Source organism: Flavonifractor porci (assembly GCF_037572415.1).
GTDB lineage: Bacteria > Bacillota > Clostridia > Oscillospirales > Oscillospiraceae > Flavonifractor > Flavonifractor porci.
On the sequence record NZ_JBBHLB010000019.1, the window covers coordinates 1 to 55,620 of the forward strand.

The 55,620-nt window shown below is 59.4% G+C and carries 59 protein-coding genes and 1 pseudogene (1 of these 60 only partly in view); 8 read left to right on the plus strand and 52 right to left on the minus strand.

Going from position 1 to position 55,620, the window contains the following annotated elements:
* The 11 genes and pseudogenes from WHJ28_RS13865 to WHJ28_RS13915 all read right to left on the minus strand — a co-directional run.
* Positions 1–616, minus strand: a 616-nt coding sequence (locus WHJ28_RS13865; RefSeq protein ID WP_340042655.1) for a hypothetical protein, incomplete at its 3' end; no start/stop codon positions are given.
* Positions 613–1,827, minus strand: coding sequence for a methionine adenosyltransferase (gene metK / locus WHJ28_RS13870; protein ID WP_340042656.1), 1,215 nt, complete (start codon positions 1,825–1,827; stop codon positions 613–615). The genes metK and WHJ28_RS13865, both read right to left, overlap by 4 nt.
* A complete protein-coding gene (locus tag WHJ28_RS13875; protein WP_425461151.1) occupies positions 1,817–2,158 on the minus strand; it encodes a DUF3846 domain-containing protein in 342 nt (113 codons plus the stop codon). The genes metK and WHJ28_RS13875 overlap by 11 nt, the downstream gene beginning before the upstream one ends.
* Positions 2,159–2,186: 28 nt before the next feature.
* Positions 2,187–2,738 carry a gamma-glutamylcyclotransferase family protein gene (locus WHJ28_RS13880; RefSeq protein ID WP_340042658.1) on the minus strand — a complete coding sequence of 184 codons (552 nt, stop codon included), beginning with the start codon at positions 2,736–2,738 and terminating at the stop codon, positions 2,187–2,189.
* Positions 2,731–2,982: a hypothetical protein gene (locus WHJ28_RS13885; RefSeq protein WP_340042659.1), complete on the minus strand. Its 252-nt coding sequence runs from the start codon at positions 2,980–2,982 to the stop codon at positions 2,731–2,733. Before WHJ28_RS13885 ends, WHJ28_RS13880 begins: the two co-directional genes overlap by 8 nt.
* 5 nt (positions 2,983–2,987) lie before the next feature.
* Entirely contained in the window at positions 2,988–3,950 is a 963-nt protein-coding gene (locus WHJ28_RS13890; protein ID WP_340042660.1) for an amidoligase family protein, read from the minus strand.
* A complete protein-coding gene (gene dcm, locus WHJ28_RS13895) occupies positions 3,947–5,095 on the minus strand; it encodes a DNA (cytosine-5-)-methyltransferase (protein WP_425461152.1) in 1,149 nt (382 codons plus the stop codon). Before dcm ends, WHJ28_RS13890 begins: the two co-directional genes overlap by 4 nt.
* Positions 5,096–5,109: 14 nt before the next feature.
* Positions 5,110–5,406: a hypothetical protein gene (locus tag WHJ28_RS13900; RefSeq protein ID WP_340042661.1), complete on the minus strand. Its 297-nt coding sequence runs from the start codon at positions 5,404–5,406 to the stop codon at positions 5,110–5,112.
* A 71-nt stretch (positions 5,407–5,477) separates the two neighbouring features.
* Positions 5,478–6,068 (minus strand): annotated as a pseudogene (locus WHJ28_RS13905) (ParB N-terminal domain-containing protein); the annotation flags it as partial.
* Positions 6,068–6,442 (minus strand): single-stranded DNA-binding protein, encoded by a 375-nt coding sequence (locus tag WHJ28_RS13910; RefSeq protein WP_340042663.1) that lies wholly within the window; start codon positions 6,440–6,442, stop codon positions 6,068–6,070. The pseudogene WHJ28_RS13905 and the gene WHJ28_RS13910, both read right to left, overlap by 1 nt.
* 84 nt (positions 6,443–6,526) lie before the next feature.
* Positions 6,527–9,802, minus strand: coding sequence for an S-layer homology domain-containing protein (locus WHJ28_RS13915; protein ID WP_340042664.1), 3,276 nt, complete (start codon positions 9,800–9,802; stop codon positions 6,527–6,529).
* A gap of 313 nt (positions 9,803–10,115) precedes the next feature.
* Between WHJ28_RS13915 and WHJ28_RS13920 the strand changes: the two genes are divergently transcribed.
* On the plus strand, positions 10,116–11,294 hold the full coding sequence (locus tag WHJ28_RS13920; protein WP_340042665.1) for an IS110 family RNA-guided transposase: 1,179 nt from the start codon (positions 10,116–10,118) through the stop codon (positions 11,292–11,294).
* A 95-nt stretch (positions 11,295–11,389) separates the two neighbouring features.
* Here the strand turns inward: WHJ28_RS13920 and WHJ28_RS13925 are convergent, their stop codons facing one another.
* The 7 genes from WHJ28_RS13925 to WHJ28_RS13955 all read right to left on the minus strand — a co-directional run bounded on the left by WHJ28_RS13925 (position 11,390) and on the right by WHJ28_RS13955 (position 17,259).
* Positions 11,390–12,301 carry a DUF3991 domain-containing protein gene (locus tag WHJ28_RS13925; protein WP_340042666.1) on the minus strand — a complete coding sequence of 304 codons (912 nt, stop codon included), beginning with the start codon at positions 12,299–12,301 and terminating at the stop codon, positions 11,390–11,392.
* 129 nt (positions 12,302–12,430) lie between these two features.
* Positions 12,431–12,811, minus strand: a complete 381-nt coding sequence (locus tag WHJ28_RS13930; RefSeq protein ID WP_340042667.1) for a translation initiation factor 2 — start codon at positions 12,809–12,811, stop codon at positions 12,431–12,433.
* A gap of 111 nt (positions 12,812–12,922) precedes the next feature.
* Entirely contained in the window at positions 12,923–14,872 is a 1,950-nt protein-coding gene (locus WHJ28_RS13935; protein ID WP_340042668.1) for an ATP-dependent DNA helicase, read from the minus strand.
* Positions 14,873–15,283: 411 nt separating this feature from the next.
* Entirely contained in the window at positions 15,284–15,778 is a 495-nt protein-coding gene (locus WHJ28_RS13940) for an RNA polymerase subunit sigma-70 (protein ID WP_340042669.1), read from the minus strand.
* Between the two features lie 235 nt (positions 15,779–16,013).
* Positions 16,014–16,208: a hypothetical protein gene (locus tag WHJ28_RS13945; RefSeq protein ID WP_340042670.1), complete on the minus strand. Its 195-nt coding sequence runs from the start codon at positions 16,206–16,208 to the stop codon at positions 16,014–16,016.
* 63 nt (positions 16,209–16,271) lie between these two features.
* Positions 16,272–16,874: an ImmA/IrrE family metallo-endopeptidase gene (locus WHJ28_RS13950; RefSeq protein ID WP_340042671.1), complete on the minus strand. Its 603-nt coding sequence runs from the start codon at positions 16,872–16,874 to the stop codon at positions 16,272–16,274.
* A gap of 16 nt (positions 16,875–16,890) precedes the next feature.
* Positions 16,891–17,259, minus strand: a complete 369-nt coding sequence (locus tag WHJ28_RS13955; RefSeq protein WP_340042672.1) for a helix-turn-helix domain-containing protein — start codon at positions 17,257–17,259, stop codon at positions 16,891–16,893.
* Positions 17,260–17,548: 289 nt separating this feature from the next.
* Here WHJ28_RS13955 and WHJ28_RS13960 point away from each other — a divergent pair, with 289 nt between their 5' ends.
* A complete protein-coding gene (locus WHJ28_RS13960) occupies positions 17,549–17,731 on the plus strand; it encodes a hypothetical protein (protein ID WP_340042673.1) in 183 nt (60 codons plus the stop codon).
* Between the two features lie 76 nt (positions 17,732–17,807).
* Complete coding sequence (locus tag WHJ28_RS13965; RefSeq protein WP_340042674.1) at positions 17,808–19,439, plus strand: recombinase family protein; 1,632 nt, start codon at positions 17,808–17,810, stop codon at positions 19,437–19,439.
* 101 nt (positions 19,440–19,540) lie between these two features.
* Here the strand turns inward: WHJ28_RS13965 and WHJ28_RS13970 are convergent, their stop codons facing one another.
* The 32 genes from WHJ28_RS13970 to glyA all read right to left on the minus strand — a co-directional run bounded on the left by WHJ28_RS13970 (position 19,541) and on the right by glyA (position 51,112).
* Positions 19,541–21,484 carry a bifunctional 4-hydroxy-3-methylbut-2-enyl diphosphate reductase/30S ribosomal protein S1 gene (locus WHJ28_RS13970; protein ID WP_340042675.1) on the minus strand — a complete coding sequence of 648 codons (1,944 nt, stop codon included), beginning with the start codon at positions 21,482–21,484 and terminating at the stop codon, positions 19,541–19,543.
* A complete protein-coding gene (locus WHJ28_RS13975) occupies positions 21,481–22,077 on the minus strand; it encodes a lysophospholipid acyltransferase family protein (protein WP_340042676.1) in 597 nt (198 codons plus the stop codon). The genes WHJ28_RS13970 and WHJ28_RS13975 overlap by 4 nt, the downstream gene beginning before the upstream one ends.
* A complete protein-coding gene (cmk, locus tag WHJ28_RS13980; RefSeq protein ID WP_340042677.1) occupies positions 22,074–22,754 on the minus strand; it encodes a (d)CMP kinase in 681 nt (226 codons plus the stop codon). Before cmk ends, WHJ28_RS13975 begins: the two co-directional genes overlap by 4 nt.
* 1 nt (position 22,755) lies before the next feature.
* The gene (locus WHJ28_RS13985; protein WP_340042678.1) at positions 22,756–24,009 is read right to left on the minus strand and encodes a BaiN/RdsA family NAD(P)/FAD-dependent oxidoreductase; all 1,254 of its coding nucleotides are present in this window, start codon (positions 24,007–24,009) and stop codon (positions 22,756–22,758) included.
* Positions 24,006–24,875, minus strand: a complete 870-nt coding sequence (locus tag WHJ28_RS13990) for a MurR/RpiR family transcriptional regulator (RefSeq protein ID WP_340042679.1) — start codon at positions 24,873–24,875, stop codon at positions 24,006–24,008. Before WHJ28_RS13990 ends, WHJ28_RS13985 begins: the two co-directional genes overlap by 4 nt.
* Before the next feature lie 222 nt (positions 24,876–25,097).
* On the minus strand, positions 25,098–25,808 hold the full coding sequence (locus WHJ28_RS13995) for a pseudouridine synthase (RefSeq protein ID WP_340042680.1): 711 nt from the start codon (positions 25,806–25,808) through the stop codon (positions 25,098–25,100).
* A 241-nt stretch (positions 25,809–26,049) separates the two neighbouring features.
* Complete coding sequence (locus tag WHJ28_RS14000; protein WP_340042681.1) at positions 26,050–27,126, minus strand: D-alanyl-D-alanine carboxypeptidase family protein; 1,077 nt, start codon at positions 27,124–27,126, stop codon at positions 26,050–26,052.
* A gap of 26 nt (positions 27,127–27,152) precedes the next feature.
* Positions 27,153–27,599, minus strand: coding sequence for a GerW family sporulation protein (locus WHJ28_RS14005; RefSeq protein ID WP_340042682.1), 447 nt, complete (start codon positions 27,597–27,599; stop codon positions 27,153–27,155).
* A 3-nt stretch (positions 27,600–27,602) separates the two neighbouring features.
* Positions 27,603–28,238, minus strand: coding sequence for a DUF2953 domain-containing protein (locus WHJ28_RS14010; protein ID WP_340042683.1), 636 nt, complete (start codon positions 28,236–28,238; stop codon positions 27,603–27,605).
* Positions 28,235–28,900 (minus strand): SMC-Scp complex subunit ScpB, encoded by a 666-nt coding sequence (scpB, locus tag WHJ28_RS14015; RefSeq protein WP_340042684.1) that lies wholly within the window; start codon positions 28,898–28,900, stop codon positions 28,235–28,237. The genes WHJ28_RS14010 and scpB overlap by 4 nt, the downstream gene beginning before the upstream one ends.
* Positions 28,901–28,903: 3 nt before the next feature.
* A complete protein-coding gene (locus WHJ28_RS14020) occupies positions 28,904–29,725 on the minus strand; it encodes a segregation and condensation protein A (RefSeq protein ID WP_340042685.1) in 822 nt (273 codons plus the stop codon).
* A 1-nt stretch (position 29,726) separates the two neighbouring features.
* Complete coding sequence (locus WHJ28_RS14025) at positions 29,727–30,437, minus strand: site-2 protease family protein (RefSeq protein WP_340042686.1); 711 nt, start codon at positions 30,435–30,437, stop codon at positions 29,727–29,729.
* 3 nt (positions 30,438–30,440) lie between these two features.
* On the minus strand, positions 30,441–31,136 hold the full coding sequence (locus tag WHJ28_RS14030) for a tyrosine-protein phosphatase (protein WP_340042687.1): 696 nt from the start codon (positions 31,134–31,136) through the stop codon (positions 30,441–30,443).
* A 182-nt stretch (positions 31,137–31,318) separates the two neighbouring features.
* Positions 31,319–32,176: a C39 family peptidase gene (locus WHJ28_RS14035; RefSeq protein WP_340042688.1), complete on the minus strand. Its 858-nt coding sequence runs from the start codon at positions 32,174–32,176 to the stop codon at positions 31,319–31,321.
* 136 nt (positions 32,177–32,312) lie between these two features.
* Positions 32,313–33,065, minus strand: coding sequence for a fumarylacetoacetate hydrolase family protein (locus tag WHJ28_RS14040; RefSeq protein WP_340042689.1), 753 nt, complete (start codon positions 33,063–33,065; stop codon positions 32,313–32,315).
* Positions 33,062–33,661: a ribosome biogenesis GTP-binding protein YihA/YsxC gene (gene yihA, locus WHJ28_RS14045; RefSeq protein ID WP_340042690.1), complete on the minus strand. Its 600-nt coding sequence runs from the start codon at positions 33,659–33,661 to the stop codon at positions 33,062–33,064. The genes WHJ28_RS14040 and yihA overlap by 4 nt, the downstream gene beginning before the upstream one ends.
* A gap of 251 nt (positions 33,662–33,912) precedes the next feature.
* The gene (gene lon, locus WHJ28_RS14050; protein WP_340042691.1) at positions 33,913–36,312 is read right to left on the minus strand and encodes an endopeptidase La; all 2,400 of its coding nucleotides are present in this window, start codon (positions 36,310–36,312) and stop codon (positions 33,913–33,915) included.
* Between the two features lie 108 nt (positions 36,313–36,420).
* Positions 36,421–37,734: an ATP-dependent Clp protease ATP-binding subunit ClpX gene (gene clpX / locus WHJ28_RS14055; protein ID WP_340042692.1), complete on the minus strand. Its 1,314-nt coding sequence runs from the start codon at positions 37,732–37,734 to the stop codon at positions 36,421–36,423.
* Between the two features lie 84 nt (positions 37,735–37,818).
* On the minus strand, positions 37,819–38,400 hold the full coding sequence (locus WHJ28_RS14060; protein WP_340042693.1) for an ATP-dependent Clp protease proteolytic subunit: 582 nt from the start codon (positions 38,398–38,400) through the stop codon (positions 37,819–37,821).
* Positions 38,401–38,520: 120 nt separating this feature from the next.
* Complete coding sequence (tig, locus tag WHJ28_RS14065; RefSeq protein ID WP_340042694.1) at positions 38,521–39,942, minus strand: trigger factor; 1,422 nt, start codon at positions 39,940–39,942, stop codon at positions 38,521–38,523.
* 118 nt (positions 39,943–40,060) lie between these two features.
* Entirely contained in the window at positions 40,061–40,741 is a 681-nt protein-coding gene (locus WHJ28_RS14070; protein ID WP_340042695.1) for a metallophosphoesterase, read from the minus strand.
* On the minus strand, positions 40,742–42,229 hold the full coding sequence (thrC, locus tag WHJ28_RS14075; protein WP_340042696.1) for a threonine synthase: 1,488 nt from the start codon (positions 42,227–42,229) through the stop codon (positions 40,742–40,744).
* Positions 42,217–43,161, minus strand: a complete 945-nt coding sequence (locus WHJ28_RS14080) for a dipeptidase (protein WP_340042697.1) — start codon at positions 43,159–43,161, stop codon at positions 42,217–42,219. Before WHJ28_RS14080 ends, thrC begins: the two co-directional genes overlap by 13 nt.
* A gap of 14 nt (positions 43,162–43,175) precedes the next feature.
* Positions 43,176–43,547 (minus strand): YraN family protein, encoded by a 372-nt coding sequence (locus WHJ28_RS14085; protein ID WP_340042698.1) that lies wholly within the window; start codon positions 43,545–43,547, stop codon positions 43,176–43,178.
* The gene (rnhB, locus tag WHJ28_RS14090; protein WP_340042699.1) at positions 43,544–44,149 is read right to left on the minus strand and encodes a ribonuclease HII; all 606 of its coding nucleotides are present in this window, start codon (positions 44,147–44,149) and stop codon (positions 43,544–43,546) included. Before rnhB ends, WHJ28_RS14085 begins: the two co-directional genes overlap by 4 nt.
* A gap of 14 nt (positions 44,150–44,163) precedes the next feature.
* Positions 44,164–45,018: a ribosome biogenesis GTPase YlqF gene (gene ylqF / locus WHJ28_RS14095; RefSeq protein WP_340042700.1), complete on the minus strand. Its 855-nt coding sequence runs from the start codon at positions 45,016–45,018 to the stop codon at positions 44,164–44,166.
* Between the two features lie 142 nt (positions 45,019–45,160).
* Entirely contained in the window at positions 45,161–45,502 is a 342-nt protein-coding gene (gene rplS / locus WHJ28_RS14100) for a 50S ribosomal protein L19 (protein ID WP_204704888.1), read from the minus strand.
* A 137-nt stretch (positions 45,503–45,639) separates the two neighbouring features.
* Positions 45,640–46,206 (minus strand): zinc metalloprotease, encoded by a 567-nt coding sequence (locus tag WHJ28_RS14105; protein WP_340042701.1) that lies wholly within the window; start codon positions 46,204–46,206, stop codon positions 45,640–45,642.
* A 15-nt stretch (positions 46,207–46,221) separates the two neighbouring features.
* Positions 46,222–47,193, minus strand: coding sequence for a M23 family metallopeptidase (locus tag WHJ28_RS14110; RefSeq protein WP_340042702.1), 972 nt, complete (start codon positions 47,191–47,193; stop codon positions 46,222–46,224).
* Positions 47,194–47,269: 76 nt separating this feature from the next.
* Entirely contained in the window at positions 47,270–48,541 is a 1,272-nt protein-coding gene (locus tag WHJ28_RS14115; protein ID WP_340042703.1) for a replication-associated recombination protein A, read from the minus strand.
* Positions 48,542–48,657: 116 nt separating this feature from the next.
* On the minus strand, positions 48,658–49,728 hold the full coding sequence (locus WHJ28_RS14120; RefSeq protein ID WP_340042704.1) for an S-layer homology domain-containing protein: 1,071 nt from the start codon (positions 49,726–49,728) through the stop codon (positions 48,658–48,660).
* A gap of 142 nt (positions 49,729–49,870) precedes the next feature.
* Entirely contained in the window at positions 49,871–51,112 is a 1,242-nt protein-coding gene (gene glyA, locus WHJ28_RS14125) for a serine hydroxymethyltransferase (RefSeq protein WP_340042705.1), read from the minus strand.
* A 138-nt stretch (positions 51,113–51,250) separates the two neighbouring features.
* Between glyA and nth the strand changes: the two genes are divergently transcribed.
* The 4 genes from nth (at position 51,251) to WHJ28_RS14145 (ending at position 54,183) form a co-directional block, all read left to right on the plus strand.
* On the plus strand, positions 51,251–51,898 hold the full coding sequence (gene nth, locus WHJ28_RS14130; protein ID WP_340042706.1) for an endonuclease III: 648 nt from the start codon (positions 51,251–51,253) through the stop codon (positions 51,896–51,898).
* A gap of 164 nt (positions 51,899–52,062) precedes the next feature.
* Positions 52,063–52,239, plus strand: coding sequence for a type II toxin-antitoxin system antitoxin (locus WHJ28_RS14135; RefSeq protein WP_340042707.1), 177 nt, complete (start codon positions 52,063–52,065; stop codon positions 52,237–52,239).
* Positions 52,236–52,892 carry a ComF family protein gene (locus WHJ28_RS14140; RefSeq protein WP_340042708.1) on the plus strand — a complete coding sequence of 219 codons (657 nt, stop codon included), beginning with the start codon at positions 52,236–52,238 and terminating at the stop codon, positions 52,890–52,892. Before WHJ28_RS14135 ends, WHJ28_RS14140 begins: the two co-directional genes overlap by 4 nt.
* 268 nt (positions 52,893–53,160) lie before the next feature.
* A complete protein-coding gene (locus WHJ28_RS14145; RefSeq protein WP_087187880.1) occupies positions 53,161–54,183 on the plus strand; it encodes a rod shape-determining protein in 1,023 nt (340 codons plus the stop codon).
* 91 nt (positions 54,184–54,274) lie between these two features.
* Here the strand turns inward: WHJ28_RS14145 and WHJ28_RS14150 are convergent, their stop codons facing one another.
* Both WHJ28_RS14150 and WHJ28_RS14155 read right to left on the minus strand, forming a co-directional pair.
* Positions 54,275–55,057, minus strand: coding sequence for a type III pantothenate kinase (locus WHJ28_RS14150; protein WP_340042709.1), 783 nt, complete (start codon positions 55,055–55,057; stop codon positions 54,275–54,277).
* 12 nt (positions 55,058–55,069) lie between these two features.
* Positions 55,070–55,537 (minus strand): metallophosphoesterase family protein, encoded by a 468-nt coding sequence (locus tag WHJ28_RS14155; protein ID WP_340042710.1) that lies wholly within the window; start codon positions 55,535–55,537, stop codon positions 55,070–55,072.
* Between the two features lie 72 nt (positions 55,538–55,609).
* On the opposite strand from WHJ28_RS14155, the gene WHJ28_RS14160 reads away from it, so the two are divergent.
* Positions 55,610–55,620, plus strand: the 5' portion of a protein-coding gene (locus WHJ28_RS14160) for a hypothetical protein (RefSeq protein WP_340042711.1). The gene runs 250 nt beyond the window's last position; the window shows 11 of its 261 coding nt (coding positions 1–11); the start codon lies at positions 55,610–55,612; its stop codon lies beyond the right edge, outside the window.

Sequence of the window (55,620 nt, forward strand, 5' to 3'; positions counted from 1 at the left end):
TGACGCCATTGGAAAAGCATAAGTTGTGCCTCGCCGCATAAAAAGTGGCCAGCAGAAATGAACTGCTGGCCGGGGAATTTTTATACTTTTTCACTGTCCTCTTGACGGGTAGCGGTTCAGCCTGTCGGCAGAGCTGCTTTGCATCAGATTCCGTATAGTCGTACTTATCCAGGAGGGACACCTGGTTCCCTCCCAGTCTGGCCAGAAGCTCCGGCTCATCTTTTGCGATGCCGATGTACTGGACCGTATCCGGCGGCAGGCTTTTCTGATACCGCAGGATGGGTTTCAGCTTGCAGTCCCGCTGGATAGCACACCGTCCGCAGATGGGAAAGGAACGGAGCAGGCCCTTCTTCGGCCCGCGGGTGATCTTTCCGGTAAACAGGTCCACATAGGTTTTCTCCGCGCGCAGCACTTTTGTTTTTACACCCAGCTTTTCAAAGGCCGGAATCGCGGTTTCGTAGATAAAGTTCCGATGCTCCGGAACCTCGCCGGAGGTGTCCCGGTCAAACATGACTTCGCAGTACACCACTTCGTCCAGCGGTTCATTGAGGGTCAGAGCCAGCAGGACAGTGGCGATGCTGTCTTTTCCAAAGGAACAGGATGCTACATGCTTCAACGCGCCGAGGCTCCCATGTCCAGCATGACGCAGATCTGAGCCAGCGCGTCCGTCTGGTTCGTCCGCTCCCAAGGCATACCGGATCTGGTGAAATGGCCGTAATTACATGCTTTTGCAAAAATGGGATGATCCAAACGCAGCGTGCGGATGATGCCACTGGGCGTCAGATCGAAGTGCCGGCGCACAGCCTGACTGATTACATCGTCCGGGTACTCGCCGGTGAGGTGAGTGTCCACATCCACGGCCACCGGCTCCGCTTTGCCAATGACGTAAGCAAGACTGACGGTGCATTTCTCCGCCAGCCCTGCGGCCACGATGTTCTTGGCGATGTACCGTGCCATATATGCCCCGCTGCGATCCACCTTGGTTCCGTCCTTGCCGGACAGTGCGCCGCCGCCATGGGGCGCGAGACCGCCGTAGGTGTCCACCATCAGTTTTCGCCCTGTCAGGCCGGTGTCGGCTTCAAAGCCACCCAGCACAAAGCGGCCGGAGGGATTGATGAGGATCTCCGTATTCTCATCTGCCGGGAAATCCCGCAGGGCGGGTGTGATCACATATTCCATGACTTCATCCCGCAGACGGGACAGATCCTTCTGCTCGTCATGCTGACAGGAGACAACCACCGCGGCTACACGGCACGGCAGGCCAAAGGCATATTCCACGGACACCTGCGCCTTTCCGTCCGGCTGCAGGCCGTCGATGAAGCCCATGACCCGCGCACAGGTCAGCATCGCTGTGATGCGGTGCGCCAGTACCAGAGGCATGGGCAGGAAGGAATCCGTTTCGCTGCAGGCATAGCCATACATGATACCCTGGTCCCCGGCAGCCAGTGAACTGTTCCCATTCGGGTGCGCGGAGACACCATTCGGTTGCAAAACCGGCCCCATATGGCCGTTTCCCAAACAGCCATCAACCGCTCCGGCGATATCCGCGCTCTGTTCGTGAACACGCACCTCCACATCAAAATCGCAGGTATAGCCGACCCGCTGCACCGTATCACGAACAATGCTCGGAATATCCGGCAGTTCCTTCGCCGTGATCTCGCCAGCAACGATGATCTTGCCAGCTGTCGCCATGACCTCACAGGCCACACGGGCGGACGAGTCATGTTCCAGACAGGCATCCAGAACGGCGTCCGCAATGGTATCGCAGAGTTTGTCCGGATGGCCCTCCGTGACAGACTCCGCGGTCAGAATGCATTTATCTTTCATGTTCCGTTTTTCCTTTCTCTTTTTGTGGAATTGCCAAGATCATCTCCCGGCTGTACATCTGCCGATAGTGGTCGATCTGTTCCGTGGTAAGAGATACAAAGTTTTCTTTGCCAAGACCGGCGAGGAAAAATGTGCCGCAGACAATATCGCAGGGTTTTCCGTCCTCCGTGCGCAGGAAACGGTTAGGCGGCAGGCCATTTAGTTTTCCCTCACCGTTAAAGACAACAGCGACAGGGTCCAGAAATGGATATGTGGCGTCGATATCGCCGCCAACCAGCTTTTGCATGGCCTGCAGGTCATCCGGGATCTGCTTTACATAGGGCGGCTTCATTGGCTCCACCACGAGGATGGTGAGGGTGTTATCGCTCATCCCGGCCCTTCTTTCTGACAGGCGGCTTTCTGCTGAACAGGTCCTGCTGCTGCATACGCTCAAACAGCCTGTCCTGCCGCACCTCGTCATGCGCATTTTTCAGTGCCGATTCCAGTTCCTTTACCGGCAGGCCGTTCTGACGATAGCCGTCCATGATGCCATCGTAGTAAATCTGCGACGGGATGGCCGGGTCCCTCCACATCTCGCCGGTCATAATGTAGGCCATGACAGACAGCTCCCGGCCATCGGCCGCCCGTACCGTGACATCTTCTTTTCCATACAACCGGGGATAGCCTTCATAAAAGTCCAGAGATCGTTCGCACTCCGGCGTCAGCTTCCACAGCAGGCCGTGGACCTGGCTGCCGGGCAGCGGCTCAATAGTAGCAACACCGCATTCTGCGCGGTTTCCGCGAAACAGCAGTTCATAATCTTCCAGCACCACCGGGCCTGCTACTTCGGCATCCGGGCAGCGCTGAGCCATTTGCTCCAGATTGATGTTGCTGCCGTAGGCAAAATACAGTCGTTCCTTTTTCTCAGCCATCTTCCAGAACCTCCAGCGCGCCGATCTTTGCCAGTTCCGCGAACATGGCCCGTGCCTGCGCCTCCACGCCGTTATCCGGCAGAATACAGTCCCGGCCCGTCATGCGGATGAAGTTGGCTCTGAGCTGCCAGATGTAGCTTTCTGTGTCCGGAAACTCCGTGGGGTCAAAGGTACCCAGCCGAAGCCGGTCCATGATCTCCGCGGCGGTACCCTCATAGGTGGTTTCTTCAATGCGTATCTTCAATGGCGTCACCTCTCAGCTTCTCGATTTTTCTTCTTTTTTCTGCTGGACTCGTAGCAGTCCTTGTCATAGCGCCATGCCCGGTCACCGTCCAGATTGGCCAGCAGGTGATCGCGGGTATTTTTGAACTCAGGGCCGTTCAGGCCCAGCCGCACCAGCCACACCCGGAAGGTGAACAGTTCGTTGTCGCTCTGGGTCTTACGCATAACAGTGCTGCGCTGGGCGATGGCCTGGGCGGACATAGCAAGACACAGATTGATGTATGCGGCGGCCCGTCCTGCATGGAGGGTGGAGTTGAAACAGCGCCACTCCACGGTGCCGCGGTAAAACACGGAGTGCAGATTCAGGGCATAGTATCGCGTCCAGTTATAATGTTCTCTGCTGCTGACATTCCCCTCGTACCAGATGCTCTCCAGCTGCGTCAGGTCCTTGGTTTCATCGGAGGAGAGCTGCCGAGCCATACGCAGCATGGGTTCCCGCACCTTTTGGCAGTATTGCGTCACCCGGTTCGGATTCACATTCAGCGCCTTGAACAGAATATCCTCCTTGGAATACATGATCCCAAGGAGGTTTTTCAGACTCTGGCGATTGTGGTTGGATGCATCCACATGAACATGAAGGCCGCAGGATGCGTTTACCTTTGCGCCCGCTTTTCTGACCCGGCGAACACATTCCTGAAACTTGGGCAGCTCCGCATAGGTCAACTTGGGCGACACCATTTCCACGGAATAATCATTATTGGAGGTATGTTCATATCCGGTATCCGTTTTCTTTTCCAGTCTGAGACTGGAATCGCTCATGAAGCGCCATTCCTTGCCCTCTGTATCCGGCACATACCAGCTCCCATAGTAGTCGTAGCCCTGGCGCGGTTCCGTGCCAAAGTAATCAGCCAAAGCCTGCGCCGCCTGCTCACGGGTAATCCCCGTCATCTCCACTTCCACACCGAAACATTGATCTTTGATACCGATCATGCCGCAGCACCCGCTTTCAGTTCCTCATCCGCTGCCCTGATGCGGCGGCCAATGGCTTCGATCACATTGACGGTGACGCTGTTGCCCGCCTGCTTATATACCTGAGCATCTGAATTGATGGCGAGGATCTTGTCGATCTGTGCATCTTCAAAGCCCTGCAGCCGCAGACATTCCCTGGGCATCAGGCGGCGGATGCGGCCACCGCGCTGTACAATACCCTGAATGCAGCTTGTCTCCAGCGTGTGGGCGATATCATGCCCTACGCGGCCGCGCCGGGTGTTGCTGCCTGCGTAGCCCAGATCCACTGTATCGCCGGGTAGCGCTTCCTTATAGCCTTTTTTCGTGGCTTCTTTGATGAGCAGCACACCGGAGCGCTCTGCTCTGTGGTTGGAAAGTGTGGTCTGTCCATAGCGCGCTGTGATGCAGCGGGCGTCTTTTGTCTGTCTCGGTTCACCAGCGCACAGATCCACAAAGGAAGCATGAGCCGGCTGAACCAGGTATAGTCCGGTTTTACCGCCCATGCCGCCTGCGCCTGCAGTCTGGGTGCAGGCTACTCCTTCTGTGTCGTAGACTCGGGAACCCTGCGGGCCGTTGAGGATCTGTACAAGAGCTTTTCCGTTTGTTCCGAAGACAGGAAGTATTTTTCCGGCGCATCGGGGATCAAGATAGCAGATAATGAACACCCTTCGCCGTGATTGAGGGACTCCGAAATGTTTGCTGTTAAGCACTGTCCATTCGACGAAATACCCCAGGTCATTAAGCGCGGCGAGGATGGCAGAAAACGTCCTGCCGCCGTCATGCGATAACAGTCCCGGAACGTTTTCAAGCAAAAGGTACGAAGGTCGTTTCGCTTGAGCCAGACGGGCAATCTCAAAGAAGAGAGTGCCTCGGGCATCTTCAAATCCTTTTCGCCTGCCAGCAAGAGAAAACGCCTGGCAGGGGAATCCCCCGCACAGCAGGTCGAAGTCGGGCAGGTCGCCGGGGTCGATTTCTCTGGCGTCTGGATAGTATCGTTCCTCCTTCCCAATGTCGTGGATCGCGCGGTAGCTGGCGTCGGCATACTTGTCGATCTCGCAGTGGCCGACACATTGAAAGCCGCCCGCACGGGTCAGGCCCGCGCGGAATCCGCCGATCCCGGCAAACATGTCAAAAAAGCGTATCAGATGGTTTCATCTCCCTCCTGCAACGCGCGGAGAAAGCCGAGGACGTCGGCGTCGACATCCCCGGCCTGCTCCGGCTGCGGTTTTTCTGTTACAAAGGAAACTCCATGAAGTTCTTCCCGGATGATCCCGCGGACAGCGTCCAGCAGCGCCTGCTGATCCATGTACCCGTTTACCATGCTACAGATGGCCTCCGTCCGCTGCCCGGCAGGGATGGCAGACAGGTGTTTCCATGCAGTCCTCTGGCTGCCCTGGGACATGGAAAACGACAGGTTGAGCCTCCTTTTATCTGCCATGGCCCACATCTCCCGACATTTGCCCCACAAGCCTTTCATAGCCTTTGGCGTTCAGGGATACGTCATCGAGGATAGCCCTGATTGATGGATAGCTCCTTCTTATCCAGAGCTTCCTTCACTGCATCCGGGGCATGTTCGTCAATCTGCATGACCTTACCCATGGTGCGCTCGCGCAAGCCAACGGCATCCGCCAGTTCTTTGCGGGTATTCACTGCAGAAATCGGGTTCGGCAATATTGCCGAACCCGATTTTGCGTCCTCACTTTTCTGATCTCCGCCGCCAGCGGACATATTTGCCCGTGCTCTGGCTTCGATCTCCGGCTTCAGTTTCAGGGCGATCTTGCCCAGTTCCCATTTCTCCAGATTGCGGCGGCCTTTCTGGGTATCCAGCGCCCATTGCTTGGCTTCCAACAGGTCCTCAAACGCAAACACCGCCATCATATACGGGATCTGGTGCTTCTCACACAGGCGCTGACGGTTGTGGCCGTCGATGATGACGAGGTCCTCATTGACAATGACCGGGGAATAGCAGCCGTTTCGCAGGATATCCTGTTCCAGCGCCGAAAGCTGCTCCTCGCTCAAAGGCGGGAGCAGCTCGGCCATCTCAGGCAGCACGGTGGGAGTCCGCTCTGTGCTGCTGTAGGTGACGCCGGTGTTTTTCATCAGGCAGCCTTTGCCTCATCTGCGGGTAGAGCCTCTGCCTGGGCGGGGTCCTCAGCTTTGCGGGGAGAGAGGAACTCCACCTCCGTAGCCTTGATCAGGAAGCCGGGCTGGCGCTCCGGCTCATCCTCGAAGGTGATGGTCTCGAAGTCACCGGAGGCGGACAGCTTGCAGCCCTTCCAGGCAAATTCCGCACAGCGCTCAGCCAGAGGGCCGCGCACCTTGATGGAGATGAAGTCGGTGAGCTTATTGCCGTCCTTATCCTTGTAGCGGCGGTCAGAGGCGATCCGCAGGATGGCGTAGGGCTTGCCGGTGGACTCGTTCATCTTCAGTTCCACATCGTTGGTCAGATTTCCGATTGCTACGATTTTCAGCATAGGTCAGTTCTCCTTATTTTTATGATTATTGTTTGGTGGAAACAGCGGGCGGCCCGGTGATGGGCCGCCCGCTGCAAACTGGGGTTACTTGCTCCAGATCTCGCTTTCGCCCAGAGTGGCGGTATGGGCGTTAGCGGCCTCCATGACCGCGTAATAGGCCCAGTGTCGCTTGCTCATATCGGAGAAAGTGTTCAGCTTGCGGAGGTTGTCCGCAATATAGTCCGCATCAGCCTCGCGGCCCAGCAGGCGGTTGACGATGGTGACGACCTCGGCGCGGTTGATGGTATCGTCGCCCTTGAAGGTGCCGTCGCCATAGCCCACGATCCAGCCGTGGATGGCTGCATCCTTGATATACTGAGCAGCCCAGTATCCGTCGGAGACATCCTCAAAGTCCTGGTACTGCTCCATGATCTCAGTGTTGCCGTCGCCGTAGGCGTCAAAGAAACGGACAGCCATGGCGGTGAACTCTGCGCGGGTAATGGGATCATTGGGGCGGTAGGTCTTGTCGGAATAGCCCACAGCGATGCCGTAGCCGGTCAGGTACTTCACATACCCGGAGTACCAGGCGTTGGCGGGAATATCCTTGAAGTTGGTCTTTGCCGCCGTGGTAATGGCGTCGCCGTTCTTTTCCGCCAGCAGGCGGGCAAAGATAGCGGAAGCCTCGGCGCGGCTCATGTCACGGGCGGGACCGAAGGTCCCATCCGTGTAGCCATAGATATACACGCCATGGCGCTCAGTCTCGGCAACTTCGGGAACCGTCAGCTTGCCGTCCTCATCCGTCTTGCCCTGGGCGGTCTGATTCAGGTCGCCCTTGACGATCACCGTCACATCCTCCTGGGGCTTTTTCCTGTTGTCCGTGACGGTCACGGTGATGCGGTTGTTCTCATCCATGTCGGTGCCGTCAGGCAGCTTGACCGTGATATTCCCGGTCTTGCCGATGGTAATGTCGGCATCCTTGATGGGACGCCCGGTCTCGTAGTCCTCCACCTTGACGGTCAGAGTCCAGCGGTCGCCGTCGGCATCCTCCCAGCCGACAGTGGCGCTGCCGTCGCTGTTGGTTTTGCCGGTAGTGCCGGGGATGGTGATCTGCCCGGCCTTATCGGTGGTGTCCGCACAGTAGTTGGCGTTTTTGTCGGTGACGGCGATGAACATGCCGGGAACAGCGGATTTATCCTTTGTCAGCAGGACGGTCACGGTAGTCTGATCGGCGTAATCCAGCAGGCGGCTGTTGGGGAGACGGATGGACAGGGTCTTATCCTTGTTCAGCGTCACAGTCGCGCCCGCCACAGGATTCGTAGTATCGGTATCGGTGACGATGACCAGGTAGCCGCCCACGACGGCCTCACCCTTGGAATCCGTGGTGGCCTGGTCGTAGAGCTTTTCAATGGACTCGGTTTCCAGTTTCTCGCCGCAGGTCTCGCATTCCTTATGCTTACTGCCCTCGGAGCTGGTGGTGGGTTCCTTGTCGATGATCCAGTCGCCGGGCTTATGACCGGCGGCATCGGTGTAGTCGCCCTTGTAGGTGTCGCCGCAGCGGGAACAGGTATAGGTGGTATAGCCCATTTCGGTGCAGGTGGACGCAGTCACTTCGCCCTTATAGTCGTGGCCCAGCGCGTTTTCAATGACGGCACCGCACTTGGTGCAGAGCTGGGGCTGGGTGCAGGTGGCAGGGTCGCCGGGAACGTGGCCGTTGGCGGCGTCACCTTCCAGACGGTGATGGCCGCAGCGGACACAGCGGTATTCCATCACGCCCTCGCCGGTGCAGGTGGCGTTGGTAATAAGTGTCCCCTCATCCCAGCTATGGCCCAGAGGCTCGGTGTAGTCGGTAACGAAGGAGCTGCCGCAGCCCTCGCACAGATGGATGGTGCGCCCGCCGGTCTCACAGGCGGCGGGGATGGTATGCGCTTCGTAATTATGAGGCGGAGCGGGGGTAATGTCCTCAATGTGGCGCTCACCGCAGTTTTTGCACTCCCGGACGGTGTAGCCGGGGCTGGTGCATGTGGCGGCTACGGTGTAGGTCGCAAAGTCATGCTCGCTCTTGGGGGTGGCCGTCACCTTGACTTGGCCGCAGCGGGAACAGATCTCCAGCAGCTTGCCGTCGGTCTCGCAGGTGGCGTTCCGAACAACAACGCCCTGCCATGTATGGCCCAGGGAGTCCACATAGTCCCGCTTCTCGATCTTGCCGCACTCGGTGCAGAGGTAGCGGTCATAGCCGAGGGACAGGCAGGTGGCAGGGGTTCTGTCCAGCAAAATGAAGTGGTGATTCTCGCCGCAGCCCTTGTCAGAGCAGCAGTTTCCGTCGCAGTCCTTATCCTGACAGCCGCAGTCAGGGTCGCCGCAGCCACAGCCGCAGGAGCCATCCTCACTGGGCTGGGTGTCACGGAGCCAGACATAGGCCACGCCGTTTTCAGTCATATCCACACCGTCATAGGTGTAGGTGATCTCATAGTAGACGGTGTACTGGCCTTCCTCCGTATAGTTGGGAGCGGAGGTCAGGGTACAGGCGTCGGCGCTGCTGCCATAGCGGATCTGCGTCCGCACACCTGCCTCGGACAGATCGGTGACGGTGAGGGTATGGGGCTGGCCGTCTACCACGCCGTAATAGTCGGCCACAACGCTCTTGGCGGTGATGTACTCATACTTCTGGTAGTCACAGAGGGTGCAGTGGTCCACCACGGCAAAGCGGCCGTTGGCAGGCTGGGGCAGAATATCCGTTTCCAGATCGTGCCGCTCCAGGCGGGAGGAGGTCTCATGGTTGGTGCCGTAGCAGAAACAGCAGTATTCGCCGCCCTTGGTAATGACAGTGTGGTACTTGCTGTCGGCGTACTCGTAGGTCACAGTCTCCGGCAGGTCCTCCATGAACTCGGCGGCACAGTCGTACAGCCAGTAGACATTTTTCAGATAGCCGTAGTCGCTCTTGCCCATATTGGTATTCAGAGAACCGCAGTTTTCACAGACTGCTTTCGTCCAATGATAGCCGGTATAATAGGCATCCACACCAGGAGTGCCATCCAGAATGGTCCCCAGCGTTTCACCATCGGCACTCATGCCGTTGGAATACTTGACATTTCGGGTCATGGCTGTCTGGCCGTTGCGGGTGTATTCGGGAGTGCGGAACACCTCAAAGGATGTGGGCTTGCCGCACTCGCCGCAGTTGAAAGTCTCACGGGTCACGACGGCATTGGCATCCAGTTCGTTGGTGCGGTTGTTGGCAGTCAGCCAATGCTCTGCGGGATCATGGTATCCGTTCTCCTGGGCGGCAAAGGCTGTGGGCATTAAGGAAAACAGCATGACCACCGTGAGCAGTGCGGCCAGCAGACGCTTATGGCTGCAGCGCAGATGATTCGTTTTTTCTTTCAATTCGGTTGATCCTCCTTATAGATTCTGATTTTGTTTCACGCAGAATATAAATCCGTTTCTTTACTATCGCCCCCTTGTATTATAGAGTAGTAGTTATTAGAGCCCCTCTCCAAGGGCTGTGCTACACTGTAAGGGATGCTGTGGATTGGTGATCGCCTCCTACCACAAGATGGTTCTGGAAAGGTTCCAACCACAGCCCTTTGCAGTTTTGTTAATCAGTTAAATACCGCCAGACGGTTTATGTGGAACAAGGCTACAAAAGCAAAGTGTTCTGTGGAACAGCATCACAAATTTACCGTTGGAGGTACTGGTTATGGTCGTTTCCGTTGGTATCGATGTGGCAAAGGACAAGCACGACTGCTTTATTCAGAATTCTGAGGGCGAAGTCCTGGCGGATGTGTTCACCATCTCTAACAATATGGATGGCTTTCATACGCTGTTGGAGAAGATTCAGGCCTGTATCGCACCTCAGGACAAAATAAGAGTAGGGCTTGAGGCAACCGGACATTACAGCTACAATCTGCTGGGGTTTCTTTTGGACAATGGTCTGGCCACCTATGTCTTGAATCCCTTACGCACAAACCTCTACCGGAAAAGTCTCAGCCTCAGAAAGACCAAAACCGACCGTGTGGATGCACGAACAATTGCGGCTATGCTGTTATCCGATGCAGGCCTCAAACCCTACACGAATACAGCATACCACAACGAAGAACTAAAGTCACTCACCAGATATCGTTTTGACAAAGTAAAAGAGCGCGCCAAGCTGAAAAGCTCGGTTTCCAGACTGGTCTGCATCCTGTTTCCTGAGTTGGAGAAACTGGTTCCAACGCTCCACATGGCCTCTGTCTATGCCCTGCTGGAGGAGTTTCCGGGAGCCAAACAGGTTGCCCGAGCACACCTGACAAGCCTCAAATCTCTTTTGGAGAAGGCCTCTAAGGGCCGTTACAAGCGAGATATGGCATTGTCAATTCGGGATGCTGCACGAATGTCCATTGGTTCCAGAATGCCTGCCAAATCTCTGGAATTGCAGCATACCATCCGGCTTATTCGGGAACTGGATGCTGAAATCCATGAAATTGAAGCTGAGATTGAGACCATGATGGACGAGATCCGGTCTCCCATCATGACCATCCCCGGCATTGGCTACCGCATGGGCGCCATGATCCTGGCTGAAGCGGGGGATCTGTCACGCTTTGACTCTCCGGACAAGCTACTGGCTTATGCTGGTATGTCACCGTCTACTTACCAGTCCGGACAATTGAATAACTGTTACCCGCACATGGAGAAACGGGGCTCCAGATATCTGCGTTACGCACTTTTCAACGCCACCAAGTATGTCTGCCTTTGGGACCCAACCTTTTCCGCTTATCTCGCAAAGAAACGGGCAGAGGGCAAGCACTACAATGTGGCCATCTCCCACGCAGCCAAGAAGTTGGTGCGGCTTATCTTCGCCATGGAGAAATCCAGGCAGCCCTATCGCTCAGCGGCTTGAGCCATCTATTTGAATAGACAGCGGGGGTCTGATAAGACCTCAGCTTTGCTATACCCTTTTTTGAACCATCTGCCTGTGAGCACTTCCACTCATTTTCAGGGTTGACTTTTAATAGTTAATCTTTCCGGATTTCGTGTTCTCTTTTGCAGATATTCATTCCAGTCCTTACTTTGGGGCGGAAGCTGCCGGGATACGGTGAAGCCCTTGGCCGAATAGGTTTCCTGCATTTGTTTTGCAGCCGCCTGACCCCAGCGGTCATTGTCCAGACACAGTTCGATATGCCGGAGCCGGGGATGATCCCGCAGATATGTTGCCAGCGCACCGTCATGGAGACAGCAAAGCGCCACCGCGTTTCCACGCAGATTGCGGTGCAGTGTGCAGTAGCTCATCAGGTCAATGGGGGCTTCAAATACGAACACCGTATCGCTGTCGGAAGAGTATGGCAGGCGGAACCCGATGGACTTGTCGCTGCCGGGGACGTCACCCTTGAAGCTGCCGCCCTGGTCATAGGTCCCGCGCTGGTTGGCGAAGACGGCTTTGCCGGTTTCGTCATAGCCCACGAACACGCAGTTGTGGTGCTGAGCATCCTCATACAGCAGACCACTGGCGATGAATGACCGAATGACCTGGGATGCAATGCCGCGCTTACGCAGGTAGGCAAAGACGCGGCGTTGATCCCCATGGGCCTCTGGCAGTTTGAAGGGCTTGGGCAGTTCTTCGCTGACGGTGGAGAGCCGGTGCTCCGGCTGCGTTGCGGGAGCGTCCCGTATGCGGCCATGGAAGCCCAGCAGATACTCAACCGCCTCCGGGAAACTCTTTCCACAGAAATGCTGAAGGAAAGTAATGGCGTCCCCGCCGACCTTCTCGGAATAGCGGTACCAGGTGCGGCGGTTTTTAATGCGCAGGCTGTCCATCTCTTTGGTAGTGTGATAGCGCCCGATCCGTATCACCTGGTAGCCAAGGGCTGACAGCAGGTCCGGCAGGTCTGTGCCGCGGGCGATCTCCATTTCCTGTTCGGAGAAACGGTTTCCGGCGGGTTCTGCTCGGATGATTACTCACCTCGATTCTCAAAGGGAAAGACTTGCCCGCGGCATCCGCTCAAGGATGCCGCGGGCAACAGGTGTGATATGGATTTGTTATGCGGGTTCGGATTCTGCAGAGTCAGCCTCGGTGGAAGTGTCCTCTGCCGTTTCTGCAGCTTCCTCTGCCTGCAGTTCTGACTGCTGCAGAGCTTCTTCGATGAGCCCTAGGACGAAGTCCCGCTGGGTCAGCTTTTTGCCGGTGCGGGCGCTCTCGCGGGCCAGGTGCGCTTTGATGCGCTGGAAAAGTTCCTTGTCAATTTGGAATGCCAGTGTTCTCGTCTGTGCCATGGTTTTGTTCCCTCCGTTGTTGTAATACGCTGTGAGCAGCTCTGTCATGTATTCGCCCAGCGATTGGTTTGCCGCAATACGTTCTGCCGTCACCCTGGCATGCAGGGATTCCGGGATAGGCGCTGTCAGGCTTTTTGTCCGTTCCATCTGTGTTTCCTCCTTTTCCGGCTTGCAACGCAAGTATAGCCGGAAAGCCGGGTCAAAGCTATTACCAATACCACCAAGGAATCATGGACAAAGCAAGCAAATGCAATAGTTTTAGAGGTTTTCATGTGAAGTGCCGCCGAAGTAGGCGGTATCCTTTTTGGCACGATAGAATCTGGCGGTTTCCCGCAGGCTGGAAGTCACCGGCATGTCCGGCAGCGCCTCCCGCATGGCTTCAAAATACCGATGGCCACGGGCGGAACGGGAGTCCAGCACCGCCACGACACAGGTGTCACTCTCTGTGCGGATGGCCCTGCCAAAGCCCTGCTTCAGCTTGATCTGCATCTCCGGAACGACCACTGCCTGGATGAAGGCACGGAGGGTGGGATAGTTTTCCCGCTCTTTTTCTTTTACAGCGTCCGGGTATGCAAACGGCAGCCTGGGGATGATAAGCATGGACACGCAGTCGCCGGGGAAGTCCATTCCCTCCCACGCCGCGCCCGTGGCCAAGAGAATGCTGCCGGGAGCGGCACGGAATTCCGTCAGGATTTGGGACGGGTTGCGGCCCATGGTGAACACGGGATGCGGCAGCTCCATTTCCCGCAGGCGCTCCTTCACAGCGGACATGGCGATATATGAGGTGAACAGCACCAGTGTATGTCCGTGGGAGGCTTTTACAAGGTCGCTGATCTGCACCGTCAGTTCGTCGTAGTAGTCCACCACGTTGTTCTCACCAAACTTCGGCGGAGCGGGCGGCAGGTACAAAAGACAGTTTTCCCGGTAATCAAAGGGGGACGGGGACACCGATTCCACCACGCGGTGGTTTGCAGACAGCCCGGTGGCGGAACGAAAACGCCCGAAATCCTGCCCGACAGACAGTGTCCCGGAGGTCAGGATCATGGGCTGCTCCACACACCACAGCGTTTGCCGGAGCTGCGTGGTCAGGTCGGAAACCGTTCCGCACAGCATGGAACCGCCCTTTTCCCGGTCTGTGGCATAGAAGATCATGTCCTGGTTTCCCGCACAAAAGAGAGAAACGGCGGCGGAGACCGTCATCAGGTAGCGCCATGTTTCCCATGTCAGGAGCCGGTTCAGCTGCTGGTGGATCACCGTCAGGATATGGTGGGGGGATTCCAGCAGTGTCCGGTACGCTTCAAAATCTTCTCCTTCTTCCACGGGGGTGGACAATTTGTCCAGCAGGGGCTGGACGGAGTCTGTCAGGAGTTCCGCGGCCAGAACGAAGCGCTCGGTCCGAAGCCGGCGGACCAGGTCGGTGAGATCGTCTGCCGCCAGCGTCACGCCGAACATCTGCCGGGCTGTTTCCGGCAGCTTGTGGGCTTCATCGATGATGTACACGGCGCTGTCTCGCAGGATAGGCCGCTTCTGCTGGCTGCGATGGATCATATCCGCCAGCAGCAGGTTGTGGTTGCAGATCTGGATCGTGTACTGCCCGTTCCGGCATTCCTCCAGAAAGCGGCGGTACCGGCAGTCCTCCTTCCCGCAGGCACAGTGCTGGGGAACGCAAACACGCTCCCGGTCATAACCGCTCATCCCGGACAGCTTGTCCAGATCCAGGACCTGCTTGGCGGAGAGAAGGGCATGCCTCGCTTTGGGATTCTTGTTGCTCAGCGTCACTTGACGGATACGTCGGTCCAGCCGCATGTCGCAGGCATAGTGGGATTTTCCTTTGCGGATGACCGCCTGAATTGGGCGGTCGATTAGTCCATGGGTCAGCAGCACGGAAGACAGAAACGGCAGGTACTCGTTCTGGATCGCATTCTGCAATGCGATGCTGGAGGTGGATATCAGGACAGGGCGGTGGGTATCTCCCTCCGCAGCCCGGTACTTCTCCAGCATAATACCGGCGACCAGGTAGGAAAAGGTCTTACCGATGCCGGTTCCTGCGTCGCACAGGGCAATGCTGCCGTCCAGCATGGCGTCCAGCATACTGTGGCACAGCCGGATCTGCTCCGGACGCTGTGCCATGCCGTTTTGAGGAAGCAATTCCCGGAAAATACACTCGATCTCATCATGGGCTTGCTGTTTGGTAAATAAGACGTTCATATTGATCAAATCCTCGTATATTTCTTTTTCGTCAGTTTCTCATCGCATTTGCAGCTCGCCCCCCGATGAGTCGGGAACAATACGGACAGGTTTCCGGCAGAAACCTCACGGGCATGTTTTCGGGATCTCTACTGCTTTCAATCCCGAAGCAGCACCGCCTGTCTTACGCGCAGGCCAAAGCATGGTGTGTCATTATGGGAACAGCCCTCACGCACATTCGGCCTGCCAAAGCCAGACACAGGCTGAATCGCTCTCCGCCGACAAAAACTCTGCCGTCGGGTCGTGGCGCGCACTGTGGGGTGAGGAACGGTTCGGTGTGATCCGTATTGCTGGTATGAAATTCTCAAGGAACAGCGGAGGGGTGATTTTCCCCTTCGCTGTCCTCCCGAAAAAGTGGTGGGGTGAATACCCTTAATCCGAAAATTTTTCAAAAAACTTTTTCATGTCCCGCAGAATGCGATCCCGGCGCTTGATCACGGCATGCTGGGTGACGCCGATGCGCCCGGCATACGCTCTGGTGGACACATGGTCATAGAACAGGGCGGTGATGAGCTGCCGGTCCTCGTCTTTCAGAGAAATGAGCGCGCCCAGCAGCATGTCTGCCATCTTTTCTGTTTCCTCGGCATCCTCGGTTTTCAGAAAGCTGTCCTCGGCGCTGGGGGTGGCGTCCGCACCCACATAGTCGAGTTGAACGCCGTCCTCCTTCATCTGATCCAGGGAGAGAAGTTTTCCGGTGGGAGCGTCCTCCATCAGATAACGCTCCCGTCTGTCCATTTGGGAGTAGTCCAGATACACTTCCTCTGTGACCTCCACGTCCACACCGTCCACGGTGATGATATTGGCGATGACCTCGCCGTTTTCGTTTTTGATCCGTCTGTAATTGCGGCTTTCCTGCCATTTTTCCATGCTGTGATCTCCAATCTCAGATTTTTGTGGGGGAATCTGAGGTCGGGATCACGGGTATTTCGCTATGTAGGGCTGCCAGGTATCGCGCATTCTTTGCCTTTCCGCCCTTTAGCCGCAGAAAGGCACAAAAAAAGAGCCCTACAGTGCAGCTAAAAAGCTACCTGTAAGGCTCCGAACGCGATGCTCCCGCAGCTACGGCGGGCGGTTGGTGCGCTTGACGAGGTGATCTGTCAATTTATCTGGATTCACTTGTCTGGAATGCGATGCCGATCTGCATTCCGCATTTGGGGCATTTGGAGAAAAGCTCCGCTTTCTCGGCCTGGTCCGGTCCGTAGAGCTGGAGGCGGGATGTATCTGTGCCGTCCGCGGCGTCGATCACCCGTCCTTTTCCGCATACGGGACAATGGATCGCGTGTGTCTTTCGTTTCATTCTCATAGCGCTCCTTTCCGTGGCAGGGTGTTCTCTTTTTAGTGAACACTATGGCAAAATTTTTTAGATGAGGTGATGGTTCTGGAGACGGATACGCATAGCCTGACGGGAGACCTGGAAAACCTCGGCCATATCCCGGACAAGGGCCTGGTCATCCCGACCGCTGCGGAGCTGGTAGAAGCAGCGCTTGACCATGGCAATGGGCATCAGGAGAGCGGAGCCCAGCATGTTGGCCTGGATCTCCATGTCAGTTTCCCGAATGGCAGGCCGAAGTGCGGCACTCTCGCCGGTGCCGGTATACAGTCCCTTATGTAAGATCCAGTGGGCAAGCTCATGGGCTTCGGTAAAACGCAGGCGGCCGGTGCTGGCTTCTTCCTCACACAGTGACGCGTCGATGAGGATGGTGCCGGCTTTCACTGGGAAAAGGGTATACTCCATCCGTTCCATATCGTAGACGGCCTCCAGGCCGGTGTCAAAAATGGTCTGGCCGAGGATACGGCCATTTTTCCGAATGTACTGAAACTCCATGATCAGCCCATGCCATTCGATGATGTTTTCTATGGGGATCGCGCAGGGCTTACCTGTATACAGCCGGTCATCGAACGCATTCTGTACACGGCGGGCGATATTCTCCATAGTCTGTTCGCTGTAGTAGGTTTTCGGCATTGGCTGGCCTCCGAATTTATTTCCCGCGGCGGGTGATGCGGTCTATGAATTCCTGCCACTCTGCGTCAGTGGCGTCTACTTCTTTTGCTGTGCGCAAGGCTACTCGGACGATGTCTCTTTCCATGATGTATTCCGGAAGATCTGCGGATACCTGGCGGTTTTTGGACTTAGCTGCCAGATCCAGAAGCTGTTCCGCTTCATACTGTCCCAGGCCAAGGATCTCAACCAGCTTGTCCAGCTTTTCCTGCGTGGGAGCCGGTTTCCGGTCCGTTTCGATGTTGCTCATATAGACCGGGGAAATCTCCAGCTTTGCCGCCAGATTGCGCAGAGACAGGCCGCGGGACATACGATGCTCCCGCACGAAACTGCCGAATGTCTGCTCCATAGTGGCGCGCCTCCAATTCTGTTCTCTTTTTGGTGAACGGTTTGCTTACAGTATACATGGAGATGCCGCTTTTGGCAATGGCTCTGAAACAAGGTGTTCCCAAATGAGGACACCTCAAAGTTTTTTTGCTGCGAGGGTATTCACCCAGCTATTTTTCCGGGAGGGGTGTGAGGGAACCTTATGATGGTTGTATTATTATATCTTGGGCTTTAATCGGGTTTGACAATATTACCAAACCCGATTCTGTTTACATCCACGTTCTCTCCAAAAACTATAAAGGAGGAGCAATATGCCCGAAAACAATTCTGAACGATTTGAGAATCGTGTGGTTCGCTCGGAACGCTATCAGTTCAGTCATGGCAGGTTGATCCACGTTGTATCCGTATTTCCGGCAGAAGGGATCTGTACACCGGAGGATAAGCTGAGGAAACTCATCGACATGGATCTGAGAAAAGAGAAACAGTGTGCGTAATGGTGTGGACTTTTCCTGCATTCAGAGTTAACATCACACCATGCTCTGAACGGTTTGACGTCAAAGGAGGGTACAGATGAGTAAGTCAAACCTGAACAAAAAAACCGCCCTGTATTGCCGCCTGAGTCAGGACGACGGACTGGACGGAGATTCAAACAGCATTCAGAATCAAAAGAAAATATTGGAGCAGTATGCCATTGATCACCACTTCCCAAATCCCTGCTTCTATGTGGATGATGGGTATTCCGGTGCCAACTTCAATCGGCCTGATTTCCAGCGAATGATCACAGACATGGAGAATGGCGAGATTGGGATCATCATTACCAAAGATCTCAGCCGCCTGGGCCGTAATCAGCTGCACACTGGCCTGTACATTGAAGAGCGCTTTCCCCAATTCGGTGTTCGCTACATTGCTATCAACGACAATGTGGATACTGATAGTACGGAAAGCAATGACCTAATGCCTTTCAAAAACCTGTTTAATGAGTGGTTTGTTAGAGACACAAGTCGAAAGATTCGTGCTGTGTTCCGCGCCAAAGCAGAACGTGGAGAGCGTTTGGGGACTCGTGCTCCTTATGGGTACAGGAAAGACAAGGAACATAATAATCAGCTTGTCGTGGATGAGGAAGCTGCAGCGGTTGTCCGGCATATCTTTAGTATGTGCGCGGCAGGAAGTGGACCATCACAAATTTCCCGAGTATTGAAAAAGGAAAAGGTGCTTTGCCCTGCTATGTATGCATATCAGCGTTTTGGTGACCGTCATATGGGACTGATTATGGACGAACCATATAACTGGGCGCAGAGTACAGTTGCTCACATACTGGAAAATGAATTATATATTGGGAATACCATCAACATGCGATTCAGCAGCAAATCTTATAAGGACAAGCGGAAAATAGAGCATCCGAGAGAAGAGTGCATAGTTCTGGAAGGAACTCATGAACCTTTGATTGATAGGGAGACTTGGGATATTGTTCAGCGCGTGCGGCAAAACAAGCGCCGTCGTACCAATATTGGCGAACAGAACAAATATTCCGGTTTGGTGGTGTGTGCTGACTGCGGAAAAACGATGGTACTACACAGAGCGCATACAATGAGTGCCACCTATAATCATTTCACCTGTCGAACCTATAAGAAAAAGGGCGCTGAAGTATGCTCTGCGCACTACATTCGTGAATGTGTTTTGGATGAAATCGTGCTGGAGGACATTCGGCGGGTAACCGCCATGGCACGAGAAAACACGGTGGAATTTGCATCGTACATTGGGAACCGCCAATCTACTGAGATTCGCCGTGAAGTTCGTCGGCTGGAAACAGAGCTTGCAGGCATGCAAAAGCGTAGTTCGGAATTGGACGCTATCTTCAAGAGGTTATATGAGGACTCTGTTCTGGGACGGATAACCCCTGATCAGTTCCAAACACTTTCTGCCAGCTATGCCTTAGAGCAGGAACAGTTAAAGGCCGGCATTCCGCAAAAAGAGGCCGTGATTCAAGAATTGAAAGAAACGGTATGTGGAACAGACAATTTTATTGCTAAGGCAAAGCGATACACCGATATCTCGGAACTCACGCCGGAGTTGCTTCGCTTGTTTATTCAGAAAATCGTTGTTCACGAAAAAGATGTTAAGTGGTCAAAACACGCTGAGCAAACTGTAGAGATTTATTACACCGACATCGGGTATGTTGGAGAAGTGAAAAAAACCGCATAGGAAAAAGGCAGGTACTGCCAATGCAATACCTGCCTTTTCCTAAAAATGAAAGATGTCCTTGTGGTGACTCCGCTAATGGCGTCCCGGTTTAAAATGCGGAATTACTCCTCCTCGGGAGCGACCTCCTCGTCGCCGCCCTCCAGCAGAGCGCGGATGGACAGGGAGACCTTCTTGTGGTCGTAGTCGATGTCGATGATCTTCACGTCCACCATCTGACCCTCGCTCAGCACGTCGCCGGGCTTGTCGATGCGGTGATCGGCGATCTGGGAGATGTGGATCAGACCGTCCACACCGGGCACGATCTCGGCGAAGGCGCCGAAGGTCATCAGCTTGACCACGCGGACGTTGGCCACGTCGCCGGGCTGATACTTGCCGGTGAAGACCTCCCAGGGATTCTGGGTGCGGTCCTTCATGCCCAGAGAGATCTTCTTCTTCTCGGGGTCGAAGGAAATGACATACACCTCAACGGTGTCGCCCACGGAGACGGCCTCGGAGGGGTGCTTGATGCGGGACCAGGACAGCTCGGAGATGTGGACCATGCCGTCCACGCCGCCGATGTCCACAAAGGCGCCGTAAGAGGTCAGGCTCTTCACGGTACCGGTGTAGCGCTTGCCCTCCTCGATGTTGGCCCACACCTCGGCGGCCTTGGCGGCACGCTCCTCGGCCTCAACGGCGCGGATGGAGCCCACCACGCGCTTGCGGGCGCGGTTGACCTCGGTGATGCGCAGGCGCACGTGCTGCTTGACCAGCTGGCTCATGGGAGTCTCACGGGGCAGACCGGTCTGGGAAGCGGGCACGAAGACGCGCACGCCCTTGATGGACACGACAACGCCGCCCTTGTTCTCCTCGGTGACCACGCCCTCAACGGTGGTGTGATCCTCCTTGGCCTGCTCCACGTCTTCCCAGCTCTTCACGGTGTCAAGGCGCTTCTTGGAGAGGGTGACGACACCCTCCTGGTCGTTCACGCGCATGACGTAAGTCTCGATCTCATCGCCAACCTTTACCAGGTCCTCGACCTTGACCGTAGGATCGTCGGTCAGTTCGGACACCGGTATGTAGCCGGCGTGCTTGGTGCCAAGATCCACATAGATCTCAGTGGGCGTAATGCCAGTGACAACGCCCGTGACCTTCTCCCCTGTATTTAAAGTCTTGATCGATTTCTCCAGCATTTCAGCGAAGGATTCCTCGATCTCAATGTGTTCGTCGCTCATTTTGTCATAGACCTCCTTTATAATCCACTCAGGCGTGGACGCGCCCGCAGTGATTCCAATAGAAGCCTTCCGGTACAGGGTGGAAGGTTCCAGCTCCGCCGCCCGTTCGATCCAAACGACCATGGGACAGAGCGCTTTGCATAACTCGGCCAGCCGTTTGGTGTTGGAGCTTTCCCGCCCACCGATGACGACCATAGCATCGCTTTTGGCGGCCAGCGCCTGAGCCTCAGACTGCCGTTTATACGTAGCATTACATATTGTATCAAAAATTTTTAAATTTGTACACTCTTTTTTTGCTTTTTTTACGCACTCTGCCCAGATAAAGTGCGTGGAGGTGGTTTGGGACACCATGGTAAGGGGCATTTCACGCCGTTTAGGGTCCTCCTCCAGCCACTGGGCCAGGGCCTGCGCCCCTTCCAATACAACAGGATGGGCACACCAGCCGGCGATGGCAACCACCTCCGGATGGTCGGGCATCCCGATGATGAGCACCTGACGGCCCTCCCCTTCCGCCTCCTCCACAATCCGGTGGATGCGGGAGACGTTGGGACAGGTGGCGTCGATCACAGGACAGCCCCGCGCCTCCAGGGCCTGGTGGACCGCCCGACCCTCCCCGTGGGAACGGATGATGACGGCGGTGCCGGGGGGCACCTGGTCAGGAGACTGGACCAGCGCCACCCCCCGCTCCTTCAGATAATCAATGACGCTGCCGTTATGGATGATGGGGCCCAGCATGGCGCAGGGCCTGCCGCTCTCAGCGGCCTGTTCCGCCAGTTCCACCGCCCGCCGGACACCATAGCAGAATCCGGCGGACCGGGCCAGCTCCACGCTCATCGTCCCGCCTGAGGCTGCAAAGCCTCGATCCGTCTCATCAGGTCCTCGGCGATAGCCTTGTACTCATCGGGGGTGGGCCGCTTGGAGGCCGTCTCAGGGTAATAAGGCTCCCCAATGACCACCTGGTTCCAGCGGAACCAGCGCTTTTCCGCCGGCATATAGATCGGTACAATGGGCACGCCGGTGCGCACTGCCAGCATGGCGGCGCCCGTTTTGGCGTCTCCCATATCTCCATCCTGATGACGGGTACCCTCAGGGAACATCAGCAGCAGTTCCCCGTTTTTCAGATACTTCATGGCGGTTTTGATGGCCCCGATGTCAGCCTGGCCCCGCTTGACGCCGAAAATGCCGCCGTGCTTCAGGATCCAGCCAATGATGGGCCAGTGCATGACCTCCTCCTTGGCCATAACGTGGATCTGGTGTTTCAGACCCAGGGCGTAGGCCACAAAGAGAGGGTCGCTCATCCGGGTGTGGTTGGCACACAGCAGGGCGCCCCCCTCCGGAACGTTCTTCTTGTTGATGCAGCGGGTGGGTTTCAGGATCCGGAAAACCGGCCAGAGAACGAGATAGGCCAGGAAATAGATGATATTCATGCCTGCAACTGCTCCTTTACGATTTCGATCAGCAGCGCCAGACTCTGCTCCAGATCCAGCTGGGTGGTATCCGCCAGCACCGCGTCGTCCGCCTGACGCAGAGGCGCGGCAGAGCGGGTGCTGTCCTTCTCATCCCGCTCTTTCACGTCCCGCAGCACCGCCTCGTAATCGGCGCTCTGGCCCCGCGCCTCCAGCTCCAGCCAGCGGCGGCGGGCCCGTGCCTCAGGGGTGGCGGTGAGAAATATCTTCACGTCGGCCTGAGGCAGCACCACGGTGCCGATGTCCCGGCCGTCCATCACCACGTCATGCTCCTGGGCCAGCTTCCGCTGGCGGTCCAACAGAAAGGCACGCACATCCGGGATGGCGGACACGCAGGAGGCGTACCGGGAGATCTCATGCTGCCGGATGGCCTGGGATACGTCCTCTCCATTGAGGTACATCCGTTGTTCCCCGTCCTCCCCGTAGCCCAGTCCGATGTCCAGTCCGGGCAGCAGGGCGGTCACCGCATCCCCGTTCTCCGGGTCCGTGCCGGTACGGAAGGCCCGCAGGCCCACCGTGCGATAGATGGCCCCGGTGTCTACATACAGATAACCCAGCGCCTTTGCCAACGCCCGGGCCAGGGTGGATTTCCCCGCCCCGGAGGGTCCGTCGATGGCAATGCTCCTGTGCTTGGTCATATCACTCTGCCTCCTTGGAGGGACGGACGAACTCCGCCGCGCCCCGTCCCGCCGCCCGGCCGGTGGACCAGGCGATCTGCAAATTAAAGCCGCCGGTGTAGGCGTCCACGTCCAGCACTTCCCCGGCAAAAAAGACCCCGCCCGCCTTCTTGGAGGCCATGGTATGGGGGTCTACCTCAGAAGTTTTGACGCCGCCGGCAGTGACAATGGCCTCGGCGATGGGCCGGGGGCCGGAAATATCGATGCGGATGCACTTGAGAGTCTCCACCAACCGGCGGCGCTGCCCCTTGGTCACCGAGTTGGCCTTCAGATCGCCGGGAATGTTGGTCAGCTCCAGCACCACCGGCACCATGAGCCGGGGCACCAGCCCCTCCAGCACATGGCGGAAATCCTTGTTGGCCCCCTCCCCCAGGTCCCGGAGCACCCGGGCGTCCAGCTTCTCCTGGTCCAGGGCGGGCTTCAGATCCAGCAGGATGTAGTAGTGCTCCTTCCCCATGTCCCGCATATGGGCGGAGGCGGAGAGGATCAGGGGCCCGGTGATACCGAAGTGGGTGAAGAGCATCTCCCCCTGTTCGGCGTACACTGTCTTTTTCTTGCTGTTTTTCACCTGGATGGCCACGTTCCGCAGGCTGAGACCCTGCATCTGGGCGCAGAAGGCCTGCTCCGCCACCAGAGGCACCAGAGAGGGCCGGGGCTCTACGATGGTGTGGCCCAGGGCGCGGGCAAAGTCATACCCGTCGCCGGTAGAACCGGTAAGGGGGTAGGACACGCCGCCGGTGGCGATGACTGCCGCCTTGCAGGGATAGGTTCCCTTCTCCCCCTTCACGCCGGTGATGCGTCCCTCCTCCAGGATCAGGCCGGTGGCCCGGTCCTGAACGATGTCCACCCGGGCCTTCCGCAGAGCACGCAGCAGGGCGTCGATGATGTCGGCCGCCTTGTCGGACTGGGGAAAGACCCGGTTGCCCCGCTCGATCTTCAGGGGCACACCCAGCCTCTCAAAGAAGGCCTCCGCCTCCTCGGGAGAAAAGCGGGTGGCCGCGCTGGTCAGGAACCGGCTGTTGCCGGGAATATTTTGCAGCAACTCCTGCACCGTGCAGTGGTTGGTCACGTTGCACCGGCCCTTGCCGGTGATGTACAGCTTGCGGCCCAGCTTGGGGTTGCGCTCCAGCAGGGTGACAGACACGCCCTGCTCCGCGGCGGCCAGGGCCGCCATACAACCGGCGGCGCCGCCGCCGATCACGATGATCTCACTCAAGGGTTTTCGTCCACCTTCTCATAGACCTCATACTCGTCCCAGATCCGTTCCAGACTCTCAAAGGTACGGGAGAGGTCGTCGTTCTTCTTCCGGCCGATGGCCACGATGAGGGCGTTGACCAGGCTGAGGGGGGCCACCAGGGAGTCCACAAAGGAGGCCATGTCGCTCTTGGCCAGCAGGGTGATGGTGGAATAGGGGGCCAGCGGGGATGCCGCCGAGTCGGTAATGGCGATGGCCTCCGCCCCCCGGTCGTGGGCAAACTGCATGGCCTTCACCGTCCGGCGGGAGTACCGGGGGAAGCTGATGCCGATGATCACGTCCTCCGGCCCGATGTGAAGCAGCTGTTCAAAGACCTCGCTGCTGGAGGTGGTGTGGATGATGGTCACATTGTTGAAGATCAGGGTAAAATAGAACCCCATGAAGCTGGCGATGGCGGCAGCGGAGCGCACACCCAGAATATAGATGTGGCGGGCCTTAACGATGGCGTCCACCGCACGCTGGAACTGGGCCTGGTCGGTCTCCTCCATGGTCAGGCGGATCTTCTCAATGTCAGACTGCATCACCATGGACAAAATATCGTGGTCCCCGATGCGGTCGTTGCTCACCTCAATACGCTGGATGGAGGTAAGCTTGCTGCGGATCATCTCCTGCAGGGCCTTCTGCATGGCGGGATAGCCGTCGTACCCCAGCTCGGCGGCAAAGCGCACCACGGTGGACTCACTCACCTTCACCGTCTTGCCCAGCTTGCTGGCCGTCATGAAGGCGGCCTTGTCATAGGACTCCAGGATGAAGTTGGCGATGAGCTTCTGCCCCTTGGAGAAGGTATTCATTTCAGATTGAATGGTAGAGAGAATATCTTTCGGCATAACCAGTACCTCCCGGCGTTCTGATCCCTGTCGACATAACGCCGTTAACCTTGATGACAAAGAATCCCGGCCCATCCTCCGGTGTAACCGTGGACAGACCGGACAGAAAGACGGCCGCGCAGCCGCGGTACGTCCCTTGATTCAGTAAACACTATCATACTGGTTTTTCAAAAGAAAAGCAATCCCCTTTTTGCAAGAATTCTATCACTTCCTGCAAAAAGTCTATGACCTTTTGGAGGGTACCTGCTCCAGCAGGGCCACTTCCTCCCTGCTGAGGGCTCGCCAGCGGCCCGGCTTCAGCGCTCCCAGGGTGAGGGCTCCCTCCCGCACCCGGCGCAGGCGGGTGACCTGGAGTCCGGCGGCGGCGCACATCCGCCGCACCTGCCGGTTGCGCCCCTCATGGATGGTGACGGACAAACTTCCCTCCCCCGCTCGCTCCACTTGGGCGGGACTGAGGGGCACGCCGTCCAGCTCCATGGCACCCCGCAGCACCGGCAGAGCGGCTTGGATATCTCCTTTCACCCACACCAGATACTCTTTCTCCACCTCATGGCTGGGATGGATGAGCCGCTGGGTCAGCTCCCCGTCGTCGGTGAGGATGAGCAGACCCTCCGAATCCAGGTCCAGCCGGCCCACCGGCCATACCCGGGCCCCGCAGTCCTGTACCAGGTCGGCCACGGTTTTCCGGCCCTTCTCGTCGGACAGGGTGGTAACATAGCCCCTTGGCTTGTTGAGCATCAGATAAGTACGCTTTTCAGGACCCTTCAGGGGCCTGCCGTCCACCCGGATGTCGTCTTTGTCCGGGTCGGCCTTATCACCTACAGCGGCAGGCTTGCCGTTCACCGTCACCCGGCCCGCCGCCAGCCAGCCCTCCGCCGCCCGGCGGGAGCAAACACCGTGGGCGGAGAGTATTTTTTGCAGCCGTTCTTCCACCGGCAGTCTCCTTTCCGCAGTTGAGGCCTGCCGTAAAACAGCAGACCTCAGCCTGTCAAAAAAGTGGCCCAAGCCACTTTTTTGACAGGCCGCTAAACTTTTGAGACCTTCAATAAGTCCTCAAAAGTTGTTTGATTGCACGCGAAAGGGAACCCTGACGGTTCCCTTTCACACTATCCTTCCCTCCGATGCCTTTGGCCGGAGGTCTTTTACGGCAGACCTCTTCTGTATCGTGTCAAATTCATCCGAACAACCGCTGCCACCACCGCAGAGGGGCCACGTTGTTGGCCGCGCCCGTCTGGTAGAGCAGGGGCAGCCGACCGATCTCATCCCCGTTCAGGGTGAGGGTGAGGCTCCCCGCCGGGAACCCGGCCTCCACCGGCGCCTCCACCTGCTCCGGCAGGTCCACCGTCCGCTGGACGCTCTCCCCCTGGGCCAGTGGGTAGTAGAAGTCGGACACGGTGCCCACCCGGGTGAAGGGGCACAGACTGCCCGTCACCGGAATGTGGGTCCACTCCCCCGCCGACGCTATCAGGGTCCGGGGATAGGCGGCAAAGCCGTAGTCAAAGAGGGCGGCGTGGTCGGCCCAGTCGTTGGGGGCGTTGAGGGTAACGGCGATGAGCTCCTGGCCGTCCCGCAGGGCGCTGGACACCAGGGTCCGTCCCGCCTCGTCGGTGTAGCCCGTTTTCAGGCCGGTACACCCCTCATACCGCCACAGCAGTTTGTTGTGGTTGGTCAGACTCCGCCCGGCGATGAAAATGGACCGGGTGGAGACGATGGCCCGCAGTTCCTCCCGCTCCAGCACCGCCCGGGCCAGGATGGCCATGTCGTAGGCGGTGGAGTAGTGGTCCGGATCATCCAGGCCGTTGGGGTTTGCAAAGTGGGTGTCGTTCATGCCCAGCTGGGCGGCCTTTTTGTTCATCTCCGCCACGAAGCGCTCCACGTCTCCCCCGCAGTAGCCTGCAATGGCCAGGGCCGCGTCGTTGCCCGAGGAGAGCATCAGCCCGTAGAGCAGAGCCTCCAGAGTCAGTTCCTCCTCCGGCTTGAGGTACATGGAGGAACCCTCCGCTCCCGTCCACTCCCGCTTCACCTTCACCGTGGAGGACAGGTCTGGGTGGAGTTCCACCGCTACCAGGGCGGTCATCAGCTTGGTGATGCTGGCAATGCTCCTCCGCTCCCGGGCGTTTTTCTCATAGAGCACCCGCCCGCTCTCTTGGTCCATCAGGATGGCCGAGGATGCGGACAGGGTGGGTTCTGCCCCGAAAACGGGCAGGATCAGCAGAGACAGGACCAGCAAAAGGGCGCACCAGCGTTTCAAAACAGCATCACCTCACGTTGATGCCGTTAGTATACGCCCTCAAACCCCGGTTTATCCGTGCCGGTCCGGGCGGCCTTCTCTGCCTTTTTCTTCTCCTGCTGCTTCTCAATAAAGTCTGTGATCTTGTCGATGGCCTCGGGCACCATCTCCACCACTCGGTCCACGGTGGTGGCGGCGGGAGGCGCCACAGGCAGCAGCTTCACCGAGCCGTCCTTGACCACCAGGAAGCCCACCGGGATCAGGTTGATGCCCGCCCCGGCGCCGCCGCCGAAGCAGCTGTTGTCCTCCGGCTTTTTGTGCTTGCTGCCGAACTCGGTGCCGCCGGAACCCACACCCACGCTGAGCCGGGAGATGGGGATAATGGTCACCTCGCCGGTGACGATGGGCTGGCCCACGATGGTGTTGGCGTCTGCGATCTCACGGACCTTGTCCACGATCTCGCCCATCAGATCTCCGATAGGATGCTTTTCCATAGCTTAAACCGCCTCTTTCTGTGTTTCCTGCCGGGATTTACTCCCGCTTTTTTGTTTGGAAAGGATGGGCAGTACCTTGGACGCCACCCGGACGCCCAGAGCAAAGATCTGCCCGATGGTCAGCGTGGCCGCCGCTCGCAGATACACGGTGGGATGCTCGGTGGTAAAATCCATGTTGGTGCGGATGCGCCACTCCTTCACCTTAAAATTTTGCTCCACCAGGGGCCAAAACATACCGACAGCCCCGTTGAGTCTGCCGTAATTCACCGCCGTCCTGGCCGGATCGGCGGAGGCAACAACCACGTCCAAGTAGAACTGGTCAATGCGGATCTTCCGCCGCAGCTGCCCGGCGGCGTCGGTCACCACCGGCAGCAGTTCTTTCACCAGATCAAAGATCTCCCCCGCCGTTTTGGGTTTCTTTGGGGACTTGGACTTTTTTTGCTTGGATGCCTTGGCTTTTTTTGCCTTGGCCGGTTTGGGCTGTTTGGCCTTCCGGGGAAAGAGGGTCACCCGCACCGGGCCTGCCAGCAGCCGCAGGGTAAAGGTCTTTTGGGCGTACTCTGCCCATACCCCCACCCGGATCAGGCTGAGCAGCACCAGTGCCAGGACCACGATCCCCAGAACCAGCAGCACAATCATGCCCCAGACTCCTCCTCAGACTTGGCCAGCTCCCTGGCGGCTTCCTCGATCTCTTCTTCCGTAATGGCGGACAGGTTCTCCCCTTCCTCCGCCGCCTTCAGCCGCTCCACCGCCGCCTGCATCTCCAGGGTGATCTGTCCGTCCTCCGGCGGCATATTGGGCAGCTCGGGCAGCTCGTCCAGGCTGGACAGGCCGAAGGACCGCAGGAAGGTCTGGGTGGTGCGGTACTGGATGGGGCGGCCGGGCACCGCCAGACGGCCGCACTCCTCGATCAGGTCCCGCTCCAGCAGCAGACTGATGGTATAGGAGCTGTCCACCCCCCGCACCTGGTCCACGTAGGCCCGGGTGGCGGTCTGGTGGTAGGCGATGATGGCCAGCACCTCCAGAGCGGGCTGGCTCAGCCGGGCGGGGCGGCGGGTCTCAAAGGCTTTTCGGATGTAGGGGGCGAACTCAGGGGCGGAGCACAGCTGATAGCTGGTCTCCAGCCGCACCAGCCGGATGCCCCGGCGCTCATAGCTGTAGCGGTCAGCCATACGCTTGCACACCGTATCCACGGTGCTCCGGTCCAGGTCCAGGGCCAGGCACAGCCGCTCCACCCCCACCGGCTCCCCGGCGGCAAAGAGGATGCCCTCGATGGCCGATTCGATTTCCTTTACTTCCATAGATTATCCCCCGTCTGACGGCTCGTAAACATCGGTGGAGTAGTCGGGCTCCTCCCCGCCCTCCCCGGTGCTGGTGATGGTGCAGTCCTGCTCCGTCCCCGCCAGGCGCACCCGCCGGGCCTTGCACAGTTCCAACACGGCGATGAAGGTGGCCACGATCTCCGACCGGCTCCGGTTGCCCCTGAACAGGGCGGAAAACCGGGTGACCCCGAACCGGGCCAGCCGCTCCAGGATCTCGTCGGCCTTGTCGGCCACCGGATAGGGTTCCCTACCCACGATGCCCTCAAAGGCGGCCATGGGGGGCGGCAGCCGGTGGTCGGTCCGGGCCAGGACCGACTTCATGGCCTTCAGCAGGTCCTCCGGCTTGTGGACGTAGCGGTAGGTCTTGTCCGCCTGGATGGCCTCCGGCGGCTTGGTCAGGTAATCACGCCCCACCGCGTAGCGGTCGGACAGGGTGGGCACCACCGCCTTGATGCGGACATAGTCCTCCCGCCGCTGATGCTCCTCCAGGGAGGCCATCAGCTGTTCCAGTTCGGTGAGGGCCTCCTCATCGTGGATGGACAGCAGCATCCGGGTCTTGATGTAGACCAGCTGGGCCGCCATGGTGACGAACTCGCTGGCCACCTCCAGGTCCAGCTGCCGCCGCTGGTCCATCCAGGCCAGATATTGGTCCAGAATCAGAGAGATCTGAATGTCCTTGATCTCCATCTTGTTCTTGCTCAGCAGATGGAGGATCAGATCCAGAGGGCCGTTGAAGTCCTCCATATCCTCCCGGTTCTTGACCACTTTTTCCAGATGGTAAATGGGCGTTTCGATGGCACTCACCTCAAAACAGGTTCAGAATAGTGGAAACGTCCTGGAGATAGAGCAGCCATTCCAGCGGCATTCCGGTGATGGCGCACAGCCCCCGCAGGCACTGGACCATCAGGAAGGTCAGGGGCTTGTTGAACACCCCCACCAGCACCAGGATGATGAGCAGGCCCATCACATATTTCTCATACTTGAGGATGGTATAGTAGGTCCTGTCGGGCAGGAAGGCAAACAGGATCTTGGACCCGTCCAGAGGGGAAATAGGGATCAGGTTGAACAGTCCCATACCCACCCCCAGCAGGGCCATATTGGACAGGAAACACAGGGCCAGCAGAGTGCCCTTGTTGATGGGAGCGAAGTGCCAGACAACGGAGGCCAGGGCCACCGCACCCAGGGCGGTGAGGAAGTTGGCCACCGGTCCCGCCAGGGCGGTGATGGCCATACCCTGCTTGGGGCGCTTGAAGTAGCGCATATCCACCGGCACCGGCTTGGCCCAGCCCACCTTGACCACCATCATCATCAAAAGGCCCATGGGGTCCAGGTGCTTGATGGGATTGAGCGTAAGCCGCCCAGCGTTTTTGGCGGTGGGGTCCCCCAGCCGGTAGGCCACAAAGCCGTGGGACAGCTCATGCAGGGTGATGCACAGCAGGGCGGCCACGGCGCTGATGAGCAGGGCCACAAGCCCCCACCAGTCCATGTGCCGGAAAAATTGACCGAGTGAACCCAAAAATCATTCCTCCAATAGCTTGCTTTTCAGCCTCTCCAGCACCGGCTGGGTCAGCCCGATGGCACGCAGGTAATCTGTGACAGAGCCGTAAGCCCCCTCCAGCCTCTCCAGGCAGTCCTCCAGATACTCCGGCTTGGAAAGGCCCACATAGGCGGGCAGGTCAGAGCGAGTCTCCCTCATCCACCGGATCACCGGGCGAATGTAGGTCTGGGACACCTGATAGTCAGCCAGGATATCCAGCCGGTCCACTCCCGCCAGGGTGAGCAGCAGGGCGGCAATGCAGCCGGTGCGGTCCTTCCCCGCCATACAGTGGAAGAGCACGCCGCCGGGGGCGTCGGCGATGGTCTCCAGCACCGAGCGTATGGTGTCCTTCCGCTCCAGGGTGCGGAAATAGCCCAGACCGATGAGCTCCTCCTCGTTGGGCAGCTTCTCGCCGCCGGACATGGGGATAAAGTGATAGGAGAAGCCGGGCCGGTTTGCCAGCTCATCGGGCAGGAAGTCCCGCTCCGCCGGACTGCGCAGATCAATGATGGTGGTGATGTTCCGCTCCAGCAGCTGACCCACGTCGGCGTCGGACAGCCCTGCGGGGTTGTCCCCCCGCAGCAGGGTGCCCCACCGGGTGGTCTTCCCCTCCGCCGTTGGATAACCGCCCAGATCCCGCAGGTTGAGCATCTTCCCCAGCACGATTCGCCGCTGCATCCTTGTTCACCTCTGTTTCCTCATATTTTAACTTTGATTATAGCAAATTTTTCAGCCAAACACAAGGGACACTCTCCGCCCCACCGACGCAGGAAGGGTCTGCTGCATATGCCGCAGCAGACCCTTCCCTTATTCTCCTCCAGGAGAAAATCATTTGGTATCAAATTGACCGGAACCGGCGGTCAGCCCTCCTCAGGTGAGGCCACCAGGAACAGGAAATCACTGCCTCCCTCAGACTCAGGGAAGGCGCCATGCATAGAGTAATTATACATAAAGCGCTCTGCCATCAGCACGCCGTAGCCGTCCTGGCAGTGATCGGTGGTGTCATAGGGATCGGCCACGATGAACACGTCATCCTGCTTGGTCTCGGTGCCCATGGTGTCGTAGCCAATGATGACCTGCCAGTGTCCGCCCCAGTCGTTGTAGCACACCATCACCGGCTTGCCCTCAGCCAGCCAGCCCTGGATGGTATCCATCCAGACCTCAGAGGCCGGGTCCTCATAGTCCAGTGTGGTGGTATAAGTAAAGCCGCCTACGCCATCAAAAATATCCATGGCCTGCTTCAAAGTAGTGCCGGGATAGCCCTCCAGCTCGGTGCCGTCCAGAGAATGGCGCAGATCCGCCAGGCTCTGCTCGTTCCACTCACCCAGCTGATCATACCAGTTCAGCACCATCAGGGCGCTGGTCACGCCGCAGGCCCACTCGCTGGTCTGCTGCATGGTCTGGAATCCGGTCAGGATGGTGAGGGTGTCGCTGGACTTCATAGTATAGTAGTCCGGATGGGCAAAGTAGGGGGAATCCTGGTGGTCGCCCAGTCGTTCCACAGAGTCGGCACCGTCCTCAGGGGAGAGATCCGTTGCGTAGGGGATTTTCATCTCATCAGTAAAGCTGGCGGTCTTTTCCGCCATGTCAGGTGTGGCATCCACAAGGGATGTTTGGGCCGCCCCAGTCGGCTGGTTCCCTCCTGTCGTGTTTCCGCAGCCGGCCAGCAGGCTGGCTGTCACGGTCAGGGTCAGCGCCAGAGTGACTTGTTTTTTCATTTCTCGATCTCCTTTTTTACCGTTTCTGCATAAAAACGCAGTGCCGGTTATTGTATCAGGTAAAAAAGGAAAATGCAAGAAAAATATACAACAGAGTCCTACGGCTTCCCCTTGATCATTCCCGTCCTGTGGGAGGTCAGATGATCCGGCTGCGCAGGGTGCCGATGCCCTGAACGGTCACCTCCACGGTGTCGCCGGGGACCATGGGCCCCACCCCTGCCGGGGTGCCGGTGGTCACCACGTCGCCGGGCTCCAGAGTCATGGAGGCGGTGATGAACTCCAGCAGCTGGGGTACCGCCGTCATGAACCGGCTGGTATTCCCCTGCTGGACCACCGTCCCGTTGAGCCGGGTCTCAATGGCCAGAGCGGCGGGGTCCACCTCGTCGGTGACCACGGGGCCCAGGGGGGCGAAGCCGTCCATGCTCTTGCCCCGGGTCCACTGGCCGTCTCCCTTCTGCACGTCCCGGGCGGTGACGTCGTTGAGGCAGGTATAGCCTAGGATATAGTCTGCAAAGTTTTCTGCCTTTACATCCTTTGCCCGGCGGTGGATGACAAAGGCCAGCTCCCCCTCATAGTCCAGCCGTTCCACAAAGGCGGGGGCGTGGACCGTCCCTTCCGGGTGGTTGAGGGTGTTGGGGGCCTTCAGGAAGAGGATGGGCCGCTCGGGCACCCCCTCCCCCATCTCCACAGCGTGGTCGTAATAGTTCTTGCCTACGCACACGAGCTTGGTGGCCTCGCAGGGGGCCAGCAGGCGGCAGGCCTCCAGGGGTAGGCTCTCCCCGTCGTAGCAGATCTCTTCAAAGGGCGGCTTGGTCAGGGTGCGCACCAGGTCCCCCTGGAGCACACCCCACACGCCCTTGCCGTCCCGCAGCAGCTTCACATATCTCATGCCAGTCCCTCCGCGTGGTCCAGGATCAGATTGAGCAGTTCCTGCTTGCCGTCTCCCTTCTCGGCCGAAAAGGGAATCACCTTTACACTCTCATCCAGCTCAAGGGTCTCCCGAATGCGGGCCAGGTTGGGCTCGATGTCGCTCTTGCGCAGCTTGTCCAGCTTGTTGGCCACTACGGCAAAGGGCTTGCCGCTGTTCTTGAACCACTGGGCCATGGTGCAGTCGTCGGCGGTGGGCTTGTGGCGGGAGTCCACGATCATCAGTCCCAGGGTCATCAGCGAGTTGTCGGCAAACCACTCCTCCATAAGGCGGCCCCACCGCTGCTTCTCCGCCATGGACACCTTGGCGTAGCCGTAGCCCGGCAGGTCCACCAGATAGAAGGCGGAGTCAATGAGGAAGTAGTTGATGTGGGTGGTCTTGCCAGGGGCGGCGCCCACCCGGGCAAAGTTCTTCCGGTTCAGGAGCCGGTTAATCACAGAGGACTTGCCCACGTTGGACCGGCCGGCAAAGGCCACCTGGGCCAGCCGGTCCCGGGGAAAATCGGACGCCTTGGCGGCGGAGCGGACAAATTCCGCTTTTTGCAGATTGATGGGCATAATTACCTCCCAAAAAATTCGAAAAAGTGTCCAGAGGCACTTTTTCGAGTAGGTTGCAGTCTGCTGCATGCAGGTTTTGTCCGCATTCAGCGAACAAAACCTGCACTTGCAGCCTGAGAAGTGTTTTCAGCCACGCACATGTCGCGGCTGAAAACAGATCCCATTTTTTCGCGTCTGCGGACGCGAACTCTGCGAGGCTTTTCAGCATCGGAAGAGTCTTTGCCCCTCCTTGGTTCAAAAATAGCGGGAATTTACTGGCGCAGGTTGGGCCGCTCGGCGGTCTGGGGGGCGGCGTGGGGCTGGGCCAGCGGCTGAGCAGGTTCACACACCTTCAGGTCCAGAGCCTCAGCCAGCACCTGGTCCGCCTGCTCCACAGGCACGAACCGCAGCCCAGCCTTGACGGTGGGATCGATCTCCTCCAGATCCTTCACGTTATCCACCGGAACAATCACAGTGCGGATGCCGTTGCGGTAGGCGGCCATCGTCTTTTCCTTCAGGCCGCCGATGGGCAGCACTCTGCCCCGTAAAGTAACTTCGCCTGTCATCGCCAACTCCGTCTTGACCGGCATACCGGTGAGGGCGGACACCATGGCGGTGGTGATGGCGATACCGGCGGAGGGGCCGTCTTTGGGCACCGCTCCCTCCGGGAAGTGGATATGGAGATCTTTTGTCTTGTGGAAATCGGCCTCGATGCCCAGCTGGGCGGCCCGGCTGCGGATGTAGGTCAGGGCAGCGTGGGCAGACTCCTTCATCACGTCCCCCAGGTTGCCGGTAAGCTCCACCTTTCCGGTGCCGGGCACCACGGCAACCTCCACCTCCAGGATCTCGCCTCCCACACTGGTCCAGGCCAGACCGTTGACCACGCCCACCTGCTCGGTCTGGGGGATGTGGTCGGGGTGGTACCGGGGAATGCCCAATAGCTCCTCCAGGTTCTTCTCTGTAATGCTGACCGACTTTACAGAGCCTGTCACCAGGCGCATTGCCGCTTTTCGGCACAGGGCGCCGATCTGCCGCTCCAGGATACGCACGCCGGACTCCCGGGTGTAGCCCCGGATGAGGGTACGCAGTGCATCGTCAGACAGCTTAAACTTGGCGCGCGTCAACCCGTGGCGCTTGATCTGCTTGGGGATCAGGTGGCGCTTGGCGATCTCCACCTTTTCCTCGTCGGTATAGCTGCTCAGCTCAATGACCTCCATCCGGTCCAGCAGCGGCTTGGGGATGGTGTCCAGGGTATTGGCGGTGGTGATAAAGAGCACGTCGGACAGATCGAAGGGCACCTCCAGGAAGTGGTCCCGGAAGGTGGCGTTCTGTTCGGCGTCCAGCACCTCCAGCAGCGCGGAGGCGGGGTCGCCCCGCTGGTCGTTTCCCAGCTTGTCGATCTCGTCCAGCAGCAGCAGCGGATTGCAGCTGTCCGCCTGCTTGATGGCGGCAATGATGCGGCCGGGCATGGCCCCTACATAGGTTTTGCGGTGGCCCCGGATCTCGGCCTCGTCGTGGACGCCGCCCAGAGAGATGCGGGCCATATTCCGATGGATGGCCCGGGCCACACTGGCGGCGATGGAGGTCTTGCCCACGCCGGGCGGGCCCACCAGGCAGAGGATCTGCCCCTTCATCTGGGGCGAGAGCTGCTTGACGGCCAAAAACTCCAGGATACGCTCCTTCACCTTCTCCAGGCCGTAGTGGTCCCCGTCCAGCACCTTGCGGGCTGCCTCCACGTTGACCCGCTCCTTGGTATACTTGCCCCAGGGCAGCTCCAGCACGGTGTCCAGGTAGTTGCGCAGCACCGTGGCCTCGGCGGAGCCGAAGGGCTGCTTCTCTAGCCGGCCCAGCTCCTTGGTCAGCTTGTCTCCCACCTCCTGGGGCAGCTTGGCCTGGGCAATGCGCTGGCGGTACTCTTCCAGTTCGCTGTCTCCCTGGCCGTCCTCCCCCAGCTCCTGCTGGAGGACCTTCAACTGCTCCCGCAGCACATAGTCCCGCTGGCTCCGGGTAAGCTGATCCCGTACCTTGTCCTGCATCTGGTGCTCCAGTTCCAGGATGGCCACCTCCCGGCGGAGGTTCTGGCACAGCTTTTCCAGACGGCGGACAGGACGCAGCTCCTCCAGAATGGCCTGCTTGTCCCCGGTACGCATGGGCAGGTTCTGGGCGATGTAGTCGGCGATGTAGCCCGGCTCCTCACTGGAGAGCACCGACAGCAGAATGTCGGGGGTCATCTTGGGGGCCAGGTCGATGTAGTTTTCAAACAGCTCGTAGGTCTGACGGATCAGCGCCTCGGTGCGGGCGGAGCGGCGCACCTGCTTCTCCTCCGGGATCTCCTCCACCTGGGCGGTGAAGTATGGCGTAATCTGAACCAGGCTCTGGAGCCGGCCCCGGCTGACGCCCTCCACCATCACCCGCACGTTGCCGCCGGGCAGACGGAGGATCTGGCGGACGGTGCTGATGGTACCTACCTGGTAGAGGTCGGCCTCCTTGGGCTCCTCCACCGCCATGTCCCGCTGAGCCACCAGGAAGATGGGCTGGCCGGAGGTCATGGACTCATCCAGGGCCTTGATGGAGGCCTCACGACCCACGTCAAAGTGGAGCATCATATTAGGAAAAATAGTCAGCCCCCGCAGGGCCAGGGCCGGCATGACCGCAGGCAGATTGGTTTGCATGGACTTCCCTCCTCTCGGGAATATGAAACAGGAGACAGGACCGAGGGCGGCCGGTCCTGCCCAGTCTCCCGGTTCCTGTCTCCTATATTGATCTTATGGTTGTGCTGTTCAGGACACGTTGCCCTTGGGGGACTTTCCGCCGTGCTCGGCACGGAGAGACGCGCCGCCCAGCCTGGGCCGGTGGGTGCGCTCCGGGTCGTGCTCCACCGTAGGAGCCACGTGGTCCTTGACACTCTCGGCGGTGATGGTCACCTTGGTGATGGTGGGGTCGGAGGGCACGTCGTACATGACCTGGGTCATGACCTCCTCCAGCACCGCCCGCAGGCCGCGGGCGCCGATGCCACGCTCGATGGCCTTGTCGGCGGCTGCCTCCAGGGCGGCGGTGTCAAAGGTGAGATCCACCATATCGTACTCCAGCAGCTTCTGGTACTGCTTCACCAGAGCGTTCTTGGGCTCAGTGAGGATGCGCACCAGCTGGTTTTTGTCCAGGGCGTTCAGGGTGGTGATCACCGGCAGACGGCCCACCAGCTCGGGAATGATACCAAACTTCAGCAAGTCGTGAGGCTGGATCTCCTTGAAGATGGCGTTGTCCTTCTCCTTCTTGCTCTGGATCTCGGCGCCGAAACCGATGGTCTTTTTGTCCAGACGCTGCTCGATGATCTTCTCCATGCCGTCGAAGGCGCCGCCGCAGATGAAGAGGATGTTCTTGGTGTTGATCTGGATGAACTCCTGATGGGGGTGCTTGCGGCCGCCCTGGGGGGGCACGTTGGCCACGGTACCCTCCAGGATCTTCAGCAGAGCCTGCTGCACACCCTCGCCGGACACATCCCGGGTGATGGAGGTATTCTCGCTCTTGCGGGCGATCTTGTCGATCTCATCCACATAGATGATGCCCCGCTCGGCCAGCTCAATGTCGTAATCGGCGGCCTGGACCAGACGCAGCAGGATGTTCTCCACGTCGTCGCCCACATAGCCCGCCTCGGTGAGGGTGGTGGCGTCGGCGATGGCAAAGGGCACCTTCAGGATGCGGGCCAGGGTCTGGGCAAACAGAGTCTTGCCGCAGCCGGTGGGGCCCATGAGCAGGATATTGCTCTTCTGGAGCTCCACGTCCTCCCCGCCGCCGAAGTAAATGCGCTTATAGTGGTTGTATACCGCCACGGACAGGGCCACCTTGGCATCCTCCTGCCCGATGATATACTCATCCAGCACGTCCCGAATCTCCCGGGGAGTGGGGATCACATCGGGGATGTCGGGGGACACGGTCTCCTCCGGGTCGTAGTTGTCGTCCAGAATGCTCATGCACAGGTGGACGCACTCATTGCAGATATAGGCCCCGGGGCCAGCAATGATGCGGGCCACCTGGTCCTGGTGCTTGCCGCAAAAGGAACAGCGTACGCTTTTGCGCTCGTCGTTTTTTGGCATATCGTTACCTCGTCGTACTCTGGATTGGTTGCAGGCAAAAAGCCGGAAAGGGAGCGGGGCGTTTCCTCCCCGCTCCCCCGCAGATTACCGGGAATAGATGACCTTGTCGATCAGGCCAAACTCCTTGGCCTCCTCAGCGGACATGAAGTTGTCACGCTCACAGGCGGCGGTGACTTCCGCCACGTTCCTGCCGGTGTTGTCGGCCAGGATCTGGTTCATACGCTTCTTGATGATCTCCAGGCGCTTGAGGTGGATGGCCATATCAGTGATCTGGCCCTGAGTGCCGGCGGAGGGCTGATGGATCATGATCTCCGCGTTGGGCAGCGCCAGGCGCTTGCCCTTGGCGCCGGAAGAGAGCAGGAAGGCCCCCATGCTGGCCGCCATACCGATGCAGATGGTGGATACATCGCACTTGATGTACTGCATGGTATCGTAGATGGCCATACCATCGGTGACGGAGCCGCCGGGGCTGTTGATATAGAACTGAATGTCCTTATCCGGGTCCTGGGCCTCCAGGTAGAGCAGCTGGGCCACCACCAGACTGGCGGTGGTGGCGTTGACCTCCTCGCCCAGGAAGATGATGCGGTCGTTGAGCAGGCGGGAGAAAATGTCATAGGACCGCTCGCCCCGATTGGTTTGCTCCACTACATAGGGTACTAAGCTCATGATTGCGAAACTCCTTTATTCTGATGTCGGGGCAGCCGGCCTCCCTCTCAGAGGCCGGGGCCCCGGACCATCCCCACCCTTGGGCAGGCTTACCTCAAAGTATGCCCACCCTGCGGCGTCTTATTCCTCGGTCTTGGCCTCCTCAGCGGGGGCCTCCTCGGTCTTCTTCTTGGTGGTGCGGCGCTTCTTGGGCTTCTCCTCGCCCTCGGCAGCCTCACCCTCGGCCTCCTCGGCCTTCTTCTTGGTGGTCTTCTTCTTGGCAGGAGCCTTGCCCACCTTGGCGCTGTCATAGATGACCTGCTCGGCCTTCTGCACAGCCAGACCCTTCTTCACGTCCTCAGCGGGAGCGGCGGCCTTCACCTGATCCAGCTCCATGTGGTACTCGTCGGCCAGGCGCTTGTACTCGGCCTCCAGGTCCTCGCCGGTGATCTCGATGTTCTCGGCGGCCACAACGGCACCCAGAGCCAGATCACGGCGCACCCGCTCCAGAGCGGCGGCGCCGGCCTGAGCGCGGACAATGTCGATGGTCATGCCGGTCATAGCCATATACTGCTCGAAGGAGATGCCCTGAGCCTGGATGCGGCGGGCCATATCCTCCACCATCTGGTCGGTCTCGTAGGCCACCATGGCGTCGGGGATCTCAACCTCCATGTTGTCCATGACCTGCTCCATGACAGCAGCCTCAAAGGCGCGCTTGGCCTGGGCCTCACGGCGCTCGGTCAGCTTGTCGGCCAGGTCCTTCTTGAAGGCCTCCAGGGTGTCGAACTCGGACACGTCCTTGGCGAACTCGTCGTCCACGGTGGGCAGCTGCTTCTCCTTGACCTCGTGGACCTTGACCTTGAACACCACGGGAGCGCCGGCCAGCTCCTCGGCGTGATACTCCTCAGGGAAGGTGACGTTGACATCCTTCTCGTCGCCAGCCTTGGCGCCCACCAGCTGATCCTCAAAACCAGGGATGAAGGCGCCGGAGCCCAGCTCCAGGCTGTGGCCCTCGGCCTTACCGCCGTCAAAGGGAACGCCGTCCTTGAAGCCCTCGAAGTCGATGACCACGGTGTCGCCGTTCTGAGCCTCGCGCTCCACGGTCACCATGCGGGTGGCGCGGTTGATGTAGGGCTTGAGCTCGCCCTCGATATCCTCGTCGGTGATCTTGACCTCTTCCTTCTCAGCGGTGAGGCCCTTGTACTCGCCCAGCTTCACCTCGGGACGGACGGTGACGGTGGCCTTGAAGGTCAGGCCGTCCTTACCGGCCTCCAGAACCTCCACGTTGGGCCAGGACACCACGTCCAGCTTCTCCTGCTCCACGGCATCGGCATAAGCCTGGGGATAAAGCTCGTTGATGGCATCTTCATAGAACACGCCGGAGCCGAACATACCCTCGATGATCTTCCGGGGGGCCTTGCCCTTCCGGAAGCCGGGCACGTTGATCTTGCTGCGCTGCTTCAGATAAGCCTTCTGGACCGCGGCCTCAAACTCCTCGCCGCCGATCTCGATGACCAGCTCCACGGCGCTCTTTTCCTGCTTCTCGACGCTTTTGACATTCATCTTGTTAACTTCCTCCTGTCAGCCCCGGGGCCCGGACAGGGGTCCAGGACGGGGCAGCTTTCGCGTTATCCGTTATATATTATCAGATATGCGCGGAAATTGCCATAGTTTTTTTCAATTATTCCAGGATTTTTTGGGGCTGGAACCCCACATAGTCCGCCGCCACCAGGTGATAGGCCACCGGACCAAACTTCCCCTCCACCGCCAAACGGTGGCTTCCGCCATGAAGATGGCCGTAATAGCAGGCCTCCACCTCATACTGTTCCAGCAGCGAAATGATCTCCGGACAGCGGTAGCCCTGGTACAGGGGCGGGTAGTGAAGAAAGCACAGCTTCTTCCTCTCCCCCGCTGCCTTCAGGGAGGCCTCCAGCCGGATCAGCTCCCGGTTGAATACCTTCTGGTCCCCTTTTTCCTCGTAAAACCAGCCTCGGGTACCGCACAGAGCGTACTCCCCATATTCATAACAGTTATTATGGAGAATATTCAGGGTGGAAAAGCCCTTCTCGGAGAAAAAGCGGTTCATCTTGGAGGCGGTGTTCCACCAGTAGTCGTGGTTGCCCTTGAGCAGCAGCTTCCGATTTCCCGGCAGACCGTCCAGAAAGGCGAAGTCGGCCTCCGCCTCCTCCAGGCTCATGCCCCAGGACAGATCGCCGCACAGCACCACCGTGTCCTCCGGGCCTACCGCCTGAAAGCCCTCCCGCAGCTTGTCCACATAGCCCTCCCAGCCGCCGCCGAACACGTCCATGGGCTTGTTGGAGCGGAGGGAGAGGTGGGTGTCGCCAATGACAAACAGGGCCATTTACTTGAGCATCTCCAGCACCTGGTCCACCATGTGGTCCTTGGCGACGGTCTGGCTGAAGCGCACGCTCTTGCTCTTGAGGGCGGCCAGCGGGGCGGGCACAGGCACGCCGGTGAGCTCGGCCAGCTGGTCCAGAATGGCGGTCCCCTCCGCCAGTTCAGTAACGCCCAGGGCGCCCAGTACGCTGTCGCAGAACTTGAAGGGGCTGGCGGTGGACACCACCACGGCGGGGGTCTCGTCGCCGGTCTCCTTCCGGTACTGGTCCAGCACGTCGAAGGCCACAGCGGTGTGGGGATCAATGAGGTACTGGTGCTCCTGCCACATCTGGCCAATGACCTTCTGGGTCTGGGCGTCGTCGCAGCAGCCGGCGGCAAAGATGCGGCTGAGCTTGGTCTGGATGGCGGGGCTCACCTTATACATACCGCTGGTGTTCAGCTGGTTCATGTAGCCCCGCACCTCGGCGTCGTCATGGTTGCTCAGAGCAAAGAGCATCCGCTCCAGGTTGGAGGAGATCAGGATGTCCATGGAGGGAGACATGGTGTTGTAGAAGGTACGGTTACGGTCGTACTGACCGGTACGGATGAAGTCGGTGAGCACGTTGTTGGAGTTGGAGGCACAGATCAGCTTGTTGATGGGCACACCCATCTCCTTGGCGTAGTAGGCCGCCAGGATGTTGCCGAAGTTGCCGGTGGGGACGCAGACGTTGATGGGGTCCCCCTTTTTGATCTTCTCGTCCCGCAGCAGATCGCAGTAGGCCGAGATGTAGTAGACGATCTGAGGAAGCACCCGGCCCCAGTTGATGGAGTTGGCGGAGGACAGGAAATACTCCCGCTCGGCCAGCTGCTCCCGCAGGGCCTCGTCAGAGAAAAGCTTCTTCACCCCGGTCTGAGCATCGTCAAAGTTGCCCACCACGGAGCAAACGCCCACATTGCCGCCCTCCTGGGTGTTCATCTGCAGCTCCTGGATGGCGGATACGCCGTCCTTGGGATAGAACACCAGAATGCGGGTGCGGTCCACGTCCCGGAAGCCCTCCAGAGCAGCCTTACCGGTATCGCCGGAGGTGGCCACCAAAATGCACACCGTCTTGGACTCCTGATTCTTCTTCAGGGAGGCGGTGAGCAGGTAAGGCAGCATCTGCAGCGCCATATCCTTGAAGGCACAGGTGGGGCCGTGCCACAGCTCCAGGCAGTAGGTCTTGTCATCCACCTGCCGGACGGGAGCCACCTCAGGCACGTCGAACTTGGCGCTGCTGTAGGCCTTGGCAGCAAAGCTGGTGAGTTCGGAGGAGGTGAAGTCGTCCAGATAGGAATTCATCACGAAGACCGCCCGCTGCTGGTAGGACATATCCCGCATGGTATTCAGGCCGTTGGGAGACAGCTTGGGGAACACCTCGGGGGTCATGAGACCGCCGTCGGCAGCCAGTCCCCGGGCAATGGCCTGGGCCGCGGTGCAGCGGTCCTGTTTGTTTCTCGTGCTTACATAGTACATACTTTGCTCACTACCCTCATCAGATTATTGAAGAACAGATCCTGCAGCAGAGACGCAGCGTAGCCCCGCGCCTGCAGGAAGTGGTAAAGTCGTTCATAGTCCTGGACCCCGGCCATACTGCCGGCCAGTGGGCTGCATCCGTCCAGATCGCCTCCCAGGGCGATATTTTTCCCGCCTCCCAGCTCCAGCCAGTGGTCCAGATGGGCGGCAATGGCCTCCAGATCCGCCTCTCCCCCAACAAATTCAGCAAAGAGGTTCAGGCCCGCCACGCCGTTATGCTCTATTATGGCAGTAAATTGGCTGTCGGTCAAGTTCCGGGGATGAGAAAACACCGCTCTGCTGTTGGAATGACTGGCGAAAAAGGGGCCGGACAGGGTGTCCGCCACATCCCAGAACCCCGGGTCAGACAGATGGGACACATCCACCAGCATCCCCAGCTCCTCCGCCTTGCGGACAAAGGCCTTTCCCTGGACAGTCAAGCCTTTATCGGTGTCTTCGGCGTTGGTGCCGCCCAGAGCGTTGGCCCGGTTCCATACCGGGTTCACCGCCCGGACACCCAAAGCGTGGGCCTCCTCCAGCCGCTCCACAGAGCAGTCCAGCAGCTCCGCCCCCTCCACAGACAGGAAGGCCGCCATCTTCCCGGCGGCAAAGGCGCTCTCCGCCTCCTCTGCTGTGCGGCAGTGGGTGATCACAGAGGCGTTTGCCTCCATTTCCCGGGAAAAGAGAGCGTATTCCCGCTCAAAGGTCTCCCGGGGTGTAAGCCCGGGGAAATCCTCCGGCTGACCAAAGAGGGCAAAAAACTGGGCATACCGGCGGAAGGCGCTCCCCCGCTCCAGATCCACATGGTAGGGATTGCGGCCAAAGTCGCCGCCCTCCAGGCAGCATTTCAGCACCGTATCACAGTGTCCATCAAAAATGTCAATCTCCGGCAAGGCTCCCGCCTCCTTTAAAACGCATTTTCCCAATAGTGAAACTCCGGCTCCCGGGTAGCCATCCCCTGGGGCGCATACAGCTCCGCCACATCGAACCGGGGCTGAAGCCCCATATCAGGGTGCTCCGCCAGCCAGCACTCCGCCGTGGTCCGCAGCTTCTGCTGCTTCCGCCGGTCCACCGCCGCCCGTCCGGGGGCGAAGGAATCATTCTTCCGCAGCTTCACTTCTATAAAGCATAAATACTTGTCAGTCGTTGCAATCAGGTCGATTTCTCCAAACCGGCAGTGATAGCCGGCGGCAAGGATGGTATAACCCCGCTGCCGCAGCAGCTCCGCCGTCCTGGCCTCCCCCCAACGGCCCAACAGCTTGGCCTCTCCCCCGCTCACAGCTTCTTCAGGAAGGTACGGCGGTGGATGGGACAGGGTCCGTACTGCCGCAGACGCTCATAGTGGAGTTTTGTGGGATATCCCTTGTGCTGCTCAAAGGCGTACTGGGGGTATTGTTCCGCCATCTCCTCCATGTAACGGTCCCGGCTCACCTTGGCCAAAATGGAGGCGGCAGCGATAGATGCCGACAGGGAATCTCCCTTTACAACTGTTGCGTGGGGTGTGGTGACGGCTCCGTGCTTTCCGCGGTCCCGGTTGCCGTCGATGAGGGCGAAGTCGGGCTTGACGCTCAAGCCATCAATGGCTCGTTGCATGGCGTTCATTCGGGCGCTGAGGATATCGGTTTCGTCGATCTCCTCCGCCTCCACCCAGGCCACACTACAGGCCCTGGCCTGCTTCATAATCAGATCGTAGAGCAGATCTCGCTTTTTGGGGGTCAGCTTTTTGGAGTCGTTCAGGCCGTCCAGGTCCAGCTCCCGGGGCAGAATCACCGCGGCGGCGTACACCCGGCCGGCCAGGGGGCCTGCCCCCGCCTCGTCACAACCGCATACCAGCTCATGACCCTGGGCCCAGCAGTCCCGCTCCAGTTCCCACAGATCCATACAGTATATCTCCTTTACACCTCTTGGGGAGTCTCCAGGGTAAAGTTACCCAGCTTGCCGCCGCGGTACTCCTCCAGCAGCACCCGGGCCATGCGCTCGGTGTCCACCTCGCCGCCGGAGATCAAAAAGCCCCGCTTGCGGCCGCAGGCCTCCAGCAGCTCCCAACCGGCTAAACCGGGCTGGGGCTCCACCTTGTAACGGTCGGTGATGGCCTGGGGATACCGCTGTCCCAAAATCTCCATCAGGTGGCAGGCCAGGGTCTCCCGGTCCATGATCTCGTCCTTCACCGCCCCGGTGAAGGCCAGGTGCATTCCGGTGATCTCATCCTCAAACTTGGGCCACAGGATACCGGGGGTATCCAGCAGGTCCAGGCCAGAGTCCACGTTGACCCACTGTTTGCCCCGGGTGACGCCGGGCTTGTTGCCCGCCTTGGCAGACTTTCTTTTCGCCACCTGATTGATAAAGGTGGACTTGCCCACGTTGGGCACCCCCACCACCATGGCCCGCACCGGCCGGCCCACCAGGCCCTTGGCCTTCCACTGCTCGATCTTGTCCTTCAGGGCGGACTTGATGGCGGTGGAGAACTGGCTGACCCCCTTGCCGTCCCGGGCGTTGGTCTCCATGACCCACCAGCCCCGCTGGCGGAACCAGTCTCCCCACACCTTGTTCATGGCCGGGTCGGCCTGATCCGCCCGGTTGAGGATGATGAGCCGGGGCTTGTCGCCCACGATCTCATCGATATCCGGGTTGCGGCTGGAAATGGGAATGCGGGCGTCGATGATCTCCGCCACCAGGTCCACCAGCTTCAGATCCGCCTGGATCTGCCGCCGGGTCTTTGTCATATGGCCGGGATACCATTGGATGTTCATGCTCCCGCCTCCTTCGTTCGGTAAGAATCAATTTTATGCTCCATTATACACAAGATGTAGTAGTTTGAAAAGAGCAAACACGCATAAAAAAAGAGAGGGAGGCAGCAGCCTCTCTCTCTTTTTTCGGATAAATCCAATGCGATTAGATGCGCTCCTTGACCTTGGCGCTCTTACCCACGCGGTCACGCAGGTAATACAGCTTGGCGCGGCGCACCTTACCCTTGCGGACGATCTCGATCTTCTCCACAGCGGGAGCGTGGATGGGGAAGACCTTCTCCACACCGACGCCGTAGGACACGCGGCGAACGGTGATGGTCTCCTCGATGCCGCCGTGCTTCTTGGCGATCACGGTACCCTCGAAGACCTGGATACGCTCACGGTTGCCTTCCTTGATGTGCACGTGCACACGGACGGTGTCGCCCACATTGGCCACGGGGGGCTCAGCCTTCTGATACTTGGCGCTGAAAGCCTGCATAAGATCCATTTGATTTTCCTCCTGTTGATAGGCGTTCTTACCGGCCATGATCCGCCGTCCTTCTCTGGACAGCAACCGCAGAGGACCGCCCTTTATTGAGTCCGAGATAGTATATCATGTCCTATCTCAAATTGCAAGCAGATTTTTCATTTTTTCCTCGTTTTCCGCAGTGGAACAGCGGCCAGCCAAAAGGCAGTCAGCAGCAGAGTCAGATTGCCCTCCCCCGCCCGCCACAGCAGGAACGCCCCCATGGTCAGGCCCATGGACAGCCCGGCGGAGAGCAGGCCCACCACCGGCCGCGCCCAGTCCTCCCGGCCCGCCAGGGCCAACAGACAGCCCAGCGCCCGGCCCCCGTCCAGGGGACCCACCGGCAGCAGGTTGAACAGGCCCAGAGCCAGATGGAGGCCGGTAAAGCACCACCACGCCTCCCCCAGTCCGGAACAGATCCAGGCACACATCAGGTTGACCGCCGGTCCGGCCAGGGCGGCCGCCAGCTCCCGGGCGGGCCCCAGGGGGTATCGGGCGGACAGAGCCATCTCCGCCCCCACGCAGGAAATGTTCAGCCGGGCTACCCGTCCCCCCAGCAGCCGGATGGCGGCATAATGACCCAGCTCATGGATGGCGCAGGCCGCCAGGGCCTGGGGCACCAGTGTCCCGCTGTCCAGATAGTACAGCAGAGCCCACAGCAGCAGCGCCCCCGCCGTGATCTCCATACGCCCCCATCTCATTCAGCTGGTCTCAATATAGTAGATGGGATTGATGCGCACCCCGTTGAGCCGCAGCTCCAGGTGCAGGTGGGGGCCGGTGGTATTGCCGGTATTGCCGGACAGGGCCACCGTATCCCCCGCTTTCACCGTCTGGCCCTGACTGACCAGCAGCTGACTGCAATGGGCGTAAAAACTCTTCACTCCGTTGGCGTGGCTGATCTGGAGATAGAGGCCGTACTGGTCGGGGTCGTCGCCGATGTAGTCCACCACCCCGTCGGCAAAGGCCTTGACCTGGGTGCCGGTATTCACCGCCAGGTCCACCCCGTTATGGAACTTCTCCTCCCCGTCCACCGGGTGCTCCCGCCAGCCGAAGGGTGAGGTGAGCACACCCATCACCGGACTCACCGTCTGCGCCAGATCCAGCCGGTACTTATCCATGGAGGTATTAGCGGGCAAGGCGGGACCGGCGTAGTCCACGTGCTCCACCGCCGGTTCCGGGGTGGGAGTGGGCTCCGGTGTGGCTGCCGGCTGAGGCGCCGGGGTAGCTGCCACCGCCGGGGTGGCCTGGGGATCGATCTTCAACCCCAGGGTCCCGGTGCCTGCCTGACGGCCAAAGCCGCTGAGCCAGGCGGCCTGAGCGGCATAGAGCGCATTCTCCCCCGCCGCTCCGCCGGGCTTGGCCTCCTCCCCGCCCAGCATCTGACTCCACGCGTCCCCCAGGGTCTCCAGCACAGGCTCCCCTTTGGAGATGGACTGGCCCAGGTCGGCAAAGACCGCCTGAAAATCCGTGTCCCCCCGCAGCAGGCTCAGCACCTGCTCCCGCAGGGCGGCGATCCGCTCCGGGAAGACCCCTTTTCCGATAAATACCGCCAAAAACAGTGCCAGACAGACCACCAGCTGAGTGATCCGCCGCCTCTCCCGTGGGCCCAGCACTGTTTTCCCCTTGTTTCGCCCTGTTTTTCTGCTGGCTACCCTGCTTCGCTGCTCTCTCATGCCGGCCCGCATCCCTTCTGTATGAGTGTGGGCTATCTATATGCGGCAGAGCGGCGGTTTATGCGGACAACCCGATTTAGGATTTGTCCCCCATGATGGCGTCCCAGTACCGTTTGGCGGCCTGTTCCACCTTGTTGTCTCCGTACTGATAATAGTGACTGCCCGCCAGGGCGTCGGGCAGGTACTGCTGGCGTACCCAGTGGTTGGGGAAGTCGTGGGGGTAGAGATATCCCTGGTCCCGCTCCATCCCCGCCGAGTCGGCGTGGACGTTCTGGAGGTGCCGGGGGTAGTCCCCCGTCTTGCCCTTGCGGATGTCAGCCTGAGCGGCGGCAATGGCCTTGTACACCGAGTTGGACTTGGGGGCGGTGGCCAGCAGGATAGCCGCCTGAGCCAGGGGCAGCCGGGCCTCGGGCAGGCCCAGCTGGAGGGCGTTGTCCACCAGAGCCTTAACGATGAGGGCCGCCTGGGGATAGGCCATGCCCACGTCCTCGCTGGCCGAGCACAGCAGCCGCCGGATGGCAGTGATCAGGTCCCCCGCCTCCAGCAGCCGGGCCAGATAGTGGCAGGCGGCGTCCGGGTCGGAGCCCCGGAGGGACTTCATCAGGGCGGAGGCGATGTCGTAGTGGTCGTCCCCCTCCCTGTCGTAACGCATAGCGGAGCGCTGGGCCACTGTCTGGGCATCGGCCAGAGTGACAAGGAGCTTTCCTTGCTCCCGCTTGGCGGAGTTGAGGAGCAGTTCCACCGCGTTCATGGCCTTGCGCACGTCCCCGCCGCAGGCGGAGGCGATGTGCTCTTTCACGCCCTCCTCGCACACCACCTCCCCCTCCAGCCGCTCCCCCATGAGTTTAATGCCCCGCTCCACGGCGGGCAGCACATCGGCGGCGGTGAGAGGCTTGAACTCAAAGACGCTGGAGCGGCTGAGCACCGCGTTGTAGACATAGAAGTAGGGATTCTCAGTGGTGGAGGCGATGAGGGTGATCTTGCCGTTCTCCATGAACTCCAGCAGGGACTGCTGCTGCTTCTTGTTAAAGTACTGGATCTCGTCCAGATAGAGCAGCACCCCGTCGGGGGCCAGCATGGTGCCGATCTGAGCCATGATCTCCTTGATGTCGGAGATGGAGGCGGTGGTGGCGTTGAGCCGGTGGAGGGGCCGGTTGGTGCGCTTTGCGATGATGTTGGCCACCGTGGTCTTGCCGGTGCCCGATGGGCCGTAAAACACCAGATTGGGGATGTTGCCTCCCTCAATGATGCGGCGGAGCAGCCCTCCCTCCCCCAATATGTGGCGCTGACCCACCACCTCGTCCAGAGACTGGGGCCGGATCTCGTCCGCCAAAGGCCGGTATGACATGGGAACGACCTCCCTTAAAAGCAGAATGGAGCGGAATACCTTCCGCTCCATTCTAACACGTGTTCGAGTATTCGTAAAGGGAACGGGGCGGGAAAATTCCCGTCCCACGGGACGTTTCAGCTCCCGGAACGCGGGGTCACCTGCCTGGTTGTCAGGTCCAGCTGGTACTGCACCCCGTCCACTGTGTAAGAAAACGTATCCTGGCTGTCGTTCACCGACCAGTCAGAGCCTATCTTGGCCGCCGACAGCACCTGCACCCGTCCGTCCCGGTAGATGACCAGCAGTTCCTCGGAAAAATGCATCATGTTCCGGTGGCGGATGGCCAGGACGGTGCCCCAGGGCGTATCCGCCCGGAACTCCGGGATGTTGGTGCCAGGGTCGCCCTTGTGGAACACCTCCCACAGCTTTTGCTGATAGGCCGCCTCCTCCAGCTTGATCACGTTGCCTTTGGCGGCACTCACCGGGGCATCCTCATACAGCCGCAGGAAGGTGACTGCCGCCTGCTCCCGGCTGTAGGTGCCCAGCGGGTCAAAGGTCAGCGCGGAGGCAGAGGTGCTTCCCATGATGCCCAGTCCCACCACAGAAGCAATGCTGTCTATGGCCCAGGTGGCCATTTCGCTATAGTCGGTATAGCCGCTGTACAGCGCGATCCGGTGGTCCTCCGGGTCCAGCTTCTGATAGACCCGGGCCAGCAGACAGGCCGCCTCCTGCCGGGTAATGGTACCCTCCGGGTCGTAGAGGGTGCCGTCCCCCTTGCCGTTGACCAGCCCCATGTGATAGGCGACCTGGATGTAACCTCGCTGCTCTCCCGTGGGCAGATCTGTGAAGCAGGAGCCGCTCTTCTCATCGGAGAACCGCTGCCACCAGGTCAGCCCGTCGCTGAAGTCCTTCTCCCCCCAGAATTCGCCGTTGCGGTCGGGGCAGCAGGTCATGTAGTCGTTGACCAGCTGCTCATCGGTGCGGCCATAGGTCACGGCCAGATAGCGGATGACCATCATGGCAAACTCGCCTCGGGTCATAGGCTGCTGCCAATCCCCCTGAAGGGACTGGGGCACCAGACCAACCTCCACCGCACGGCTCACCTCCTCTTCCGCCCAGGAAGAGGGGCCGTCCTCCACTGCCAGGGCAGCGGGCAGGCAGCCCAGCAGCAATACCAGGGAAAGGGCCAGAGATGCGATCCGTTTCATGAGCATGACCTTCCTTTCTGTTTAGACTTCTCTAATGATATTCTACTACAAAAACCCTTCCGCCGGGGCATTTGTGACATAATTTTCATAAAAATTTCAGAAATGACACAAGGCCGCCCGAAGGCGGCCCTGTGAACAGCGTTTATTCGTACAGGGGGTACTTGGCGGTGAGCTGAGCCACCTGGGCACGCAGGTTCTCCTGGTTGCCCTCGAAGTTGGTGGCGGTCTGCCACATGACCTGGGCAATGACCTTCATATCCTCCTCGTTAAAGCCCCGGCTGGTGGCGGCGGGAGTACCCACCCGGATACCGGAGGTGACGAAGGGCTTCTCGGGGTCATTGGGGATGGCATTCTTGTTGACGGTGATGTTGACCTCGTCCAGGCGGTGCTCCATCTCCTTGCCGGTGAGGTGGGCGGGCCGCAGGTCCACCAGCATCAGGTGGTTGTCGGTGCCGCCGCTCACCAGGTCGAAGCCCTCCTTCAGCAGGGCGTCCGCCAGAGCGGCGGCGTTCTTCACGATCTGCTGCTGGTAGGTCTTGAATTCCGGCTTGAGAGCCTCGCCCAGAGCCACCGCCTTGGCGGCGATGATGTGCTCCAGAGGGCCGCCCTGGCTGCCGGGGAAAATGGCGGAGTCGATCTTCTTGGCCAGCTCCTCCTTGCAGAGGATCATGCCGCCTCTGGGACCCCGGAGGGTCTTGTGGGTGGTGGTGGTCACCACATCGGCGTAGGGCACCGGGTTGGGATGGAGCCCGGCAGCCACCAGACCAGCGATGTGGGCCATATCCACGAAGAGGTAGGCTCCCACCTCGTGGGCGATGTCGGCAAAGGTCTTAAAGTCGATGATACGGGGATAGGCAGAGGCGCCGGCCAGGATCATCTTGGGCTGGTGCTTCTTGGCCAGATCCCGGACCTGGTCATAGTCAATGTATCCCTGCTCATTGACCCCATAGGCCACCATGTGGTAGTTCTTTCCGGAGAAGTTGACGGGAGAGCCGTGGGTCAGGTGGCCGCCGTTGGCCAGGTCCATGCCCAGCACCGTGTCGCCGTGCTCACACAGAGCCTGATACACGGCAAAGTTGGCGTTGGCGCCGCAGTGGGGCTGCACGTTGGCGTGGTCGGCTCCAAAGAGCTGGCAGGCCCGCTTGCGGGCGATCTCCTCCACCACGTCCACGCACTGGCAGCCGCCGTAGTACCGCTTGCCGGGATAGCCCTCAGCGTACTTATTGGTGAGCACCGTGCCCGCCGCGGCCAGCACCGCCTGGCTGACGAAGTTCTCCGAGGCGATGAGCTCAATGTTGCGCTGCTGCCGGGCGTACTCCGCCTCAACGGCCTTGCCTACCTCCGGGTCCTGGGCGGTAAGAAACTCCATGATATCCTTGACCAATGTCTGTCGCCACCTTTCAAAATTTTAGCGATTTAACTCATTATACCGGATAGTTCTCAAAATTACAATCGTCACCATAGGAAAAACCCTCTCGTTTTTTGCCCCGTTGTGTGTTATATTGTCTAACGAGGTGATCCTATGAAAGACCATCAGGATGTCATTGCCATCGTGGAGGAGCTCAAGCGCCTCTACCCCGACGCCCTGTGTTCCCTGCAATATCCCAAGCCCTATGAGCTGCTCTTTGCCGTGCGTCTGGCCGCCCAGTGCACCGACGAGCGGGTCAACATGGTCACGCCCGCTCTGTACGAGCGCTTCCCCACCCTGGAGTCTCTGGCGGAGGCTGACGTCAGCGAGGTGGAGACCTACATCCATTCCACCGGCTTCTTCCGGGCCAAGGCCCGGGACATTGTGGCCGCCGCCCGGATGCTGGTGGATGTGTACGGCGGCGTGGTGCCCGACAACATGGAGGACCTGCTGAAGCTGCCCGGCGTGGGCCGCAAGACCGCCAACCTGATTCTGGGCGACGTGTACAAGACCCCCGGCGTGGTGGTGGCAGATACCCACTGCATCCGCATTACCGGCCTGCTGGGCCTCACAGACGGAACCCGCGACCCGGTCAAAACCGAGATGCAGCTGCGGAAGATCCTTCCCCCGGAGGAATCCAGCGACTTCTGCCACCGGATGGTGCTCCACGGCCGGGCAGTGTGCGTGGCCCGGCGGCCTGACTGCCAGAACTGCACCCTGCGGCCCTGGTGCGACCATTTCCAGAAGAGTACCGGGAACTGATTGAACGGGACGTCCCGCCAAAACGGACCTCTCCATATCCGCCCCCCTGCTTTGGAGGGCGGATTTTCCTTAAATTTTATGCCGTAAAAACGCACTAATATTTAACTAACATTTTAAGCGTAAGATATGCTTTGTTTACCACGGATGAAGGGAGGAAAAACAGAATGGAAAAGACCAATCATTTGAGCATTCGGACCGACAAGATCCTCCATGACAAGCTCCAGTATGTGGCCGCCTATGAAGGCCGCTCCATGAGCGGTCAGATCCTCTACCTGATCCAAAGCTGCATCCGGGAATTTGAAAAGGAGCACGGGCCGATCTCGGCGGAGGCGCCAAAATGAGCGGGCCGCTGGGCTTCGTGCTGGACCTGCTCTTCCCGCCCAAGTGTGTGTTCTGCGGGAAGGTGCTGGACTCCGGCGAAAGCGGCTTCTGCCGGCGCTGCCAGCGGGAACTGCCCTGGCTCACCGACGGCGAAGCGGAACTGACAGGGGAATTTTTCTCCCTGTGCGCCGCGCCGCTGCGCTATCAGGACAAGGTACGGGATTCCATCCACCGGTACAAGTTTAAAGGACGCCGTGGCTACCATAAAGTATACGGCAAATTGGTGGCCCAGTGTGTCCACGACCATTTGGACGGACGGTACGATCTTATCACCTGGGTGCCTCTCTCCGACCGGCGAAAGAAGGAGCGGGGCTACGACCAGGCCTTCCTGCTGGCCAGCGCCGCCGCTTTGGAGCTGGGGGATGTGGCGGTAGAGACCCTGCGGAAGGAGCGGAATACCGATCCCCAGTCCGGTATCACCGAGGATGCCCAGCGCCGGGCCAACGTATTGGGCGCCTATACCCCGGTGGACCCGGAACTGGTGGTAGGAAAGCGGGTCCTGCTCATAGACGATGTGGTGACCACCGGCTCCACCCTGTCGGAGTGCGCCCGCACTCTGCGTACCATGGGAGCAGAGGATGTGGTGTGTGCCGCCCTGGCCCGGGCCCGGTAGAGAGTAGGGGGCACACGGAGACCCGGCTTTGCCGGCTGCGCCTTTTGGCGCGCAAGTGTTTTGGCCGGGGCCAGATAGGCGCTCTGACCGGCTTCCATACCGGAAAATTCACAAAATTAGCGGAAATTCACGTTGAAATGGTGGGCACACTTCTGTATAATATAAAAGATTCAAGCTGGGGCATTTTGTCCGGGCTTGTCTGACTGAGTTGACTTTTGGGTCAGTCATTACCATTCATCATATAGAGTAAAAACGTCGAGGTGCAGGTATGTTCAGTAAAGATATCGGTATCGACCTGGGTACAGCTTCTATCCTGGTCTATGTAAAGGGCAAGGGCGTGGTCCTGCGGGAGCCCTCCGTGGTGGCCATTGACAAAAATACGGGCAAGCTGCTCAAAGTGGGCACTGAGGCACAGCAGATGCTGGGCCGTACCCCCGGCAACATCGTGGCCATCCGTCCCCTGCGGGAGGGCGTCATTTCCGACTACGATATGACCGAGCGGATGCTCAAGGAGTTTATCCGTAAGGTGACCTCCTTCCGGCTCTTCAAGCCCCGCATCGTCATCTGCGTCCCCTCCGGCATCACCGAGGTGGAGGAGCGTGCCGTCATCGACGCCGGCATCCAGGCCGGCGCCCGCCGGGTATACCTCATTGAGGAGCCCGTGGCCGCTGCTATCGGCGCCGGTATCGACATCGCCAAGCCCGACGGCCACATGATCGTGGACATCGGCGGCGGCACCACCGATATCGCCGTGATCTCCCTGTCCGGCATCGTGGAGTCCACCTCCATCAAGATCGCCGGCGACCAGTTCGACGAGGCCATTGTCAAGTATATCCGCCGCAAGCACAACGTGCTCATCGGCGAGCGTACTGCCGAGGAGCTGAAGATGCAGATCGGCTGTGTGTTCCCCCGCCCCGAGGAGCAGACCATCGAGATCAAGGGCCGCTGCCTGATGACCGGCCTGCCCCGTGTCTTCTCCGTGTCCTCCAGCGAGATGATCGAGGCCTTCGAGGAGGTCTCCACCCGCATTCTGGAGGCCATCCACGGCGTGCTGGAGCGCACTCCTCCCGAGCTGGTGGCCGATATCTCCACCAACGGTATCGTCATGACCGGCGGCGGCTCCCTGGTCTGGGGCTTCGACAAGCTGATCGAGTCTCACACCGGCATTGAGACCCATGTGGCCGACGACGCCATCTCCTGTGTGGCCTACGGCACCGGCAAGAGCCTGGACGACGTGGACTCCATGCAGGACGGCACTATCAACCTGTCCCGCCGCAAGCAGATGAACTGAATCAAAACCTCACATTTGGCGTGCCGCACACTGCGGCACGCCTTTTTTAAAAAAGCGGTGGGCGCTGTATTGCAGCGCCCACCGCTTTTTCTTACCGTTTCTTTTCCCGCTCATAGATAATGCGCAGGCCATCCAGCACCAGCTGGGGGTCCACCACATCGATGAGTTCTGTGTTGTCCGCCACCATCCGGGCCAGTCCGCCGGTGGCGATCACCTTCACGTCCGGCTCGCCGATCTCCACCTTGGCCTGACGGATCAGGTACTCGATGGCGCCGATATAGCCCATCACCGCTCCCGCCTGGATCTGCCCCACAGCAGTGGTACCCAGCACGGTGTCCGGCTTTACCAGCTCCACCCGGGGCAGCAGGGCCGTCTTTTGGAACAATCCATCGATGGATACCCGCACCCCGGCGGTAATGCAGCCCCCCAGATATACCCCGTCCCGGCTCACCGCATCCAGAGTGGTAGCAGTGCCGAAATCCAGCACGATCAGAGGTTTCCCGTATTTGGCCATGGCGGCGATATCAGCCGCCGCCCGGTCGGGACCCAGCCGCTCCTCGCTGGCGCAGGGCACATAGGGCAGCCGGGGGTCCAGTCCGTCGTCCAGCACCAGAGGAGTCTTGCCCACATAGTTTTTCATAGCATTGTTGAGGGTGTGCATCACCTGAGGCACCACAGAACCAATCACCACATCTTCGATCTGGTCCAGCTCCAGGCCGAAGCGCTGGAAATACTGACACACCAGCAGTCCCAGCTCATCGGAGGTACGATCGCTGTCCGTCATGGTACGGAAGCTGCCCTTCAGCTCCGCCCCCTCATAGATGCCGAACACCATATTGGTGTTGCCTACGTCCACCGCAAGCAGCATAGCCATCCTTCCCTTCTCTTATAAATGACTGAGGTAACACACCGCGCCGCCGTCCTCCAGAACAGCCACGGCGTAGGTGTGAGGTCCAAAGGTACCAACCGAACCGGGATTCACGATCCACATCCCGTTTTCAAATTCGCAGAAGGCCTCATGAGTGTGGCCGAAGCACAGCAGATGGGCCCCTGCCTCCCGGGCCGCCCGCACTGCCATGCCCATACCCATCTTCACATGGTAGATGTGTCCGTGAGTCATCAGGATCTTGCAGCCCTCCAGGGTAAAGATCCGCTCCTCCGGCAGGTCGGGCCGCCGTCCGTCACAGTTGCCAGGGACGTAGGTCACCGGAATGTGGGGGAATTTGGCCGCCAGGTCCTCGGCGTCCCGGGCCAGATCTCCCAGATGAAGGATTCGGTCAGGGCTCTCCAGCCGCACCACATCCTCCATATTGGCCACATTGCCGTGGGAATCCGAAAAAATCAGCAGTTTCATACAATCACCTTCTCAAGGGCGGCACATATAATGAACTGGACGCCACTATATATTAGGGATGGAGTTGATGATATGGGTCAGAA

Excerpts from the sequence above, each read along its gene's own strand:
- scpB (WP_340042684.1), bottom strand. The coding sequence starts at position 28,900 with ATGGAAGTAAAGGAAATCGAATCGGCCATCGAGGGCATCCTCTTTGCC.
- WHJ28_RS14035 (WP_340042688.1), bottom strand. The coding sequence starts at position 32,176 with ATGAAAAAACAAGTCACTCTGGCGCTGACCCTGACCGTGACAGCCAGC.
- WHJ28_RS14070 (WP_340042695.1), bottom strand. The coding sequence starts at position 40,741 with ATGGCCCTGTTTGTCATTGGCGACACCCACCTCTCCCTCCGCTCCAAC.
- cmk (WP_340042677.1), bottom strand. The coding sequence starts at position 22,754 with ATGACCAAGCACAGGAGCATTGCCATCGACGGACCCTCCGGGGCGGGG.
- WHJ28_RS13880 (WP_340042658.1), bottom strand. The coding sequence starts at position 2,738 with ATGGCTGAGAAAAAGGAACGACTGTATTTTGCCTACGGCAGCAACATC.
- WHJ28_RS14150 (WP_340042709.1), bottom strand. The coding sequence starts at position 55,057 with ATGGCTATGCTGCTTGCGGTGGACGTAGGCAACACCAATATGGTGTTC.
- WHJ28_RS13890 (WP_340042660.1), bottom strand. The coding sequence starts at position 3,950 with ATGATCGGTATCAAAGATCAATGTTTCGGTGTGGAAGTGGAGATGACG.
- rnhB (WP_340042699.1), bottom strand. The coding sequence starts at position 44,149 with ATGGATCTGTGGGAACTGGAGCGGGACTGCTGGGCCCAGGGTCATGAG.
- WHJ28_RS14120 (WP_340042704.1), bottom strand. The coding sequence starts at position 49,728 with ATGAAACGGATCGCATCTCTGGCCCTTTCCCTGGTATTGCTGCTGGGC.
- yihA (WP_340042690.1), bottom strand. The coding sequence starts at position 33,661 with ATGCCCATCAATCTGCAAAAAGCGGAATTTGTCCGCTCCGCCGCCAAG.
- WHJ28_RS13955 (WP_340042672.1), bottom strand. The coding sequence starts at position 17,259 with ATGGAGCAGACATTCGGCAGTTTCGTGCGGGAGCATCGTATGTCCCGC.
- WHJ28_RS13975 (WP_340042676.1), bottom strand. The coding sequence starts at position 22,077 with ATGAATATCATCTATTTCCTGGCCTATCTCGTTCTCTGGCCGGTTTTC.
- rplS (WP_204704888.1), bottom strand. The coding sequence starts at position 45,502 with ATGGATCTTATGCAGGCTTTCAGCGCCAAGTATCAGAAGGCTGAGCCC.
- WHJ28_RS14135 (WP_340042707.1), top strand. The coding sequence starts at position 52,063 with ATGGAAAAGACCAATCATTTGAGCATTCGGACCGACAAGATCCTCCAT.
- WHJ28_RS13940 (WP_340042669.1), bottom strand. The coding sequence starts at position 15,778 with ATGGAAAAATGGCAGGAAAGCCGCAATTACAGACGGATCAAAAACGAA.
- WHJ28_RS13930 (WP_340042667.1), bottom strand. The coding sequence starts at position 12,811 with ATGGAACGGACAAAAAGCCTGACAGCGCCTATCCCGGAATCCCTGCAT.
- ylqF (WP_340042700.1), bottom strand. The coding sequence starts at position 45,018 with ATGAACATCCAATGGTATCCCGGCCATATGACAAAGACCCGGCGGCAG.
- WHJ28_RS13935 (WP_340042668.1), bottom strand. The coding sequence starts at position 14,872 with ATGAACGTCTTATTTACCAAACAGCAAGCCCATGATGAGATCGAGTGT.
- WHJ28_RS13960 (WP_340042673.1), top strand. The coding sequence starts at position 17,549 with ATGCCCGAAAACAATTCTGAACGATTTGAGAATCGTGTGGTTCGCTCG.
- WHJ28_RS13875 (WP_425461151.1), bottom strand. The coding sequence starts at position 2,158 with ATGAAGCCGCCCTATGTAAAGCAGATCCCGGATGACCTGCAGGCCATG.
- clpX (WP_340042692.1), bottom strand. The coding sequence starts at position 37,734 with ATGCCAAAAAACGACGAGCGCAAAAGCGTACGCTGTTCCTTTTGCGGC.
- nth (WP_340042706.1), top strand. The coding sequence starts at position 51,251 with ATGAAAGACCATCAGGATGTCATTGCCATCGTGGAGGAGCTCAAGCGC.
- WHJ28_RS14030 (WP_340042687.1), bottom strand. The coding sequence starts at position 31,136 with ATGCAGCGGCGAATCGTGCTGGGGAAGATGCTCAACCTGCGGGATCTG.
- WHJ28_RS14155 (WP_340042710.1), bottom strand. The coding sequence starts at position 55,537 with ATGAAACTGCTGATTTTTTCGGATTCCCACGGCAATGTGGCCAATATG.
- WHJ28_RS14060 (WP_340042693.1), bottom strand. The coding sequence starts at position 38,400 with ATGAGCTTAGTACCCTATGTAGTGGAGCAAACCAATCGGGGCGAGCGG.
- WHJ28_RS14115 (WP_340042703.1), bottom strand. The coding sequence starts at position 48,541 with ATGTCATACCGGCCTTTGGCGGACGAGATCCGGCCCCAGTCTCTGGAC.
- tig (WP_340042694.1), bottom strand. The coding sequence starts at position 39,942 with ATGAATGTCAAAAGCGTCGAGAAGCAGGAAAAGAGCGCCGTGGAGCTG.
- thrC (WP_340042696.1), bottom strand. The coding sequence starts at position 42,229 with ATGTACTATGTAAGCACGAGAAACAAACAGGACCGCTGCACCGCGGCC.
- WHJ28_RS13970 (WP_340042675.1), bottom strand. The coding sequence starts at position 21,484 with ATGAGCGTGGAGCTGGCCCGGTCCGCCGGATTCTGCTATGGTGTCCGG.
- WHJ28_RS14005 (WP_340042682.1), bottom strand. The coding sequence starts at position 27,599 with ATGGAAAAGCATCCTATCGGAGATCTGATGGGCGAGATCGTGGACAAG.
- WHJ28_RS14105 (WP_340042701.1), bottom strand. The coding sequence starts at position 46,206 with ATGGAGATCACGGCGGGGGCGCTGCTGCTGTGGGCTCTGCTGTACTAT.
- WHJ28_RS14040 (WP_340042689.1), bottom strand. The coding sequence starts at position 33,065 with ATGAGATATGTGAAGCTGCTGCGGGACGGCAAGGGCGTGTGGGGTGTG.
- WHJ28_RS14140 (WP_340042708.1), top strand. The coding sequence starts at position 52,236 with ATGAGCGGGCCGCTGGGCTTCGTGCTGGACCTGCTCTTCCCGCCCAAG.
- WHJ28_RS14110 (WP_340042702.1), bottom strand. The coding sequence starts at position 47,193 with ATGAGAGAGCAGCGAAGCAGGGTAGCCAGCAGAAAAACAGGGCGAAAC.
- WHJ28_RS13900 (WP_340042661.1), bottom strand. The coding sequence starts at position 5,406 with ATGGCAGATAAAAGGAGGCTCAACCTGTCGTTTTCCATGTCCCAGGGC.
- WHJ28_RS13920 (WP_340042665.1), top strand. The coding sequence starts at position 10,116 with ATGGTCGTTTCCGTTGGTATCGATGTGGCAAAGGACAAGCACGACTGC.
- WHJ28_RS13910 (WP_340042663.1), bottom strand. The coding sequence starts at position 6,442 with ATGCTGAAAATCGTAGCAATCGGAAATCTGACCAACGATGTGGAACTG.
- metK (WP_340042656.1), bottom strand. The coding sequence starts at position 1,827 with ATGAAAGATAAATGCATTCTGACCGCGGAGTCTGTCACGGAGGGCCAT.
- WHJ28_RS13945 (WP_340042670.1), bottom strand. The coding sequence starts at position 16,208 with ATGAAACGAAAGACACACGCGATCCATTGTCCCGTATGCGGAAAAGGA.
- WHJ28_RS13965 (WP_340042674.1), top strand. The coding sequence starts at position 17,808 with ATGAGTAAGTCAAACCTGAACAAAAAAACCGCCCTGTATTGCCGCCTG.
- WHJ28_RS13990 (WP_340042679.1), bottom strand. The coding sequence starts at position 24,875 with ATGCCGAAAGATATTCTCTCTACCATTCAATCTGAAATGAATACCTTC.
- WHJ28_RS13925 (WP_340042666.1), bottom strand. The coding sequence starts at position 12,301 with ATGGAGATCGCCCGCGGCACAGACCTGCCGGACCTGCTGTCAGCCCTT.
- WHJ28_RS14145 (WP_087187880.1), top strand. The coding sequence starts at position 53,161 with ATGTTCAGTAAAGATATCGGTATCGACCTGGGTACAGCTTCTATCCTG.
- WHJ28_RS13950 (WP_340042671.1), bottom strand. The coding sequence starts at position 16,874 with ATGCCGAAAACCTACTACAGCGAACAGACTATGGAGAATATCGCCCGC.
- dcm (WP_425461152.1), bottom strand. The coding sequence starts at position 5,095 with ATGTTTGCCGGGATCGGCGGATTCCGCGCGGGCCTGACCCGTGCGGGC.
- lon (WP_340042691.1), bottom strand. The coding sequence starts at position 36,312 with ATGCAAACCAATCTGCCTGCGGTCATGCCGGCCCTGGCCCTGCGGGGG.
- WHJ28_RS14010 (WP_340042683.1), bottom strand. The coding sequence starts at position 28,238 with ATGATTGTGCTGCTGGTTCTGGGGATCGTGGTCCTGGCACTGGTGCTG.